Here is a 57,133-nt window from a genome sequence, read left to right on the forward strand (position 1 = left end):
GTGTCTCAGAGCCAGGGCACGCGGCGCGGGCGCCAGCGGCGCGTGCTGGCCCACACCGGGGGCCGGGGCGGCGGCGGCGTCCAGCTCCTGCGCCAGGGCCTGCTGCACGGCTTGCAGGGCGGCGGGCAGCGCGGCCACCAGAGAGCCCAGGGCGGTGCGGTCCAGCGCATGGGCCGCTTCTTCGATGCGCTGGGCCAGCGTCTGCACGGGCGCCAGCGCCAGGTTGCCCGCCGCGCCGCGCAGGCGATGGGCCAGGGCGCGGGCGCCGTCCATGTCGTGCTGGGCCACCAAAGCCTGCAGCGCGGCGGGTGCGGTGTCGTATTCGCCCACAAACCGCGCAATCGCGTCGCGCAGCAGCGCGCGCTGGCCCCACAGGCGGGTGCCGCGCTCCCAGTCGATGGCGGTGTGCGCATGCGCCGTGGGCACCGGCACGGGGGCCAGGCTGGCCAGCGAGGACGCGGCCGTCAGCGCGCCCCAGCCCGATGTGGCGGGCTCGGGCTGCAGCTTGAGCACGCGGGCGATCTCGCGGAACAGGCGGGCGGGCTCCAGGGGTTTGCTGGCAAAACCGTCCATGCCCGCAGCGCGCGCGTTGCGCCGGTCCTGCTCCAGCACGCTGGCCGACAGCGCGATCACAGGCACGGGTTTGCGGCGCTGTTCCTGCTCAAACGCGCGCATGCGGCGCGTGGCCTCCAGGCCGTCCAAACCGGGCATCTGCAGGTCCATCAGCACCAGGTCAAAGCGGCCTGACTGGAAGGCCGCCACGGCCTCTTCACCGTCGCGGGCGATGGTGGTCTGGTGGCGGCCCTTGTCCAGGTGGATCTGCAGCAGCTCGATGTTGGCGGGCACGTCGTCCACCGCCAGGATGCGCAGCGGCGGCAGCTTCACGGCATGGCCGGGGGTGGCCACGGCCTCGGTGGCCTGGCCCAGGGGCAGCGGCAGGCACACGGTGAAGGTGGTACCCACGCCCAGGGTGCTGCGCACGCTGATGCTGCCGCCCATCAGCTCGACCAGCTGGCGCGAGATGGTGGTGCCCAGGCCCGTGCCGCCAAACTGCCGGGTAGTGGACGCATCGGCCTGCGCGAAGGGGTCGAAGATGCGGTCCAGGTGCTGGGCAGCGATGCCGATGCCGGTGTCTTCCACCTCCATCACCAAGGTGCCGTCCCGGTAATCCAGGCGCAGCAGCACATGGCCGCGCTGGGTGAACTTGAGCGCATTGCCCAGCAGGTTAAGCAGCACCTGCTGCAGCCGCAGCGCGTCGCCGCGCAGGTAGGGCGGCACCTGTTCGGTGGTGATGCATTGCAGCTCCAGCCGCTTCTTGGCGGCGTGGATGCGCAGCGAGGCCAGGATCTGGTCGCACACCTCGGGCAGGGAGAAGTCGGCGATCTCCAGCTCGACCGCACCTTTTTCGAGCTTGGCCGTGTCCAGGATGTCGTTGAGCAGGCGCAGCATGGAGCGCGCCGAGTGCTGCACGGTGCCCAGGTGGCGGCGCTGCTGCGCGTCCATGGGGGTGTCGAGCAGGGCCTCGGTGAAACCGATGATGGCGTTCATGGGCGTGCGGATCTCGTGGCTCATATTGGCCAGGAAGGTGCTGCGCGCCGCAGCGGCCTGCTCGGCGCGGTCCTTGGCGGCGCGCAGCTCCTGCTCCATCGCGCGGCGCTGGCTCAGGTCGGTGGCAAATTTGACGACCTTGAACGGCCGGCCCTGCGCGTCGAAGATGGGGTTGTAGGTGGCCTGGATCCAGATGCGCCGCCCGCCCTTGCCCAGGCGCTGATATTCGCCGCCTTCCAGCTTGCCATCGCGCAGTTGTTGCCAGAACGCGGCGTAGGCATCGCTCTGCGCATAGGCGGGCTCGCAGAACATGCGGTGGTGCTGGCCCACGATTTCGTCGAGCCGGTAGTCCATCAGCTCGCGGAAGTTGGCGTTGGCGGTGATCACATGGCCCTGCAGGTCGAACTCGGCCACAGCCAGTGCGCGGTCGATGGCGCGCACGGTGCTCTCGAACTCGGCGTTGCGTTCCTTGAAGACCGTCATGTCCATGATGACGCCGTCGATCCACTGCACCTCACCGTCCGGGCCCACCACGGGGCGCCCGCTTTCGGACACCCAGCGCATGCGGCCCTGGCGGTCCACCAGGCCAAACTCCACATGGTAGGGGCGGCGCAGCGCAATGGCGGCCGAGACCTCGTTCCACAGGCGCGGCACCTCGTCGGGCACCGTGAGCTGCGTGAAGTTGATGCGGCCTTCCAAAAAGTCCTGCGGCGTCCAGCCCGTGAGCGCCGTCACGGCGTCGCTGACGAACAGCATGGTCCAGTCCGCGTCATGGCGGCAGCGAAAGCTCACGCCCGGGATGTTGCCCATCAGCGAACGCAGGCGCTGCTCGCTGTCGCGCAGCTCCTGCTCCATCGCGCGGTGCTGGCTCAGGTCGCCGATGAAACCCACAAACACCGGGTCGCCATCGAGCTGCACACGCCCCACCGAAATGCGGATGGGCACCGTGCTGCCGTCGCGCCGCAGGGCCAGCACCTCGCGGCTGCTGCCCCCCACCACCCCGCTGCCCTGCCCGGCCAGGTAGCGCTGCAGGTAGCCGTCGTGCCGCGAACGGTCGGGCTCGGGCATGAGCATGGACAGGTTCTGCCCCAGCACCTCGGCGGCAGACCAGCCCAGGATGCGCTCGGCCGCTGCGTTGAACGACTGCACCACACCCCGGGCGTCGATCATCACGATGCCATCCACCGTGGTTTCGGCAATCGCGCGCAGCCGCGACTCGCTCTGGCGCACCTTCATGAACATCTGCCGGTAGCGCAGGCCAGCGTTGATGGCCACCACCAGCAGGCCGATGGCCACGGCCACCACCGCCACGGCCACGGCGAGCGAGGTGCTTTCGGCGGCAGCCAGCAGCTCCAGTTCGTCGGGTGCATCGGTGAACCTGAGCGCCGCCATGCCCGTGTAGTGCATGCCCGCAATCGCCAGGCCCATCACCGCCCCGGCCGCGCCATTCAGGTACAAGGCACGCCACTGCACCACACGCTCCAGCCCGAAGCGCACCCACAGCGCCACAATGGCCAGCAGCACCGCCACCAGCACCGAGGCCACAAACCCCCAGGGGTCGTAGCGCATCACGCTGGCCCACTGCGATGCCGCCATGCCGATGTAGTGCATGGCGCCAATGCCCGCGCCCACCAGCACACCGCCCACCACCAGGGCCATGCGGCCCACCGTGCGGCGCATCAACAGCCCCAGCGCGATCCACGACGCCAGCACGCTGGGCAGCATGGACACCACCGTGGTCACAGCATCGAACTGCCCGCGCGCGCACACGGCAAACGCCAGCATGCCGATGAAGTGCATGGCCCAGATGCCGCCGCCCAGCGCCAGCGCGCCCGAGCCCCGGGCCATCTGGCGCATGAAGCCGGTGTCTGCCCGCCGGGCCAGGGCCGCCATCTGCAGCGCCAGCACCGAGGCCAGCACCGCCATCAGCACCGACAGCGCCACCAGCCACGGGTCGTGCTGCGCCCACAGCAAGGGGTAGGCCGGCGCGTTGGAGAGAAGAAAGGAGTCCAGCATGAAGTTCGCCCATGGCAACCCGGTGGTTGCCATCATTTGTATCCCATTGTCACGCCCCGGCGCCTTCGGGACTCCCCGCCCCACCGGGCCGCCGGGCGGCAGAGATCAGGGGGCGCCAACGCGTCAGTGGGCCACCACCTTGCCCCATTCGCGCTCGTAGGTGTGCACCAGGGCCTGGTTGGACAGGCGGTTCACCTCGGCGGGCACCCGCGCCATGTCCAGCGGGAAGTCGAACAGCAGCGGCAGCGACGGCCGGCTCAGAAACCGCAGGCCGTCCGGCAGGGCCTCGGGCATGCGCCAGGGCCGGCGGCTGGCCACCACATAGCCCCATTCGCCAAAGCTGGGCACATGGGCGTGGTACGGCGCGGTTTGCAGGCCCACGGATTCCATGGTCTGCACCACCGTCCAGAAGCTCTGGCGCGCCACCAGCGGCGAGGTGGTCTGCACCACGGCATAGCCGCTGGCCGCCAGGCGCTTGTCCAGCAGCGCATAGAAGCTGTTGGTGTAGAGCTTGCCGATCGAGAAGTTGGTGGGGTCCGGAAAGTCCACCACGATCACATCAAAAGTGTCCGCACCTTGCTGCAGCCAGCCAAAGGCGTCGGTGTTGACGATCTTCACCTTGGGGTTTTGCAGCGCGTGGTCGTTCAGGCGCGCAAGCGCGGGGTTCTGGCTGAAGATCTGCGTCATGGCCGGGTCCAGCTCGACCAGGGTGACGGATTCCACCGAGGGGTACTTGAGCACTTCGCGCACGGCCATGCCGTCGCCACCGCCCAGCACGGCCACCCGCTTGGGCGCCCCGTGGGCCGCCATGGCGGGGTGCACCAGGGCCTCGTGGTAGCGGTACTCGTCGCTCTGCGAAAACTGCAGGTTGCCGTTGAGGTAGAGCCGATGCCCCGCGCGCCCCTGGGTCACCACGATGCGCTGGTAGGGCGATGCGGAGGTGAACACGATGCGGTCCTGGTAGAACTTGTCCTCGGCAAAACTCGTGATGTGCTCGGCCCCCGCCAGCGCGGCCAGCAGAATGCCCAGCACCATCACGCAGGCCGCCAGGTGGGCCTTGAGCCGCCGCAGCTCGTGCCGGAACAGCCACACCGCCCACAGCGCCACCGCCGCGTTCATCACGCCAAACAACAGCCCCGTGCGGATGAGCCCCAGGTGCGGCACCAGCAGCAGCGGAAACGCCATCGACACCGCCAGCGCCCCCAGGTAGTCAAACGTGAGCACCTGCGAGACCAGGTCCTTGAGCGCCACGTTGCGCTTGAGGATGCGCATGACCAGCGGAATCTCCAGCCCCACCAGCGTGCCCACCATGAGCACCATGCCGTACAGCAGAAACCGGAAGGCCCCTGGCGTGTAGGCATTGGCCAGAAACAGCGTGGCAGGCAACAGCCCACCGACCAGCGCGACCAGCAGCTCAATGCGCAAAAAATGCGCAGGCAGCTGCCGCTCAAAGTACCGCGACAGCCACGAGCCCACGCCCATGGCAAACAGGTAGGTGCCGATGATGGTGCTGAACTGCAGCACCGAATCGCCCAGCACATACGACGCGAGCGCACCCGCCGCCAGCTCGTACAGCAGCCCGCAGGCGGCCACGACGAAGACGCTGATGAGCAGGGCGATTTCGATGGGGCGGGGGCCGGTCGGGGCGGCCAGGGCCTCGGGCGGGGAGGCGGACGGGGTCAAATCAGGTTCCAAGGCGGTCACCAGCGCGCGCCAGAGGCAGGCGCTGCATCAGGCTGATGGCAGGGGTCAGTGAATCGCCGCCGCCACGATGATGCTGATGCCCAGGCACATCGCGGCCACCACCAGGGCCAGGGCCTGGTTCTGCTTTTCGACAATTTCGCGCCACAGGTCGTAGGGCGTGATCTTGTCCACGATGACAAAACACAGCCAGAAGATGATGACGCCAATGATGGCGTAGAGGATGGACCCGAGAAATGCTGCGGGTTTGAGCCATTCGAATCCCATCATGGTGTGATCTCCTTGAAACGTGGTGTCAGTGACAGTGGCTGGTGAACGGTGGACAAGCAGATACGCCGCACTACTTGTGGCTGCCGCCCGACGAATATCCGCCATACGAGCCCCCCGAGCTGCGGTAGCTGGAGGACGAGGAACAGTTTTCGACCCGGGGATCGCAGCTGGAGCAGCGGCTCAGCAAGATGAGCAGGATCAGGATCACGACCGCGAGCAGGATGATGGTGCCGCAGCCCAGGCCCGACTTGGCTACAAAAGGCCCCGGGTCATCGCGCTGCAGCACGTCCTTCTTGTCTTCGAGCTTGAAGGCCTTGGCTACGGTGTCGCTGGAAATTTTGTCGCCCGCAGACCAGGTGATCTCGTTCGGGCTCTGCTCCATCGACAGCAGCCCCTTGCTGCTGGCGAAGTCGCGGTTGGTGGTCTTCTGCCCGCGCGTGACCTGCCAGTAGAACTCGCCCAGCACGTAGGTGGTCTCGGCCTCGTAGGTGTACTTGAGGTCGTACTTGGTGCCCATGTACGTGGCCGAGCGGCCCGTGGCCGCCATCTGCGGCGCGCCGGTGGTGGGGCGCACCATGCTCCAGCCTTCTTCGGAATCGACCAGGAACGCAAAACCGCGCTTCTGGTTGTACAGCAGATACTCGCTCCAGCCAAAGTGTTCGTCGTCGCCGGGCTCCACGCCCATGCGGTGCTGAAAGCCCACCACCTGCCAGTGCACGCCCTGAAGCTGCCCCTTGCTGCCCAGCGGGATGAGGGGCTGCACGGGCTCGTCCTGCTCGGCCGAGCGCAGTTCGCCACCCACGCCGCTGTCCAGGCTGATGATGCTGGCGCATGAGCCGCAGGTGATGCTTTTGGTGCCCGCCAGCTTCACCTCCACCGGCGCACCGCAGTGCGGGCAGTTGAACTGGCGGCCTTTTTCGTCCTTGGCCGATTCGTCCTTGAGGCCCTGCAGCTGCAGGTCTTCGAGCAGCACGGCGCGGCCGCGCTCCACATTAGGCGGGGTGTGGCCGTAGTCGATGCTGACCACTTCGCCGTCGCTGCTCCGCAGCTCCACCATGCCAAAGGGCTGGCCCAGCGGCGGCAGTTTGGGCAACTCGCCCTGGGCCGAGATCAGCTGCGCCTGGCCGGTGTAGGCCACGCTGTAGGGCTTGCCGTTGATGGCCGTGGTGGTGCCGATGCGAAAGCGCTCGGGCGCAGGCATCTCGCGGCCGGGGTCGATGGGCCGGGTGAAGACGTAGGCGCCGTTGTCCTCGCCCAGCGTGGCCAGGGTGCCGTCGTTCAGGAAGGCGGCCCATTCGGTCCACACGCCCGCGTCGCCCTTGTACTGCAGGCGGCCGATGAGGGTGAAGGGCACATCCTTGCCATCGAGCTGGATGCGCCCGCTGGCCATGAGCTGCAGCGGGCTGTGGTCGTCGAACAGCTCGGCCATCTTGCCCAGGCGCGTGAGCACCTCGCCACTGCGCACGACCGTGCTCTGGCAGTAGCCACACACGGCGTGCGTGGACTGCGCGCTCTTGAACTCCACCGGCGCGCCGCAGCCGGGGCAGGGCGCGCGGTAGTAGCGCTGGGTGGGGTCGGTGGCCATCGTCTGGAGTGTTCTGCCTGCGCCGCATCACGCGGCTTTGGAGCTTTTTAGGCCCCTTGCGCGCGTCCCTCCTGCGAAGACAGCTATATTTATGATAGCAATTGAGTCAAAAGGTGTGGCACACCTTCTAGACCAGCTTCTTGAGCAGCTCGGCCTTCTTGGTGTCGAACTCTTCCTGCGTAAGGATGCCCTTGGACTTGAGGTCGCCCAGCTTTTCGAGCGTGGCCATCACTTCTTCGGGCTTCACGCCCACCGGAGCAGCAGCAGTCTGCGCTGCTGCCGGGGCCACGGGGGCCTGCAGGCCTTGCTGCAGGTTCTGCGCCAGCACCTGGCCCAGCGCCACGCCCGCACCCAGGCCCATGGCGTCGCCCGCAATGCCGCCACCGCCACCGCTGGCTTCGGCAAACTTGGGGATGGCCTGCGCCGTCTGGTACTGCATGAACTTGGCCATGTCATTGCCAACCATGCCCATGCCGATTTTCTGGTCGAGGATCTTCTGCAGCTCTTCGGGCAGCGAGACGTTCTGCACCGTGAGGGACTCGATCAGGATGCCCAGCTTGGCAAAGATCGGCGCGAGCTCCTTGGTCAGCGCATCGGCAAACATGACCTGGTTGGCCGCCAGGTCCAGGAACGGCAGGCCGCTGCCCGCAATGGCGTTGCTGATGTTCTGCAACACCAGGCCACGCAGCTGGCCTTCGAGGTCGGCCACGGGGTAGGACTCGCGCGTGCCCGATATCTCGGTGTGGAACAGCTTGGGGTCGGCGATGCGGAAGGCGTAGTTGCCGAACGCGCGCAGGCGCACGGCGCCAAAGTCCTTGTCGCGGATCGTGATGGGCTGGGGCGTGCCCCATTTCTGGTCGATCTGCTGGCGCGTGCTGAAGAAGTACACATCGCTCTTGAAGGGGGACTCAAAGAGCTTGTCCCAGTTCTTGAGGTACGTGAGCACCGGCAGCGTCTGCGTGGTGAGCTTGTAGGTGCCGGGGCCAAACACGTCGGCCACCTGGCCTTCGTTCACGAAGATGGCCATCTGCGACTCGCGCACCACCAGCGTGCCGCCGTTCTGGATTTCCATGCCCGCCATGGGGAAGCGCCAGGCCAGCGTGCCGTCCCCCTCTTCGGTCCACTGAATGATGTCAATGAACTGTTTCTTGATGAAGTCCATGAGGGCCATGTGTGCTCCCAAAGCAAAAGAGGGGTTGAAAAGAGCGGCCATCATAGCAACGGGGGCGAGGGCCTGATCGCACTATTTTTGCCCCTTTGTGTGAACCAGTTCACACGCACCAGCCCTGTGTTTGCGATAGGCGCTGCGGGGCACTCGATCACTGCAGCTTGATAGCGACTATCTCCGCCTTAGCAATGATCAATTGGCTTTTGCTATTGCGAATCACTACCATTTCTCCATCGCTGCACATCCCCCTGCAGCCTGTCGAAAAAAGGAGTCCGCCATGTCCCACATCCGCCGCGCCGCACGCCACAACAAGACCATGCTGATGAAGACCGGCAGCTACTACCTGATTCACATCGGCGTGGCAGCGATGGTGGCCTATGCCGTCACGGGCAACCTGTGGGCCTCGCTCACGCTGAGCCTGCTGGAGCCCACGGTGCAGGCCGTGGCCTTCTTCTTCCACGAAAAGGCCTGGGACCGGGTGGCGCGGCGCGATGCCAGCGGTGGCAATACCCCAACCGCCGCCAGCCCGGCCACGATGCAGGCCGCTTGATTGAACCCTCACCCGAAGGAGCCCACCATGTACAGCATCCCTCTGCGCAGCCGCACCAGCACGGGGCTGGCCTTCCAGCGCTGGCTGGTGCACCGGCTGGCTAGTTTGGCATCGGCCGGTTGACCCGCCGAACGCCCGCCAAGGCCAGAAGCAACAATGCCCCGACCAGCAGGGCATTGCATGGGGACCAGGACGAAGGCTTGCTGCGAATCAGGCCTTCACATCCAGCAGCGAACCCATCATCTCGTCCTGCGTCTTGATGGTCTGCAGGTTGGCCTTGAAGGCGTAGGTGGCCGATATCTGCTCCACCGCCTCTTTCTCCAGCGCCACGCCCTCGGCCTCTTGCTGGCGCTGCACCGTGGCGCGCACACCGGCGCTGTCGGCGGCCTCTTCCTGCGCCACCACCTGGCGGCGGTAGTTGGGCGTGTTCATGTTGGCCACGTTGTTGGCCGAAGCGTCCAGCCGCAACTGGGCGGCCTGCAGGCCTGAACTGCCAATCGAAGAAATGGTTGCCATGGTTATGCCCCGCAAAAAAGCGCCAAACGCTAATGAGACCAGCAAAACCCGAATTGTCCGCCTGCACCGCTGCGCAGGCAAGCCGGAGCGATCAACCATGCGCCTGCAGCAGGCATTGCGCAAACGCCTGCGCCGCACGCGGCGGCTGGGGCGACTTGCGCAGCACGCTCACAAACTGGCAGCGGTAATGGAACTGCGCGGGCGACACCGCCTGCATGAGCCCCTGGCGCTCGAAACCCTCAGCATAGTGGTCGGGCAAAAAACCCAGGTAGCGGCCCGACAGGATCAGCGTGGCGATCGACTCCTGATCGAACCCCGTGGCCTTGCGCGGCAGGCGGGTGCTGTGGCTCAGCTCCATGTTGGGGGAGTGGTAGCCCAGGCCCGCAAACTGGTAGGCGCGCAGTGATTCCCAGGTGAGCGTGGCGTGGTCCCCGCCAAACAGCGGGTGGCGCGCGCCGCAGTACAGCAGCATGGTTTCGGCGAACAGGTCGGCATAGACCAGGCTTTGCGACGTGCGGTGCGCCGGGATGATGCCCACATGGAAGCTGCCGTCGATGAGCCCGCGCTCGATGGCCGGGATGGACGCCACGTGCATCTGCAGGCTCACCTCGGGCGCCTGCTGGGCGAAGAGCGCAATCGCATCACCGATGTGCGCGGCCGGGTTGCTGGCCGTCTTGTCGAACACGGCCACCTCCAGCCGCCCGCCCATGCGGCGGTGGATGTCGTCAATGCTGCTGCGGAAGCCGTCCACGGCGGACAGCAGGCGCAGGGTTTCGTCGTACACGCGCTGGCCCTCGGCCGTGAGCGCAAACCCGGCCCGGCCCCGGCGGCACAGCGTGAGGCCCAGGCGGGTTTCCAGGTCCTTCATGTGGCGGCTCACGGTGCTGGTGCCGATGTTCAGCTCCAGCTCGGCGGCCGACATGCCACCGCACTCCACCACCGCCTTGAACACCTGCAAAAGACGCAGGTCCATGTCGCTGAGCTGGCCCAGTACGGCGCGGTGTTTGGGGGAAGGGTGGGGCAGAGGTGTTTTTACTTGCATAAACCGTCAAGTAAACATTGATATTGGAGTATTGGAGAGATTAACAGGCAGCGCAACAATGCTTTAGAACCTGTTCAAAGTCTTTTCGGGGATCGCATTGGAGTGCAATCGGGATGAGTGGATGTTTCGGATGCGCCGCATGGGCTCGTGCCCATGCAAGCAGCCGGAGCATTCAATCGCCCGATTTCACTCCAACCCTTCGGGCAAGTGCCTTGCCGGGCGGTCTGCGGCGTTGCGGCGCTTGTGGATAGCGGGGCTATCCACTGCGCACCGCGCCTTGCATCCCATCCCGGCAAGGTACTTGTGCGCCCCCGAAAAGACTTTGAACAGGTTCTAACGTCAAGCCCCAGGCCGCTGGGGTTGTCTGCCTTTTTTCGCCGCCTTTGCACTGGAGAACCCCATGAGCTTCGTCAACATCGAAAAACCCGCCGCCGGTGCCGAAGGCCCCCGCATGGATGCCGAGTGGCTGGACGCGCACTGGATGCCCTACACCGGCAACCGCCAGTTCAAGGCCAACCCGCGCATGATCGTGGAGGGCAGCGGCGCCTACTACACCGACTCCGAAGGCCGCAAGATTTTTGACGGCCTCTCGGGCCTGTGGTGCGCGGGCCTGGGCCATGGCCGCCGCGAGATCGCCGAGGCCATCGGCAAGCAGGCGATGAAGCTCGATTACGCGCCCGCCTTCCAGTTTGGCCACCCGCTGTCGTTCGAGCTGGCCAACCGCGTCAAAGAGCTGACGCCCGCAGGGCTGGACTATGTGTTCTTCACCGGGTCGGGCTCCGAGTCGGCCGATACGTCCCTCAAGATGGCCCGCGCCTACTGGCGCGCCAAGGGCCAGGGCACCAAGACGCGCCTGATCGGCCGCGAAAAGGGCTACCACGGCGTGAACTTTGGCGGCATCTCGGTGGGCGGCATCGTGGCCAACCGCAAGCTGTTTGGCCAGGGCGTGGAGGCCGACCACCTGCCCCACACCCAGCCGCCCGCGGGCTCGTTCCACAAGGGCATGCCGCCCACGGGCAAGGAGCTGGCCGACCGGTTGCTGGAAGTGATTGCGCTGCACGACGCGTCGAACATCGCCGCCGTGATCGTCGAGCCCTTCTCGGGCTCGGCCGGTGTGGTGATACCGCCCGTGGGCTACCTGCAGCGCCTGCGCGAGATCTGCACACAAAATAACATTTTGCTGATTTTTGACGAAGTGATCAGCGGTTTTGGCCGCAGCGGCGCCTGGACGGGTGCCGAAGCTTTTGGCGTGACGCCCGACATCCTGAACTTTGCGAAGCAAGTCACCAACGGCGCGCAGCCGTTGGGCGGCGTGGTGGCCACCAAAGAGATCTACGACACGTTCATGGCCGCAGGCGGCCCTGAGTACATGCTGGAGTTTCCGCACGGCTACACCTACTCGGCCCACCCCGTGGCCTGCGCAGCGGGCATTGCGGCGCTCGACATCCTGCAAAAGGAAGACATGATCGGCCGCGTGAAGGCGCTGGCCCCGTACTTTGAGCAGGCGGTGCACAGCCTCAAGGGCGCCAAGCATGTGGCTGACATCCGCAACTTTGGCCTGGCCGCAGGCTTCACCATTGCAGCGCTGCCCGGCGAGCCTGCCAAGCGCCCCTACGAGATTGCGATGAACTGCTGGAAGAAGGGCTTCTACGTGCGCTACGGTGGCGACACCATCCAGCTGGCACCGCCTTTCATCAGTACCCAGGCCGAAATCGACCGACTGATCAGCGCCCTGGGCGACGCCCTGCAAGAAACGGCTTAAGGCACAAGCGCGACTGGCCCATGCGCATCTCCATCCTCACCTTCGACGCCTTCAACGACCTCGACTCACTCGTGGCGTTTGGCATGCTCAGCCGCATCCCGCTACTGGGCGACAAAGACTGGCAGGTGCGCATTGCGAGCCCCACGCCGCGCGTCACGTCCATGAACGGCCTCACCATCGACGCGCATGAAGACCTGAGCCGGTTGGCGGATGCCGACGCGGTGCTGGTGGGCAGCGGCATGAAGACGCGCGAGGTGGCCAACACCCCGGTGCTGATGGAGCAGCTGCGTGCGCTGAACCCTGAACGCCAGTTGCTGGCGGCGCAGTGCTCGGGCACTTTTTTGCTCAGCCGCCTGGGCCTGCTCAACGGCACGCCGGCCTGCACAGACCTGACCAGCAACCCGTGGGTGGTGGAGTCGGGTGTGGACGTGGTGCCGCGCGCCTTCACCGCCCGTGGCAACGTGGCCACGGCGGGCGGGTGCCTGGCGTCGCAGTACCTGGTGGCGTGGCTGATTGCGCGCCTGAAGGGGCTGGACGCCGCGCGTGAGGTGCTGCACTACTTTGCGCCCGTGGGCGAAAAGCAGGAGTTCATCGACCGCGCGCTGTCCCATGTGGTGCCCACGCTGGAATTCCAGGCGGCGGCGCAGGTCGCATAGTCACTCATTTTTTTATAGCTGTTTGCGCTTACTGGACGCGCGCAGCCGGCATTTTTTACTTGAAATCACCATGAACCATGACAAAAACGTCACCACCACCATCGGCCACCTGATCGAAGGCCAGATCGTTGCCGATGCTGATCGCACGCAGCCGGTGTTCAACCCCGCCACCGGCCAATCGACCACCAGCGTGGCGCTGGCCAGCAAGGCGACGGTGGAGGCCGCGATCGCCTCCGCCGAGGCCGCCTTCCCCGCCTGGCGCAACACGCCGCCCCTCAAGCGCGCGCGGGTAATGAGCAAGCTGAAAGTGCTGCTCGAAGAAAACGCCGACAAGATCGCCGCCCTGATCACCGCCGAACACGGCAAGGTGCTGGCCGATGCGCACGGCGAGCTGCAGCGCGGCATCGAGAACGTGGAATACGCGAGCTACGCGCCCGAGCTGCTCAAGGGCGAGCACAGCCGCAACGTGGGCCCCAGCATCGACAGTTGGAGCGAATTCCAGGCGCTGGGCGTCACGGCGGGCATCACCCCCTTCAACTTCCCCGCCATGGTGCCGCTGTGGATGTGGCCCATGGCCGTGGCCTGCGGAAATACCTTTGTGCTCAAGCCCTCGGAGCGCGACCCCTCCTCCACGCTGTTCATCGCCCAGCTGGCGCTGGAAGCGGGCCTGCCGCCCGGCGTGCTCAACGTGGTCAACGGCGACAAGCTGGCCGTCGATACGCTGCTGCAGGACCCGCGCGTCAAGGCCGTGAGCTTTGTGGGATCCACGCCGATTGCCGAGTACATCTACAGCGAAGGCTGCAAACACGGCAAGCGCGTGCAGGCCCTGGGCGGTGCCAAGAACCACGCGGTGCTCATGCCCGACGCCGATGTGGACAACGCCGTGAGCGCCCTAATGGGCGCGGCGTACGGATCGTGCGGCGAACGCTGCATGGCCATCCCGCTGCTGGTAGCGGTGGGCGACGCGGTGGGCGACGCCGTGATCGCGGGCCTGAAGACCGAAATCGCCAAGATGAAGGTCGGCCCCGGCACCGACAACAGCAATGACATGGGCCCGCTGGTCACCAAGCCCCACTTCGAGAAGGTGAAGGCCTATGTGGACAGCGGTGTGGCCGAAGGCGCCACGCTGGTGGTCGATGGCCGCAGCGTGAAGGTGGCGGGCCACGAGGAAGGCTACTTCCTGGGCGCCTGCCTGTTCGACAACGTCAAGCCCGGCATGAAGATCTACCAGGAAGAAATCTTCGGCCCCGTGCTCGGCGTGGTGCGCGTGAAGACGCTGCAAGAAGCCATGCAGCTCATCAACGACCACGAATACGGCAACGGCACCTGCATCTTCACCCGCGACGGCGAAGCCGCCCGCTACTTCACCGACCACATCCAGGTTGGCATGGTGGGCGTGAACGTGCCCCTGCCGGTGCCCGTGGCTTACCACTCGTTTGGCGGCTGGAAGCGCAGCCTTTTCGGCGACCTGCACGCCTACGGCCCGGACGCCGTGCGCTTCTATACCAAGCGCAAGACCATCACGCAGCGCTGGCCGTCGGCCGGCGTGCGCGAGGGGGCGGTGTTCAGCTTCCCGAGCAGCCGCTGAAGCACCCGTCGGCGTCTACGCTTCAACGACAAAGGCCCCATGCGGGGCCTTTTTTTGTTCCATGCCTCGCCAGAGCATTGGAAGTCAGGCCATCCCAATGACCACGGCCGGCGCGGCATGCACTCTTTTGACGCCAGAAGAGTCCATGAAGCGACCCGTTTCTGGCAAGCGCGGTGTTGCCCCTCAAAAAGCAAAACACTTCATAGCTTTTGTGCATGGATACGGGGGTCTCAAAACCCCGTCCGCACGACACAATGAATGGGCAAACAGCCCCTGCGTAAGCAGATTCGCTTACTAGGGTTTTTACGCACATCCCCCTACAATCGCAGACCCTTACAAAGCTGACAGCCTGCTGCAGACCCGCTGGAGTACGGTTTTGGCCCCTCACCCCCTGAGTTGGAGACACTGAATGCCCGAGAACACCACGGCCCAGAACAACAACAACGATTCCGACAAGCGTGCCCAGTTGCGCCGTGCCGCTCTTGAGTACCACGAGTTTCCCAAGCCAGGTAAGTTGGCGATTGCCGCGACCAAGCAGATGATCAACCAGCACGATCTCGCGCTGGCCTACTCGCCGGGCGTGGCCGCGCCCTGCGAAGAGATCGTCAAGGACCCTGCCAACGCCTTCCGCTACACCGCGCGCGGCAATCTTGTCGCCGTGATTTCCAACGGCACCGCCGTGCTGGGCCTGGGCGACATCGGCGCGCTGGCCTCCAAGCCGGTGATGGAAGGCAAGGCCGTCCTGTTCAAGAAGTTTGCGGGCGTCGATGTGTTCGACATCGAGATCGACGAGAAGGACCCTGCCAAGCTGGTGGAAGTGATTGCCGCCCTGGAGCCAACCTTTGGCGCCATCAACCTTGAAGACATCAAGGCCCCGGACTGCTTCTATGTGGAGCGCGAGCTGCGCAAGCGCATGAAGATCCCGGTCTTCCACGACGACCAGCACGGTACGGCCATCACCGTGGCAGCGGCCATCGTGAACGCGCTCAAGGTGGCCAACAAGAAGATTGAAGACGTGAAGCTGGTCACCAGCGGCGCGGGCGCTGCGGCCCTGGCCTGCCTGAACCTGCTGCTCAAGGTGGGCGTGCAGCGCGAGAACGTGTTCGTCACCGACCTGGCCGGTGTGGTCTATGAGGGCCGCGAAGAGCTGATGGACGACGACAAGCGCCAGTTCATGCAGAAGACCGACGCGCGCAAGCTGGCCGAGGTGATGGTCGGTGCCGACGTGTTCCTGGGCCTGTCGGCCGGCAACGTGCTCAAGCCCGAGATGGTGGCCACGATGGCCGAGCGCCCGGTGATCTTCGCGCTGGCCAACCCCAACCCCGAGATCACGCCCGAGCTGGCACACAGCGTGCGCAGCGACATCATCATGGCCACGGGCCGGTCGGACTATCCGAACCAGGTGAACAACGTGCTGTGCTTCCCGTACATCTTCCGGGGTGCACTGGACTGCGGCGCCACCACCATCACCGATGAGATGGAAATTGCCGCCGTGCACGCGATTGCCGAGCTGGCCCAGGCCGAGCAGAGCGAGGTGGTGGCAGCCGCCTACGTGGGCGAGAAGCTCACCTTCGGCCCCGAGTACCTGATCCCCAAGCCCTTTGACCCACGGCTGATGATGAAGATCGCCCCGGCAGTGGCCCAGGCGGCCATGGACAGCGGCGTGGCGCAGCGCCCCATCGCAGATATGGACGCCTACCGCGAGCGGCTGCAGACCTTTGTGTATGCCTCGGGCACCACGATGAAGCCCATCTTCGACGCGGCGCGCAATGCCGCGAAGAAGCGCGTGGCCTATGCCGAAGGTGAAGAAGAGCGCGTGCTGCGCGCCGCGCAGATCGTGGTGGACGAAAAGGTCGCCCGCCCGACGCTGATCGGCCGTCCCGCCATCATCGCCCAGCGCATCGAAAAGTTTGGCCTGCGCCTGAAGGAAGGCGTGGACTACGACGTGGTCAACACCGACTTCGACCACCGCTACAACGACTTCTGGCAGACCTACCACCGCATGACGGAGCGCAAGGGCATCACCCAGCAGGTCGCCAAGATCGAGATGCGCCGCCGCCTCACGCTGATCGGCGCGATGATGCTGCACAAGGGCGAGGTGGACGGCCTGATCTGCGGCACCTGGGGCACCACCGCCAACCACCTGCTCTACATCGATCAGGTCATCGGCAAGCATGCGGGCGGCGCCGACAGCACGGCGCAGGACGTGCCCGTGTACGCCTGCATGAACGGCCTCATGCTGCCCGGCCGCCAGGTGTTCCTGGTGGACACCCACGTCAACTACGACCCCACCCCCCAGGAGCTGGCCGAGATCACCGCCCTGGCCGCCGAAGAAATGATGCGTTTTGGCATCAAGCCCAAGGCCGCGCTGCTGTCGCACTCCAACTTTGGCACCAGCAACCACCCCAGCGCCGTGAAGATGCGCCAGACGCTGGAGCTGCTGCGCCAGCAGGCGCCCTGGCTGGAAGTGGACGGCGAAATGCACGGCGATGTGGCGCTGGACGGCAAGGCCCGCGCGGCCCTCATGCCCAGCAGTGAACTCACTGGCGATGCCAATCTGCTGGTGTTCCCCAATATTGATGCCGCCAACATTGCCTACAACCTGCTCAAGACCGCAGCCGGTGGCGGCATTGCGATCGGCCCCGTGCTGCTGGGTGCGGCCAAGCCCGTCCATATCCTGACACCCAGCGCCACCGTGCGCCGGATTGTCAATATGACCGCCTTGACGGTGGCCGACGCCAACGTTTCAAGATAAGCCACAAAGCGGTAGCAAGTGCTAACTTAAGGCGCTTGATCAACCCTTCAGCGTCTGCCCAATCTTTGTGCAGACGCTTGCTTTTTGGGGGCCGTTGAGCGACACTAGCGGCTCGAAATTTCGGGTTAACCCGTAGTTTCTGAAAGGTTCGTTGATGTTGAAGGCTGTAGCCACCCGGGCGCGCAAAGCAGGGTTTTTGTGTGTTTTGGGTGTTGCGTTCGTGTTGTCCCCGGCAATGGGGCACGCTCGAAACGCCCCGTCTACCGGCGGCGCCATCCCCCCCATCGCATTGGCCGAGTTGCCGCCCCAAGGGCGAGATACCTATGCGCTGATCCGTGAAGGAGGGCCCTTTCCGTATGACAAGGACGGAACAGTTTTCGGCAACCGCGAGCGGCTGTTGCCCGCCCACAAGCGGGGCTACTACCGTGAGTACACCGTCAGAACACCAGGATCGCGCAACCGGGGAGCCCGGCGCATCGTGTGTGGCGGCAAGCCCCGGGTTCCGGATGCCTGCTACTACACCAGCGATCACTACGCCAGTTTTCGCGAAATCGTCGAGTGACACCCGTTGCGCTGCACGCAGGCCAGAGATACGCTGGCAGCGGTCAGTGCGCCCCCTTGAATCCCCCACCCGCAGGCTGCATTCCGCAGCCCTGCGGAGAGCCAGAAGTTTGTGGACTTTCTAAAGAAAGAGTAGCGGAGATGCAGACGCCACTTCGTAAAGACCTGGAAACGCCACTGCGTGGCGTGCGCACCAACATCGTGCAGTCCATTCGCGCGTTCCGCGTGCAGGACCTGCAGGATGCGGCCACCTCCATGGGTCACCATTTCTTGTATGCCAACCTGGCCCACGCGCAGTCCAAGCAGGATGTGCTGGACCTGATTGCCGCCCAGTTCACCTTCCCGTCGCATTTCGGCAAGAACTTCGACGCGTTGTACGACTGCATGACGGACCCCTTGCACAAATCGGGCCCGCAGCCAGGATTCATCGTGGTGCTGGAGCAGATCCCCGCCACGGCCAAGTTCGACAAGGAAGCACGCGAGCAGCTGCTCGACATCTTCCGCGACGCGGCGGACTACTGGGGTGATCGCAAGATCCCCTTCCGGTGTTTCTATTCTTTTCTGTAGCCCGTTCTGCATCCACCAGCCAAGCAGAACGGGCGAACGAGGCTACCGGCGCCCAGGAAGTCAAGGGCATCGAGATCCACGCGGAATCCGCCGAGAAGATGCCGACCGACAAGCTCGTGGACGTCTCCCCCATGGCGCTGCGCATGAGCAGCCCTTTCAACGCGGGTTACTGGCTCAGCGCCGCATAACTCGGTACATCCCCCTGAGCGGCTGCGCCGCTTCCCCCTTCTCTCGGCTTCGCCGGGAAGGGGGACGACACCAGCGCGGCGGGGCGGCCCTTGCGCGGTGTCACTGGCCTGGGCTGCGCCAGTTGCTATGGGTTGTGGCGAAGTCAAGCGCTAGCTTGCTCACCGCAGACACACCGCGCATCAATAGTGAAAACACTGCTTTGCGCGCGTCCAGCAAGCATCAACAGCTATCAATTTAAGAGCAAACCTGCGCCAGTGCCACGTATTCGGCCACGGGCACTTCCTCGGCGCGGCGCTGGGTGTCGAAGTGGCCAGCGAACTGGCGGGCTTCCAGCCAGCGGCCCAGGGTGTGGCGCAGCAGCTTGCGGCGCTGGCTGAAGGCGACCTGCACCAGTTCTTCCAGCACGGGCACCGACAGTGGCGCGGGCTCGGCATGGGGCACCATGCGCACCACGGCGCTGTCCACGCGCGGGGGCGGGTCGAAGCTCTCGGGCGGCACAAACAGCACGTTTTCCATGGCATAGCGCCATTGCAGCATCACCGACAGGCGGCCATAGTCGCCCGTGGCGGGGCTGGCCACCATGCGGTCGATGACCTCCTTTTGCAGCATGAAGTGCTGGTCTTCGATGACCTGCACATGCGCGAGCAGGTGGAACAGGATGGGCGTGGAGATGTTGTAGGGCAGGTTGCCCACCACGCGCAGCCGCAGCCCGGGCTGACCGGCCTTCTCGCGCAGGGTCTGCGCGAGGGCCGTGAAATCCACCTTCAGCACGTCAGATTCGATCACGTCGAGCTGGCCATGCAGTCGCAGGCGCAGCGCCAGGTCGCGGTCCAGTTCGATGACGGTGAGGCGCCCCAGGCGCTCCACCAGGGGCTGGGTCAGAGCAGCCAGGCCGGGCCCGATTTCGACCATGGGCTGGCCCGGCAGCGGGGCGATGGCCGAAACGATGCCGTCGATGATGCCGTGGTCGGACAGGAAATGCTGCCCGAAGCGCTTGCGGGGGATGTGTTTCAACGCGGCCTTGCCTGTCTTGTCACGGAAGTGGGGGATGGGTCTGCTGCTACCAATGCTGCTGCAGGTGTTTACTGGGGTGGCTCGCGGTACTCGACATACGCGCGCCCGCGCAGCTCCTGCGCCCAGGTGGCGTAGGCCTCGTCGAGTTTCTTCTCGCGCACGACGCCACGCGCCATCTCACGCTGTTCGCGCTGGGTGAGCTTGGCCTCGCGCCGCTCCAGCAGCTGAACCAGGTGCACACCAAAACGCGACACCAGCGGCTCGCTGATGTCGCCGGGCTTGAGGGTGTCCAGGGCCTGTTCGAACTCGGGCACATATCGGCCCGGGCTGGCCCAGCCCAGGTCGCCGCCGTCCTTGGCGCTGCCGTCCTGCGAATGCTCGCGCGCCAGCGCCGCAAAGTCGGCCTGGCCCGCGAGCACGCGGCGGCGGTAGTCGGCCAGGCGGGCGGCGGCGGCGGTCTCGGACAGCTGGGGGCCGGTGCGCAGCAGGATGTGACGGGCGTGGCTCTGCACCACGGTCGCGGGCATGCCCGCCGTGACCCGCTCCACCACCTTGAGCACGTGGAAACCCGCCGGGGACCGCACGGGGCCCACGATGGAGCCCACGGGCAGGCCCAGTGTGGAGTTCACGAACAGCTCAGGGTAGCGATCGGCCGGGCGCAGGCCCAGCAGGCCACCCGCGCGCTGCCCCTCTGCGGCGTCTGAAAACTCCCGCGCCACGGCGGCGAAGTCTTCACCGGCCCGCACCTTGTCGGCCGCGCGCTGGGCTCTGGCCTGGCGCTCGGCCACCTGCACGGGGCTGGCGTTCTCGGGCACCAGCACCAGCACATGGCCCAGGTTGATTTCCATTGCGGCGGGGTCCGTGCCCTTCTGCTCGTCGCGCAGGTACTGGTCCACGTCCAGGTCGGTCACTTTCACCCGCGCTTCCACCTCGCGTTCGCGCAGGCGTTGCTGCAGCAGCTGGTTGCGCAGCTCTTCGCGGAAACGTTCGCGGCTCATGCCGTCGCGGCCCAGGCGCGCATACAGCTGTTCCACGGTCATGTCGTTCTGGCGGGCCACGCCCTGTTCGGCCTGGGCCACCGCCATATCGTCCACCTTGATGCCGGATTCACGCGCCTGCTGGAGCTGAACCTTCTCCAGGATGATGCGTTCCAGCACCTCGCGCGCGAGCAGGTCGCGCGGGGGCATGGCGCCGCCCTGCTTGGCCAGCTGGGCCTCGGCCCGGGCCAGGCGCGAGCGTACTTCGTAGTTGGTCACAGGCTCGGAATTGACCACCGCCACGATGAAGTCGGCCGAGCGGGCCGCCGTGCCCGCGCCAGACTCTGGCAGCGTGATCGACGGCGCCGCCGGTGGGCGTGCCGAGGGCGCGGACAGGCCACCCTTGCCGGACGGCGACGCCCCCGAAGGGCGCAGCCCCTGCGCCGCAGCGCCCTGCATGCTCATGGAGGCCAGGGTGGCGAGGGCCAGTGCAAAAACTCGGTGGTTCATGGCGTTAGTCGTAGTTGCTGAAACGGCTGGGCGTGGAGACCTGCTCGCGCAGGTTCTGGTAGCGCGGCACGTTGTTCTTGAAGGTTTCCAGTGGGCTGGAGCCCAGGCTGAGGCGGGAGAATCCCACAAATTCGATCTGGAACAGCAGGCGGGTGTTGGACGTGGTCACGCTGCTTTGCAGGCGCTCCAGCACCACGCGGCCGATCCAGCAGCAGCTGTCGTACTCGAAGCCCACCACGGTGTCCACGAGCTTACGGTCCTTGATGCTGTAGTTCAGGCGGCCCACGCTGTACCAGCGCCCGCCGCCCTGGCCCCGGCCTGCGCCCAGGTCCTGGCCCTTGTCGCCCCACAGGTCGTTCAGGGGCCATTGCCAGCCCACATCGACCTGCTCGCTGGTGCCACGCTGCAGGCGGTAGGCCGCGCTCACGGTGCGGTAGTTGCCGGGGCTGTAGCGCGCGCCGATGGTCGAGCGGATGGAGCGGCCCGTCTTGGGGTTGTACTGCACGGTGGAGTCAAAGCCCCACTGCGGTGTCCAGGTGATGCCCGCGCCCAGCAGCAGGTCGGACAGGCGTTCGCTCACGGGGGCCACGCCCGGCAAGGTGACCTTCTGGTCCGAAAAGCGCAGGCGCTGGGCCACGCCGAAGCGCACCGCCTCGGCGCCCGAGTTCGGGTCCAGCAGCCGCGTGGTCAGCCCCAGGGTGAGCAGGTTGTTGTCGGCCAGGCGGTCGTTGCCGCCAAAGGCGTTCTCCGTGAAGATGGTGGCGAAGTTGAAGTCATTGGCTGCCGTGTCGTACACCGGCAGGCGGCTCTGGTCGCGGTAGGGCGTGTAGGTGTAGAACGCCCGCGGCTCCAGCGTCTGCAAAAAGGCACGGCCAAAGTAGGCCGCGTCGCGCTCGAACACCAGGCCGCTGTCCAGGCTGAACGTGGGCAGCGTGCGGCTGGCCGAGCGGTCGCCGTTGGACAGGGGGGTGTCGAACTGGTACGTCGTGGCGTGCAGCTGCAGGCGCGGCGTGATGAAACCGCCGGGTGCAAGAAACGGTCGGCTGATCTGCGCCATTGCATAGCTGCGATCGGCATTGGGCTGGCCCGTGAGGGCGCGAGCAGCCTGGAAGCGCGTGGTATCCAACTCCACGGTCGCGTCGAAACCACCATCCAGCTGGGTCGGGACGTAGCGCCACTGCAGCTGGGGCATGCGGTCGTAAGGCGGCACGATGGGCGCGTTCACGTCCTGCAGCGTCTGCCATTTCAGGGTGCGGACACTGGCGCTCATGTCGTTGCGGGCCCAGGACAGCGTGGCGTCGCCGGGCAGCAGGCGCTGGCGCAACGGCTCGGAGGCGCGGCCAAAGTCGCGCCAGTAGTTGTCGTCGCTCACGCGGTTGATGTTCAGGTTCAGGCCCAGGCCACCGATGGCGGTGTCAAACGCGCCCTGGTGCTGGCCCGAGAAGCTCCAGCGCAAGCGGTCCCGCAGCCGGTCGGCCGGCATCACGTCCGCGCTGATCTGCCCGGAGTACGTGGGCTCCAGGTAGCGGAACTCGCCGCCCAGGTTGGCGCCGCGTTTGGTCATGAGCGCAGCGCGCAGCGTGGCGTCGCGGTTGGGGGCGATGTTCCAGTAGTAGGGCTGGATGTAGGCCACGCCGTCCCGGCTGTCGAGGCCGATGGTGGGCGGCAGCAGGCCCGACTTGCGCTTGTCCGACAGCGGGAAGGTGATGTAGGGGATGGGCAGCACCGAGATGCCCTTGAACTCCAGCACGGCGTTCTCGGCCGTGCCCACTTCTTCTTCGTTGTCCAGGCGCAGCGTGCCTGCGCGCAGCACCCAGTCGGGCTCCCAGCTGGCTTCGTTGCCGCGCTCGCAGGTGGTGTAGGTGGCGTTGTGCACCACGGCCCGGTAGCGGTCGATGAAATCCACGCGCGTGGCGTCGCCATGCGCCTGTGTGGCCAGGAACTGGTAGCGCGCGTCGCTGAAGAAGCCCTCGAACGCATCCACGCGCAGCTCCAGCGCCGTGCCCTCGTAGACATTGCCCGCGCGGTTGATGCGCACCTTGCCGTTGGCCTTGGCCAGGTCTTCAGGCACGTTGTAGTCCAGCCGGTCGGCGTGGATCACGGTGTCGCCCCGCCGCAGCTCGGCATTGCCCTCGATGAGCGCGTTCAGGTCGGTCTGGCCGCTGATGTGGTCGCCCTTCACAAACACGGGTAGCTGGGGGCGCACGGCGTCCGGAATCTTCTCCTGCAGCAGGGGCGAGGTGCGCAGCGCAGGCGGGGCATCCCAGGCGCTGGGGGCCGGGCCCTGGGCCAGGGCCGCCAGCGGCCAGCTGCAGCAGGCCAGTGCCACACCATAGGCCAGGGCACGCGGCACCGGGGCGCGCAGGCGCGCCGCCTGTGCCGTGGCAGGCCGGGGCCGGAGGGAAGGGGGGGTCTGCACGGTGGGGGGCTGGCAGCGTGGCACGTGGGGTGGTGGTTCGGGCGGTGGCAGAGGAAGAAGGCCCGCCCCAGGCTCTGCGGGGATGCGTGCCCAAAGCGGGTTTTAAAATCGGATTATCCATGAGCCACCCCTTCCCCCCATCACCCGCCGGTGCGCCCCTGGGCGCGGCCGCTGCCGCCGCCACATTGCCCCCCGTGACCTGGCCCGACGCCGCCCGCAAAGCGGCCTTCGACGCCTGGCTGGCGCCCCTGGCCGGCCCCCAGCAATTGCAGCCCGCCACGCTGCGCCTCGCCTCGGCCGATGCGAGCTTTCGCCGCTACCTGCGCATCGACACGGCCACGGGCGCCAGCCGCATCGTGATGGATGCCCCGCCCGAAAAGGAAAACTGCAAGCCTTTCGTGCAGGTGCAGGGCCTGATGGCCGCTGCCGGGCTGAACGTGCCGCAGATCCTGGCGTTTGACGAGCCCACCGGCTTCATGCTGCTGTCCGACCTGGGCCACCAGACCGTGATCGAGCGGCTGAACCCCGAAAAACCCCAGGACGCCTACACCTGGTACCAGCAGGCCACCGATGTACTGCTGCAGTGGCAAAAAGCCTCCACCCCCGGCGTGCTGCCCGTGTACGACGACGCGCTGCTGCGCCGCGAGCTGGCGCTGTTCCCCGACTGGTACCTCGCCAAGCACCGCGCCATCGCCCTGGACGACAAGCAGCAGGCCACCTTGAGCAGCGCCTTTGACACCATCGTGGCGCACAACCTGGCCGCACCCCAGGTCTATGTGCACCGCGACTTCATGACCCGCAACCTGATGGCGCCTGTGGAAGCTGGTGCACCGCTGGGCGTGCTCGACTTCCAGGACGCGGTCTACGGCCCCATCACCTACGACATCGCCAGCCTGCTGCGCGACGCGTTCATCAGCTGGGAAGAGGAATTCGTCATCGACATCACCGTGCGCTACTGGGAGAAGGCGCGCAAGGCCGGGCTGCTGGGCGCCAACAGCGCCAGCGGCTGGGGCGATGACTTTGGCGAGTTCTACCGTGCGGTGGAATGGATGGGCCTGCAGCGCCACCTCAAGGTCGCGGGCATCTTTGCGCGTCTGACGCTGCGCGACGGCAAGCCCAAGTACCTGGCCGACGCGCCCCGGTTCATGGCCTACATCCGCGCCACCGCCAACCGCTACCGCCAGCTGGGCCCGCTGCTGCAGATGCTCGACCAGATCGAGGGCACCGAACCCGTGGTGGGCTTTGCCTACGGCCGCATGTAGGCAGGCACCGCCGCCCAGACGCCAAAATATTCAAGCAAAAACAGCCCTCTGCGCGCGATCACATTGCCCAGATAGCTATTAAAAACATAGCAAATGCCCCGTTTCCACTGCCCCGCTCCGCTGGCCACGGGCGCCGAGATTGCATTGCCCCCCGGCGCCGCGCGCCATGTGCAGGTGCTGCGCCAGCAGCCCGGCGATGCGCTGACGCTCTTCAACGGCGAAGGCGGCGAGTTCGAGGCCACGGTGCTGAAGATGGGCCGCAGCGATGTGCTGGTGCAGGTGGGCGCCCACCACGCCACCGAGCGCGAGGCGCCGCGCGCCGTGCACCTGCTGGCGGGCATCACCGCCAATGAGCGCATGGACTGGCTCGTGGAAAAAGCCACCGAACTCGGCGTGGCCAGCATCACCCCGCTGGTGGCCGAGCGCAGCGTGCTCAAGCTCAAGGGCGAGCGCGCCGACAAGAAAATCGCCCACTGGCAGGCCGTGGCCGTGGCCGCCTGCGAACAATGTGGCCGCAACCGCGTGCCCGTGGTGCACGATGCCATCGACCTCGCGGGCTGGGCGCGTGCGCAGACAGGGGCCGCAGCGTCCGACGGGGCCGTGGCAGCGCAGCGCCTGCTGCTGTCGCTGCGCGCAGGCACCTTGCCGCTGCAGCAGGCGGCGGCCCCGGCCGGGCCGGTGCTGTTCCTCTCCGGCCCCGAAGGCGGGCTCAGCAGCGCCGAGGAAGACCTGGCCCTGTTGCATGGCTTTGCCCCCGTCACGCTCGGCCCCCGCGTGCTGCGCGCCGAAACCGCGCCGCTGGCGGCCCTGGCGGCGCTGACGCTGCTGTAGGAGCCTGCTCAAAGTCTTTTTGGAGCCGCACAAGTCCCTTGCCGGGATGGGATGCTAGGCGCGGTGCGCAGCCGATAGCCCGTGCTATCGGCAAGCGCCGCAACGCCGCAGACAGCCCGGCAAGGCACTTGCCCGAAGGGTTGGAGTGAAATCGGGCGATTGGACGCCCCGGCTGCTTGCATGGGCACGAGCCCATGCGGCGCATCCGAAGCATCCACTCCTCCCGATTGCACTCCAATGCGATCTCCAAAAAGGCTTTGAACAGGCTCCAAGGATGTACGCGCGGCCCCCTGCGGCCTAAAATGCCCGATCGGCCGCGCCCCGCGCGTGGCCCCACCTCTCGCAGGAGCCCCCACCTTGCGCCCACCTTCCCGCTGGCAGCGCCTCAGGGACGTGATCCTTTCCACCGATCCCCGGCGGCGCACGCTGGTGGGGATGGCGCTGCTGGCCCTGCTGCTGATGGCCGCGAGCGCGGGCGTGATGCTGCTCGTGGCGCATGCCAGCGCTGCACTGAACGCCACCGCCGTGCACTGGTGGGCCGCCCTCTCGGTGGGCGGGCTGGCCGTGATGACGGCCTTCATCCGGTCCGGCGCCACACTCGCGCTGCGCGACCCCTCGCTCACCCTGCCCCAGATGGCTTGGACCATCACCAGCGGCGCCGTGGCCTATGTGCTGGCGGGCGAGGCGCGCGGGCTGGTGCCCAGCGTGCTGGCCATGATCCTGTTCTTCGGCACCTTCGGCCTCACGGTGGCCGAGGTGATCGGCATCGGCATCTATGCGCTGGTGGCCTTTGGCTGTGCGATCGGCGTGAGTTCGCGCCTGAGCGCCAACGCCTCGGGCTACCTCGACACGGCCTATGCCCTCATGGTGGTGATCGTGCTCGGCGGCTGTGTTGCGCTGAACCTGCGCATCCACCGCATCCGCGCGCGGCTGCAGCAGCAGCGTGAGGCGCTGGCGCAGGCGCTGGACATCAACCGCGAGCTGGCCACACGCGACGAGCTGACCGGGCTCATCAACCGCCGCGCCATGCTCGACCTGATGGAGCTGGAACACCGCCGCAGCCTGCGCAGTGGCCGCCCGCTGCTGCTGGCACAGCTCGACATCGACCACTTCAAGCCCATCAACGACCAGCACGGCCACGCCACCGGCGACCGCGCGCTGCAAGCCTTTGCAGGCACCGTGCGCGCCCATGTGCGCGACACCGATGTGCTGGCCCGCTGGGGCGGCGAGGAGTTTGTGCTGATGCTCTGCGAGACCCAGCTGGACGACGCCCGCGAGCTGCTGGAACGCGTGCGGCTGGCGGTGGAGGCGCTCGAAATCCCCCACGCCACGGGCACGCTGCGCATGTCGGTATCGGCAGGCCTGGCCCTGCATCTGCCGGGCGACACCGTGGTGCACACGCTGGAGCGCGCGGACCAGGCGCTCTACACCGCCAAAGCCCTGGGGCGCAACCGCTGGGTGGTGGCGCCCAGCGGCCCGCAGCACCCGCCGCGCCCCGCTGCGGGCCCGCCCCCCTTCAACGCACGGGTTTGAGCGCGCCGCAGTCGGTGGCCAGCCACTTGCCGGTCTGCGCCATGTCGAGCTGGTCGGGCTTGCCGTTGCTGGTGGTCTTGACCTTGAACTGGCCCGTGTAGGCCGTGGGGCCGTTGAAGGTCATGGTGCCCTCTCCCGTGGTGGGCGGCTGACCCTGCGCGCCCTTGCAGCTGAAGCGCATGGCCACGGTGTTCGGCCCGGTGCGGGTCACGGTCTGCGTGCAGCCTTCCTGCGGCGGGATGCGGTCCAGGTCGGCCTGCTCGGGGCTGATGCACACCTTCACGGTGGTGGTGCTGCCCCCCGGCCCCATGGCCACGCCCTGCTGCGCCAGCATCTGCTCCATCTGCTTGCGCTGCGCGGGCGTCATGCTGGCCATGGACTTCTGCATCTGCGCCATGGCCGCTTCCATCTCGCCGCTCTGGCTTTTCATGGCCACGCTGTGTTCCCACAGGCCGGGGCGCATCTTCTGCACCTGGGCCTGGGCGGGCGCCAGCGCACCGGTCAACAACAGGGCCGTGGTCAGGGCGATGGCGGGGTGGTGCATGGTGTGGCTTCTCCAGAGTGGGACATGCGGGAATCCGGCAATGGGCCAGTATCTCCAAGCCGGGCCGCACTGCCAAGTGGCACCGCCCCATCAGTCAACTACATTTTTCATAGCTAAAAACCTTTACTGGATGCGCGGAAAGGCCGATTTTTATTCATAAACCCAGCCACCACCCGCTACCATCGCCCCATGGCCACCCACTACGAAACCCTGCACCCCGCCGACAGCTACCGCGAGGCCTTTGCCGTGGCGCCGCCCGACACGCCGCTGGACCGCCACCTGCGCCCGCGCAAACCCGGGGCCTGCATCGTGCCCGCCGCCAGCGCCGCCGCCCTGAGGGCGACACCGCCGACACCAGTGGGCGAGGAGGCCAGCAGCAACAGCGCGGAGCGCGTGCTGGTGCCCGCGCAATGGGGCCTGGTGCCCCACTGGGTCAAGTCGGCGTCCGACGCCAGGCTGCGCGCACCCAAGTTGGCCCATGCCAAGTCCGACCTCGCCTCCACTGGCACCGCGTTCCGCGACGCATGGCTGAACGGCCAGCGCTGCATCGTGCCGATGCAGGCGTTTTTTGAAGACGACTGGCGCACCGGCAAGGCCGTGCCCACCCGCATCGCCCGCGTGGACGGCAAGCCCATGGGCGTGGCGGGCCTTTGGGCGCGCTGGCAAGGGGCGGACGGCGAGGTAATCGTGAGCTACTGTCTGCTCACCGTGAACGCCAACAACCACGCGCTGCTGCAGCGCTACGGCCCGCCGGGCAGCGAGAAGAACATGCCCGCCATCCTGAACGAAGGCGCCTCCGACGCCTGGCTGTCGGCCCGGCCCGACAAGGCCAAGGAGTTCATGCGGCAGTACGCACCCCAGTGGCTCACGGCCAACCCGGTGGAAAAGAAGGCCGACAAGGTGCCGAAGGGGTGGCTGGATTGAGGGAGCGCTGCGCCCCTCCACACCGTTCACACAGCGCTTTTCGCAGCGCTGCGCCGGGCCTCGACACACTCAGCCCGACCGGGCAGGGAACTGGCCGGTGGGTGCGGGGCCCTTCGCTGGGCTGTTTTTCGGTTCTCTTGTCAGGCCGCTGATGCGGCCTGCTGCTGCGGCTCTCCCAGCGACAGCATCAGCCGATTTGCCCAGTTGAAGAAGGCAGCGCCGTGCAGCGCGTCGGAGATCGCGAAGTCGTCGAGCCCCTCGGCGCGCAGGCGCTCGATGTGCGTTCCATCCAGCGCCGTAGGGGTGGCCGTGAGGGCCACGGAAGTTTCCACAACGGCGTTCCAGCGCGGGCCCAGGTCGGCCCCCTCGCCTTCGTCCAGCAGGCGCTGCACATCGGCCTCGCGGTGCGAGAAGTGCGAGGCAAACCGCGCATGCACCGATGCGCAGTAGATGCAGCCGTTGGAGCGCGACGTGGCCGTGGCCGAGAGCTCGCGCTCCGCGCGGGGCAGGCCGGCGTCGGGGTTGTAGAAGATGTCCTTGTCGGTGCGGGTGCGCGCGCCCAGCGTGTCCGGGTCGTGCGCCAGCAGGCGGAAGTAGGGCGACTTGGCCCGTGCGGCATCCACCAGGCCCGCGTAGTGGCGCTCGGTCAGTTCGTCCTCGGGCAGCGGCGGCAGCCAGGGCAGCCATTCCAGCTGCGCTTGCGTGAAGGCCGTGGGTTCGTGGTTGCCGGGGTGGGTGATGACAGCGGTATTGCTCATGGCTGGGCCTCTGCGGTGCGGGGGGACAACGGTGTGTGGGGCGCCGGGTGGGCGGCCAACGTGCGCAGGCCCACCACCACGCGGATCTGGAACGACAGAAACGCCACCAGCTGCGACAGGATCACGATGTCGGTGGCCGACCAGCCCGCGTCCAGCAGCTCCTGCAAGGCCTCGGGGCTCGCATCGCGCGGGCGAAAGGTGAGCAGGTGTGCATGCGCCAGGCCCGCCGACAGCCGCGCGCCCAGCACCGTGCGCTGCGCCTCGCCCACGGCGTAGGCCAGGCCGTCAGTGTTCTCGCGGCTCAAGGGACCGGCGGGATAGTGACCATAGGGCCCCTGCGCCGCACCCCGGCTCACCTCGGCCGCAATCGCCTGCGCCAGCCCCGCGCCCGCGTCCTGCGCCACCAGAGCGGCGGCATAAAACGCAGTCGCATCGGGCTGCTGGTGCAGGCCAGCGACGAACGCGGCGACCGCCAGGCGCTCGGCCAGCGTCACCGCGCCGGGCGCGGGGGCCGTGGGCGCAAACAGCGCGCGGTAGCTTTCCTGCGCGTGGGTGCGCGCCTGCAGGCGATGGCGGCGGATGGTGTCGAGGCGGTCGCCGGGCTCGATGCCCACGAGCAGGTCGATCACATCGGGCAGTGTCTGGCCCGGCAAAGAGGAGGGGTTGGCTTGGCTCATGCAAAGGCCTCGGTACGGGTTGCGGAAGTGGGTGCGGCCACGGATGCGGCCGTGGCGTTGCCGGGCAGCTTGCGCACCCAGCCCAGCGCCGGGGCGACGTGGGTGGCCGTGAGTTCGATGGAACGCAGGATGTGCGCGTGTGGCGGGTCCACGGAATGCACCTGGAACACGATGTCGGTGGTGCGCGCCAGCGCCGTGTCGGCCTGCAGCGAGGCGATCACGTCGTCGGGTGTGCCCACATGCACGTCGTACGCGGCAATCAAGGTGGCGAGAGGTGCATCGAGCCCAGGGCGCGGGGCCTGCCCAGGCGACACTGCCGCTGCAAAACGTGCGGCAGAACGGCGCAGGCCCACATCGGCCAGGCGCAGCGCCTCGTTGCGGTCATCGGCCACGAACAGGCTGCGCGAGCCCACGATGCGCGGTGTGCTGCCCGCAGGCAATGCCGCCAGGTAGGCATCGATGATGGGATGCTGCAGGTCCGACAGCGTGGCATCGGGCGCATCGGCCGTGCGCGGCTGGGTGCGCGACAGCATGAGCCCGTCGCCCGCCTGCCCCGCACGCTCGCCACCCGCCACCGAGAACGTGGCCTGCCAGATGCGGCCCAGCAGCTGCTCGGCGGCCGGGTACAGCCGGTCGCCACCGGGCAGCGGCCGCCCGGCCCAGGCCTCGCGCACCGCCGCCAGGTGCCGTGCATAGATGGCACCGCGGTCTTCGCTGGTGATGCCGAAGGCGGCGAACGATTCGGGCGTTCCGCCCGTGCCCACGCCCAGCTCCAGCCGCCCGCCCGAGAGCAGGTCGAGCACGATGGCGTCCTCGGCCACACGGACCGCGTTCTCCATGGGCAGGGTCACGATGCCCGTGCCCAGCCGGATGCGCCGCGTGCGCGCCGCCACGTGTGCCAGGAACACAAAAGGCGAAGGCAGGCCCCCCTCGTGTTCATGGAAGTGGTGCTGCGCCACCCAGGCGGAGTCGAAGCCGAAGGCCTCGGCGTGGGCGATCTGCTCGGTCACGAGCCGGTAGCGTTCGCCCGCAGGCGCGTCGTCAAGCAGCCTGCTGAAAAAGCCCAGGCGCTTGGTGGGGGTGGGTGTCAAGAGGGTCATGGTGGTGGTTTTTCTTTCCGGGAATGGCGGCTATCAGTTCTCGCGTGTAGTCGCTGCCGGGGTGCAGGAACACGTCTTCCACGCGCCCCGCATCCACCTGGCGGCCGCCCTGCAGCACCGACACGGTGTCTGCAATCTGGCGCACCACGGCGAGGTCGTGCGAAATGAAGAGGTAGGTCAGGCCCAGGTCGCGCTGCAAGGTGTCCAGCAGCGCGAGGATCTGCGCCTGCACGGTCACGTCCAGGGCTGAGACGGCCTCGTCAAGCACCAGCACGCGCGGCTGCGGGACGAGGGCGCGCGCAATGGCCACACGCTGGCGCTGGCCGCCTGACAGGGCCAACGGGCGGCGCTCCAGCACAGCGGGCGGCAGGCCCACGCGCGCCAGGATGTCGTGCACGCGGTGCGCGCGCTCGGCGGCGGGCAGGGGCTCGAAGTTGAGCAGGGGCTCTTCGATGATCTGGAAGATGGTCTGGCGCGGGTCCAGCGAGCTGAAGGGGTTCTGGTAGACCAGCTGCACCGTGCGGCGGAACTGGCGCAGCGCCTCACCGCGCAGGGTGGTGAGGTCCGTGCCCTCGATGACGATGCGGCCCGCCGTGGGCTGGCGAAAGCCCACCACGTCGCGGACGGTGGTGGTCTTGCCCGAGCCCGACTCGCCCACGATGGCGTGCGTGGTGCCGCGCCGCACACGGAAGGACACGCCGTCCACAGCGCGGAACGGCTGTTTCTGCCCCACCACCGGAAAGTCGTGCACCAGGCCTTCGACCACGATGGCGAAGTCCCCGGGCCGCTCGGGCGCATCGTTGGCCGCCAGGACACGGGGGGCGCGGAAGGCGGCACTGGCCAGCGAAGGCGCATCGGCCAGCAGCTTGCGCGTGTAGGCGCTTTGCGGGTTGCGCAGCACGCTGGCCGTCTCGCCCTGCTCCTGGATGCGCCCGCCCTGCAGCACCACCAGCCGGTGGGCGCGGTCGGCCGCCACGCCCAGGTCATGCGTGACCAGCAGCACGGCGGTGCCGAACTCATGGCGCAGTTCGTCGATGAGGTCGAGGATGCGCCGCTGCACCGTCACGTCGAGCGCACTGGTGGGCTCGTCGGCAATGATGAGCGCGGGCTGCAGCGCAATCGCAATGGCGATCAGCACGCGCTGCTTCATGCCGCCCGACAGCTCGTGCGGATACTGCCGCGCGCGCAGCTCGGGCTGCGACAGTCCCACCTTGGCCAACAGCTCAACCACGCGCTGCGCGATGGCCCGGCGGTCGCCGTAGCGGTGGATCTTCAGGATCTCGCCCACCTGTTCGCCCACAGTGCGCACGGGGTTGAGCGAGCTGGTCGGGTCCTGCGGAATGAGGCTGATCACGCGGCCGCGCACCGTGTCGAAGCGGTCGGGCGACCAAGCTGCAATGTCCGTACCGTTGAGCCGGATCGCCCCTTGCTCCACCCGGCCGTTGTCGGCCAGCAGGCCGATGAGGGCCTGTGCGGTGGTGGTCTTGCCCGAGCCGGACTCGCCCACCAGCGCCACCACCTCGCCGGGCGCGATGGCAAACGACACGCCATGCACCACGCGCTGTTCATGGCCCCGGTCGCGGTAGGCGATGGCGAGGTTCTCCACCTCCAGAAGGGGGATGGGTGCGGGGACCGTGGTGGCCGTCATGTGCGCCCCTGGGTCAGCGCAGCGCTGATGCGGTTGGCCGACAGCACCACGGCCACCACCACCAGCCCGGGCACGGTGGTCAGCCACCAGGCCGTAGCGATGTAGTTGCGCCCCTCCGCAATCAGCAGGCCCCATTCGGGCGTGGGGGGCGGTGCGCCATAGCCCAGAAAGCCGAGGGTGGAAATCGACAGGATCGCGGAGCCGAACTGCAGCGCCGCCATGGCGATCACCGAGGTGAGCGAATTGGGCAGCACATGGCGCCACAGAACCACGCCAAACCGGCCGCCGCTGCCAAAGGCAGCCTCCACATACTCGGAGCGGCGCACCCGCACCACTTCGGAGCGCATGAGCCGTGCAAAGCTGGCCACCGAGGCCACACCCACAGCCACCGCCGCATTCAGCGTGCCAAAGCCCAGGATGATGATGATGGACAGCGACAACAGCAGCGAAGGCACCGAGAGCAGCACATCGACGGTGCGCATGATCACGTCCTCCACCCAGCCGCCGATGGAGCCCGCCAGCACGCCCAGCAGCGTGCCCAGCACCAACCCCACCGCCACGGCCAGAAACGCACCCGAGAGCGAATGCACCGCGCCGAACACCAGGCGCGCATAGCCGTCGCGGCCCAGCGCATCGGTGCCCAGCCAGTGCGCGGCCGACGGCGCCTGCAGCTGCTGGCCGGCCACGCCCACGGTGGCGCTGTAGCCCGTGAACAGGCCCGGCACCAGTGCCCAGAGCGCCACCAGCGCGATCACGCCCCAGGCCAGCCACAGGCTGAGGGGGGCGCTGCGCACGCGCTGAATGGCGCGGTGGGCCCATGTGCCACGGCGCGTGCGCGGCGGCGGGGCCGCAGGGATGGGCCCCGTGGGCACCACCACAGCGGCGGGGACGACTGCCGCACGCTCGTAACGTTGCGGTGCAGGCTGTGCGGCGCCAGTGAAGGCGCCCAGGTCGGCGGTTGAAGATGTGGTGGTCATGGGAGTCTCCTCAGGCACCCAGACGGATGCGCAGGCGGGGGTCGAACACGGGGTAGAGCAGGTCCACCACCAGGTTGATGAACACGAAGGCCGTGGCCGAAACCACCACCACGGCCTGCAGCACGGCGGTGTCCTGGTTGCCCACCGCCTGCTGCGTCAGGCTGCCCAGGCCGTTGAGGCCAAAGACCGCCTCGGTCACCACGGCACCGGCCAGCAGCTCGCCAAACAGCACGCCCGCAATGGTCAGCGTGGGCAGCACCGCATTGCGCGCCACGTGTTTCCACAGCACCCACTGGCGCGTGGCGCCCTTGGCGCGCGCCACAGCCACGAAAGGCTGCGTCAGCACCTCGTCGATGTTGCGGATCAGGATCTGCGCCAGCGGCGCAGCGATGGGGATGGCGAGCGTGAGCGTGGGCAGCACCAGGCCCTGCCACTTGCCAGGGTTGATCACCGGAATCCACCCCAGGCGGAACGACACCACCTGGATCAGCATGATGCCGAGCCAGAACACCGGCACCGAGATGAACAGCGAGGGCAGCGACTGCAGCGCCGAGCGCAACCAGCCCCAGCGCGTGAGCTGCGACACGAAGGCCAGCACCACTGCCAGCAGCAGCGCGGCCACAAAACCCAGCCCCGCCAGGCGCAGCGTGGGCGGCAGGTTGGTGGCCAAGCCCTGGCTCACCGGCACGCCCGCTTGCACCGAATACCCGAAGTTGCCGCTGAGGAAGCCCAGCAGCGTGTGCTGGTACTGCTGCCACACGGACGTGTCTGCACCGTAGGCCGCACGGATGTCCGCGATCTCCTGTGGCCCCAGGCCCAGCTCGGGGTTCAGGAACTTGATCAGGATCGCATCGCCCGGCAGCAGCTGCAGCAGCACGAACGATGCCGTGAAGGCGGCCCACAGCACCAGCAGGGCCTGGCCGGTGCGGTTGGCAAGGTACTTGAACATGTCGAACTTTCCTTCCACGGCCGAGGGCATCAGGCCTGACAGGCGGGTGCCCTCCAAAGATCAGTGCTTTGCCGCAATCCACGTGCCGTAGAAGCTGGGGCGGCCCACGGCTTCAAAACCGACACCCTTCACCGACGGCGCACCGGCAAAGGCCTGTGGCTCTTCGAACACCGGGATCACATAGGCCTGGTCGATCAGGTAGTTCTGCACATCGGCCGTGAGCGCCAGGCGCTTGGCCGGGTCGGTCTCGGCCGCAATGGCTTCGAGCAAACCGTTGAGCCTGGTGTCCTCGAACGACTTGACCTTGGTGCTCACACCGCCTTTTTGCAGCAGCACGTTGCGGTTGGTGGGGTAGTAGTTGCTCTTGATCACGTCCGGGTCGGCGCGGCCCACCATGCCGGGGGCCACGGGGGTCTTCTCGGGGTCGAGGCTGTCCACGGTACGGCTGCCGGAGTCGCCCGCCAGCACGTTGAGTTTGACGCCCACCTTGGCCCACTGCTGCGCTACAAGCTGCAGGGTTTCCTTGTTCTGCGGCTGCGGCAGCGATTCATAGGCGGCCAGCACCAGCTCCTTGCCATCCTTCTCGCGCAGACCATTGGCATTGAGCTTCCAGCCTGCTTCATCGAGCAGCTGCCTGGCCTTGGCCTCGTCGTAGCCCAGCTTGGCCGACAGGTTCACATAGCCCAGGGCCGTGGACGCGATGACCGAGGTGGCCTGCGGGTAGTTGGCCGAGAACAGGGTCTGCACGATCTCCTTGGTGTTGGTGGCATGCAGCAACGCCTTGCGCACCTTCACATCGGCCACCAGCGCGTTGTCGGGGCGAAAGACCACGCTGTTGTTCACACCACGCGTGGAGGGCGCGTAGATGGCGAACTTCTGGTCCAGCACGCGCTTTTCGTCATAGGCCTGCACCTGGCGGATAAAGCCCGCCTGGCCCGACAGCAGCGCGCCGATGCGCACGCTGTCTTCGGGCGTGACGATGAGCTTGATCTCGTCGAGGCGCGCACGGCCCTGGTGGGCGTGTTTGGCGGGGCCCCAGGCGTAGTCCTTGCGCGCCGTGAAAACAATTTCCTTGCCCAGCGTCTCGCTGCTCACCACGAAGGGGCCCGAGCCGATGATCTTGGTCGCATCGCCCAGCTCTTCAAACGGCCGTGCCAACGTGGCCACCGATACCAGGCCCGAGCCGATGACGGATGTGCCTTGCAGGAAACCCGGCGAAGGCTTCTTGAAGTAGAACTTGACGGTGAGCGGATCCACCACCTCGCTGCGTTCGTAGTTATTGATGACTTCGGACACGGGCAGCTTGAGCTCCTTGTTGCCCAGGCCATAGGTGTCGTAGTTCTTGGCCACGGCGGCGGCATCCAGCGGGGTGCCGTCCGAGAAGGTCACACCTTTCTTCAGCTTGAAGGTGTACTCGGTGGCGGTAGGGTTCACCTCCCACGACTCGGCGATCCAGGGCTGGATCTCCAGCGTCTTGGGATCCTGGTAGGTGAGCTTGTCGGTGATCTGGTTGAGCACGCCTCCGTTGGGATAGAAGCCCCCGGCCGGCGGGTACAGGTTGGTGTGCGCCTGCTGCTCCAGGTACACCAGCGTGCCGCCCTGCACAGGCTGGTCTGTGGGCGCACCGGCCGTGGCGACTGGCTCGCTGGCCTGCTTGGAGCAGCCCGCCACCAGCACGCCCAGCGCCAGCGCCGACGCACCCCACACCCTCCATCCCATTGATTTCTTCAGAGAAAACACGTTCGTACCTCGTCGCCGGACCGGCATTGACAGACCATGAAACACCGGCCCCAAAGTGGGCCGATTCATGTGTATGCATGCTATCGACGCGCCATCCAAACGTGCACCTATTACGTAGCATGCATATTCGGAAAACGACGAAGCAGGCCGCAGCCTCCGGCCCCGCAGGGCATATCTGAAACCTGCATATGCGAGCGCAGTTTTGTTTGTTTCCAGCGCGGGTGTGGACTCGAACAATCGGTGTGCAACGCTGCTCACCCCGCGCCCGATGTCCGGGCACGGAAGGCGTTGGAAAGAGCATTCATGACCCATCTGAACGACTACCTGGCGGAAAAACGTGCCGCCGTGCTGGCACGCAACGCCGCCATTGATGCAGGCACTGCACAACCGGCCGCCCTGAACGCGCGCGTGAGCGCCGAGGGCCGCAGCGGCGTGCGCCGCATCCGCATCCGCGACCACCAGGTCATCAGCGACAGCCCGCCCGACTTCGCGGGCTACCACCTGGGCCCCAGCTCGCCCGAGCTGCAACTGGGGGTGCTGGGCAGTTGCGTGACGCACATCTTCCTGATCCAGGCGGCTCTGCGCCAGGTGCCATTGAACAGCCTGGAGGTGGAGGTCAGCGGCGTGATCGACCCGCGCGGCGGCAAGCCCGGGCATGAGGCCACGCCCATCTGGCCACACAACATCGCCTACACGGTGCATATCGACTCACCTGCCAGCCGGGCCGATATCGACGCGCTGTTCCAGGCTGTCGAGCAGACCTGCCCCATCCTCAACCTGCTGCGCAACCCGCAGCACATCCACGCCGAGGTGAAGCTGGTGAACTCCGCCGCCTCCGCACCCCAACGCGCCACCGCCGACGCGGTGGCGGCCTGAACACCGAGAAGCCCCCAAGGAACCCCATGGCATTGACACTCGACCACATCGTGATCGCGGTGAAGGATCTGGAGCAGACCATCACCGACTACCGCGCCCTTGGCTTCAACGTGCTGCAGGGCGGCGAGTACCCGGGCCGGCCCACCTACAACGCGCTGGTCGTGTTGGCCGATGGCGCCTACTTTGAACTCATCGCCTGGCGCAGCCCCTCGCCCGGCGACCGTTGGTGGGAGCTGCTGAACCAGCATGGCGAAGGCATCGTGGACTTTGCCCTGCTGCCGCCCGGGACGGCGGCCACCGTGAAGGGAGCCAACGAACGGGGCCTGGCCTACAGCGGCCCCCACGACGGAGGCCGCTTGCGGCCCGATGGCGAACGGCTGCAGTGGCAAACCGCCCGCCCGCCATCGACAGACCTGCCATTTCTGTGCGGAGACATCACCCCCCGCGCGCTGCGGGTGCCCGAGGGCGACGCCCGCGTGCACCCCAACGGCGCACGTGCTGTACTCAGCCTGTCGATTGCCGTGCAAGACCTGGACGCCAGCCTGGCCCGCTACCGCGCCTTGCTGGGCGACGCGCAGGGCACACACATTGGCACACCCTTTGTGTTGCCGGGCGCTGCAGCGCGGGTGGCTACCATTGCCCTGGGCGCCACCACCTTGGTGCTGACGCAGCCGATCCCTGGAGCCGCGCCGCACACCACACAGGCGCACCAACTGGCCAAGCGCGGCCCTGGCCCGTTTGCCGTGGTGCTGGGCACCGGTTCACCGGCCGCACAGCCACACCAGGCATGGCATCGGGAGCTGACCCACGGCGCCGCGATTGAACTGGTGGTGGGTTGACCGCGGCTGGCCCCAGCACATCCGCACCGCCATCAAAAAGGGGAAGTGGGCACAACACCCACTTCCCCTTTTTTTGATCGCCAACCGGCTGCCACTGCAACCGGTGTGCGCTCTGGCTAGCGCCGTTGTGCCGCCAGCCTGCGCACCACGGTCGTGAGGCAGTCGATTTCGTCAAACGTGTTGTAGAACGCGAGCGACGGCCGCACCGTGGTCTCCACGCCAAAGCGGCGCAGGATGGGCTGGGCACAGTGGTGGCCCGTGCGCACCGCAATGCCCTCCTGGTTGAGGGCCTTGCCCACTTCCTCGGTGGTGTAACCCGCGAGAACGAAGGACATCACGCTGGCCTTGTGGGCCGCCGTGCCGATCAAGCGCACGCCCGGGATGGCGCCGAGCTGCTGCATGCCGTACACCAGCAGGTCATGCTCGTACTGCGCAATGTTCTCGATGCCCACGCGGTTCACGTAGTCGATGGCTGCCCCCAGTCCGACGGCGTCGGCAATGTTGCCGGTGCCTGCCTCGAACTTGTTAGGAATGGGCTGGAACACCGTCTTCTCGAAGGTCACGTCGGCAATCATGTTGCCGCCGCCCTGCCAGGGAGGCATGTCTTCCAGCACCTCGCGCTTGCCCCAGACCACGCCAATGCCGGTCGGCCCGAAGACCTTGTGGCCCGAGAACACGAAGAAGTCGGCGCCGATGTCCTGCACGTCCACCCGCATGTGCGAGATGGACTGCGCGCCATCGACCAGCGCCTTGGCCCCTGCGCGGTGCGCCAGGGCCACGATCTCCTTGACGGGCACCACCGTACCGAGCGCGTTCGACACCTGCGTGACGGACACGATCCTGGTGCGGTCGTTCAGGAGCTTCTGGTATTCATCCAGCAGCACCTGGCCCGAGTCGTCCACGGGAATCACGCGCAGCTTGGCGCCCTTGGCGGCCGCAAGCTGCTGCCAGGGAACGATGTTGGCGTGGTGCTCCAGGTGGCTGACGATGATCTCGTCGCCCTCGCCGATGTGCTGCGCGCCCCAGCTCTTGGCCACGAGGTTGATGGCCTCGGTGGTGCCGCGCACAAAGATCACCTCGTTCACATCCGGCGCGTTGATGAAGTTCTTCACGCGCTGGCGGGCGCCTTCATAGGCGTCGGTGGCGCGTGCGGCCAGTTCATGGGCGGCGCGGTGGATGTTGGAGTTCTCGTGCTCGTAGAAGTACGAGATGCGATCAATGACCGCCTTCGGCTTGTGCGTGGTGGCCGCGTTGTCGAGCCACACCAGCTGGCGGCCGTTCACGCGCTCGGAGAGCACGGGAAAGTCACGGCGGATGGCATGCACGTCAAACGGCGGATGCTGGCCCTGCCCGGCCAGGGGCACCGTGGCGAGCGGCGCGGGCTTGGCCGGAGTGACATAGCCGCTGGGCAGCACCACGGCATCGGCAAAGTAGAACTGCGGTGCAGTGCCGGGAGACGCCTGCGCCAACGGTGCGGACGAGGGCGCTGGTGTGCCGCGCAGGTCCACCCCTTGCAGGTTGGCAAACGGCTGGCGGGCCAGTTCGTCGCTGACGCGCGTGGGGCCCAGCGCATTGCCTGGCGTGCCGCTGTGGCCACCGGGCGAGGGCTGCCCGTGCTGGGGCGACAGGAAATAGAACGGCGATGACGGCGATGTATTGGCTGCAGGGTGGCTGCCAGCCGATGCACCGCTGGCACCCGCCGCCTCGGGGACACCCAGCACGCCACTGCCAAACCGGGGCTCGTAGCCGGGCACGGCAGTGACCACGGTGTCGGGCACGCCGTTGGCAGCGGTGGCATGGGGCAGCAGGGAAGGCGCCCTGTGCGCCAGCGACAGCACGGGCGTGGGCGAGGCGGGCGCCAGATTGGCGCCCGGCACCTGCCCCTGCGGGAACGGCGTACCGGGCACACTGGGCCCGAAGCCCGCTGGACTGGCCAGCGGCGAACCCGCAGGCGCGATGTTGACTGGCGCCTGCACACCGGCCGGCCCGGGCGATGCCTGGGCAAAGCTCGGGACGGTGGCCGGTGGTGTCGATGGCAACCCCAGGCCAGCCACCGGGCTTGCCGGGCTGGAAGGGTTGCCGGTGGGCAGCTGAGGCGTCTCGCCCGGCCGGGCCGAGAAAAACGCCGTGGCCATCTGTGCCAGCAGCGCCGGGCTGATCGGCGCCTCTGGCGCGTCAGGCACGCCCACAGAGGTGGAAGGAATGTTGCTCACCGCAGATTACTTGTAGGTATCGGGGTAGTCGTGATACTTGTTGACCTCGACGTCATCCAGCACCGCCAGCGCGTCGCTGGTCAGCACGGCGAGCGAGCAGTACAGCGAGATCAGGTACGACGCGATCGCGTGGTTGTTGATGCCCATGAAACGCACCGACAGGCCCGGGCCCTGTTCGCCCGGCAGGCCCGGCTGGAACAGACCCACCACTCCCTGGCGCTTGTCGCCCACGCGCAGCAGCAGGATCTTGCTCTTGCCATCGGCCACGGGCACCTTGTCAGAAGGAATCAGCGGAATGCCGCGCCAGGTGATGAACTGCGAGCCGAACAGGCTCACGGTGGGCGGCGGCGTGCCACGGCGGGTGGCTTCGCGCCCGAACGCCGCAATGGCCAGCGGGTGCGCCAGGAAAAACGCGGGCTCTTTCCAGACCTTGGTCAGCAACTCGTCCAGGTCGTCGGGCGTGGGGGCACCGGTGAGCGGGAAGATACGCTGCTCTTCCGTCACCTGGGCCAGCAGGCCGTAGTCGGGGTTGTTGATGAGTTCGCTTTCCTGGTTTTCCTTGATCGTTTCGATCGTCAGGCGCAGCTGTTCCTTGATCTGGTCGTGCGGGCTGCTGTACAGGTCCGACACGCGGGTGTGCACGTCGAGCACGGTGCTCACGGCATTGAGGAAATACTCGCGCGGGTTCTCTTCGTAGTCCACGAAGGTGCGTGGGAGCTGGTTCTCCGACTCCTTGGCGGTGCACGCCACCTTGATGGCCTCGGGGTTCTTGACCTTGTTGAGGCGGTAGATGCCTGCTTCCACCGGCGTCCATTGCAGCAGGTGGGTCAGCCAGCGGGGGCTGATGGTCTCCAGCTGGGGGACGGTCTTGGTTGCATTGGCTAGTTGCCGTGCGGCGCTATCGCCGAGTGCGGTCGTGCCGCCCACTGTTGCCGACATAGTGAAACTCCCTGGGGTAAAAAATCAGTGATGAAAAATGGAATGCGCGCAGTGTCCTGTGGCGAGGCAGGTGGCCTCAACAGGCTATAGCCGCCAACTGGATGCCGCGCACCAGCTGGGCCCGCTGGACGGCCTCGCCCCGCACCACCAGGCCCGACGGCGCCACGCCCAGCGCACCGGCCAGCTTCTCGACAGTGGCGAGCGAGGCGATCACACTGCCGCGCTCGATCTCGCCCACATAGGAGCGGTTGAGGTCGGAGTGCTCGGCCAGGCGCTCCTGCGACCAGCCCCGGGCCTCGCGCGACTGGCGCACGGCGATGCCAAAACCCTGGACCAGCGTGCTCATAGCGCAGCCCCCGCCAGCACCGAGGCAAAACGGCCCGACTCTTGCGAACTGGCCTGCGTGACATGGCTGCCAGCGGGCACGTCGTGCGTGACCCAGACATTGCCACCAATCACGGCACCCCGACCCAGCGTGACGCGGCCCAGGATGGTGGCGCCCGCATAGATGACCACATCGTCCTGCACCACCGGGTGGCGGGGCAGGCCTTTTTGCAGGTGGCCGTCGGCACCGGTGGGAAACCGCTTGGCACCCAGCGTGACGGCCTGGTACACCCGCACGCGCTCGCCGATCACCGCCGTCTCGCCAATCACCACGCCGGTGCCGTGGTCGATGAAAAAGCCTGCGCCAATCTGCGCGCCGGGGTGGATGTCGATGCCGGTTTCACTGTGCGCCAGCTCGGCCACGATGCGGGCCAGCAAGGGCAGGCCCAGCTGGTAGAGCCGGTGCGCCAGGCGGTGGTGGATCATGGCCAGGATGCCGGGGTAGCAGAGCAGCACTTCGTCCACACTGCGCGCCGCCGGGTCGCCCTGGTAGGCGGCCAGCACATCGCTGTCAAGCAGGCGGCGGATGGCGGGCAGCGACTGCGCAAACGCCTGGGCCGACCGGCGCGCCTGCGCGTCCACATCCGACCCGTCCAGCGCCTGGCGGCGGGCGCTGTAGCGCAGCTCCAGCCCGATCTGTACATGCAGCGCATGCAAGGCGCTGTCCAGCGTGTGGGCCACATAGAAATCTTCACTCTCCTGGCGCAGGTCGTAGGGCCCCAACCGCATGGGGAAGAGCGCACCCTTGAGCTGGTGCAGCACCTGGGCGAGGGCGTCGCGCGAGGGGAACTCGCGCTCGCCCGCATCCTGCGCGCGGTTGTGCGCATCGCGCCACTCGCGCCGGGCCGCGCTCAGCGATTGCGCGATCTGTTCAATGTCGAAAAGGGCCATGGGGTGTCATGCCGGTTGTGCCGGTCTTTCCAATCTGCAAAGTTCGGGGGTCCAACGCGCTGTTCAGTCCTGCACCCAGGGCAACTGGTGAAAGCGCCAGCCATCGCCGCCGCCCCGGTGTTGCTGTTCATCGATCTCGCCCTCAAAGCCTTCGAGCACGTTGAACACATGGCGGAACCCGGCGGCGGCGGCCGCCTCGGCCGCCAGCACCGAGCGCTTGCCGCTGCGGCACAGCAGCAGCACCACGGCGTCCTTGCCGCCGTCCTTGGCCAGCTTGGCTTCCAGCTCGCGCACAAAGCGCGGGTTGCGTGTGAGCGCCGTGCCCGTGGCCCAGGCCACATGCTGGCTGCCGGGCACATGGCCCACAAACTTGCGCTCCTCGGCCGAACGCACGTCCACCAACACGGCCTGGCCCGACTGCACCAGTGCCCACGCCACCGCCGGGCGCACGCCACCGGCGTAGCTCAGCCCCTGGGCAGCGGCATCGGCGCGGGCAGCCTCCAAGGCTTCGGGCAGGGCGATCTCAAGGGCTTCGGCGGACATGGACGGGGTCTCCTGGAACGTGGGGGAAAGCGGTTTTGGGTGGGGATAGCCACCAATTTATGCGGGGGTCCGCAAAAACCAAACGAATAAAAATCGTTTTCTTTACAACCAAATCATCTGACAAGAGATCCCGGCAAGAGCTGGCAGTGCACTGGATTGCCATCCACCCCGGGGAGGCGCGGCAGGGTTAGGTGGGGCTGCCGCCACCCCGAACCCGGCCAGGGGCGTAAAGGTGCCGCAGGCGGCACCAGCCGATCCAGGGCTTGCAGCGCAGGTGGGGAGATGGGGAGGAGGGGCACCTGTCAGCCTGGGAGCTGCGGGCTTGGCGCCCGGGCAGGCGAGACGGAGCGGGCCGGTGCCGACCACGCCTGTCGAAAAGTTACCAGCGGGCGCCAGCCGCCAAAAGTGGCAGATCCCGAGGCATGGCGATTGGCCGCTGCGGACCGGTACCACGCCCAGGGCCAGGCTCCGCACGGGGCCTGGGGAAGCGTTCACGCCAGCAAGTCCGCACAGGGTGCGTGGCGTGCAGGCGGGGGCGTGGCTGGGCGCCTGGGCGCTCAGGACGGCCGCTTCATCTGGCAGGACGTGGGCTGGGCGCTGATGTAGTTGTCCCATGCCACCTCCGAGCGGAAGCCGTAGCCGGTCTTTTCGGCGTCGTACTTCACACCCTTGCTGCCTTGCTTGGCCCAGATGCCCAGGTACAGCGGCGCTTCGAGCTGGTGGTCGGTCTTGCGCATGCGCACCTCGCCCATGGGGCTCTTGTAGGTCATGTTTTCCAGCGCGAAGGCCACCTTCTTCGCATCGGTGGACTGGGCCTTGCGCATGGCCTCACGCAGCATGTGCACGCTGTTCCAGTGAGCGGCAAACACAAAGTCGTCACCGGTCTTCTTCTTGTAGTCCACGTAGATCTTTTCCAGCTCGGGGGTGGGGGCGTTGTGCACCCAGTTCCAGATCACCCCGACCTTGCCCTCGCCCCAGGGCCCGATCTGCGCGGGTGTGCCGGGGTTGTTGGCGTTGAGCGTGAAGTAGTTGATGTTCAGGCCGTAGTCGCGCGAGGACTTGAACAGCAGCGTAAGGTCGCTGCCCCAGTTGGAGGTAATGACCGTGTCGGCCTTGGTGGCGGCAATCTTGGCCACGTACGAGGCGAAATCGCGCGTCTGGGCGATGGGGATGAAGTCATCGCCCACGACCTCGATGTCAGGCCGTTTGCGCGCCAGGTATTCCTTGGCGGCCTTGGAGACCTGGCGGCCGTGGGTGTAGTCCTGGTTGAGCAGGTACACGCGCTTCACGTCCTTGCGGCCTTGCAGGTAGGTGGTCAGCGCCTCCATCTTCATCTCGCTCGACGGATAGAAGCGGAAGTGCCAGAAGCTGCAGCGCTCGTTGGTGAGCTGCGGGTCCATGGCGGCGTAGTTGAGGTACACGGTCGCGCGCTCGGGGTCGCGCTCGGCGAGCTTGTTGAGCGCATCCACCAGCGCCAGCGCCACGCCCGAGCCACCGCCCTGGGTGATGTAGCGCACGCCCCGGTCGGTGGCGGCCTTCAGGGCGTTCAGGCTCTCCTGCGGCGTGCCCTTGTTGTCAAAGTCCATCACCTCGAACTTGGGCTCGTTGGGCCCGGCCTTGGCGTTGACCTGCGCCACCACCTCACGCAGCTGGTTGAGCGAGCTTTGGCCGGTGAGCGCGAACGGGCCGGACAGCAGGTCGATAAAGCCGATCTTCACCGTCTCGGCCGCACCGGCATGCGCGGACATCACCAGCGCTGCGGCGCATGCGCCGGCCTTCAACCAATGGCGCGGCCATTTCCGGGGAACCAAATTCATGTCTGTCTCCGTAGGGTGGGTGGGTGGTTGGGAAAGAAAGGAAAGCCAAAACCGAAGGCCGTCAGCGCATGGCTGTGTCATTCGCCGCCAAACACCGAGCCATGGCGCTGCCGCAGCTCGTTTTTCTGGACCTTGCCGGTGCCGCCCAGCGGCAGGCTCTCGACAAACAGCACGTCGTCGGGCAGCCACCACTTGGCCACGCGCTGCGCCAGAAAGTCCAGGATCTGCGCCTTGTCGAGCGACTGGCCTGGCTTGCGCACGATGAACAGCAACGGGCGTTCGTCCCACTTGGGGTGCTTGACGCCGATGACCGCCGCCATGGCCACCGCGGGGTGGGCCACGGCGGCGTTCTCCAGGTCGATGGAGCTGATCCACTCGCCGCCCGACTTGATCACGTCCTTGGTGCGGTCGCGGATCTGCACCACGCCCTGCGGGTTGATGGTGGCGATGTCGCCCGTGGGGAACCAGCCATCCACCAGCGCCGAACGCTCGGCCTTGTGGTACCGGTCCACGATCCACTGGCCGCGCACCATCAGCTCGCCCTGCGCCACGCCGTCCCGGGGCAGGCTGGTGCCGTTTTCGTCCACCAGCTTGAGTTCGATGCCGAACACCGACTTGCCCTGCTTGGCCACCAGCGCGTGGCGGTCCTCGGGCGGCAGTTCGGCATCGGCCGCGCCCAGCACGCTCATGGTGGCAATGGCCGTGGTCTCGGTCATGCCCCAGCCGTGGCGCACTTCCACGTCGTACACATCGTTGAACTTGGCGATCAGCGCCTTGGGCATGGCCGATCCGCCCACGCCCGTGCGCCGCATGGTGGTAAAGCGCAGCCCGTGCTGCTCCACATGCTGGATCAGGCCCATCCAGATGGTGGGCACGCCCGCGCTGACGGTGACGCGCTCGGTCTCCATCAGCTCGTACAGGCTGGCAGCGTCCAGGCGCGGGCCCGGCAGCACCAGCTTGGCGCCGCCGATCAGCGCCGCATAGGGCAGGCACCAGGCGTTGATGTGGAACATGGGCACCACGGGCAGGATGGTCTCCCGCGCGCTGATGCTCAGCACGCCCGGCATGCAGGCCGACAGGGCACTGAGCACCAGCGCCCGGTGCGAATACAGCACGCCCTTGGGGTTGCCGGTGGTGCCCGACGTGTAGCACAGCGCTGCGCCAGCCTTTTCATCACACACGGGCCAGGTGAAGCGGTCGGCCTGGCGGGCCACCAGCGTCTCGTACGCCTCGACCCCAGGCACCCCTTGCAGGTCGATGCCGCCCAGCGCGTCGGCATCACACAGCGCCACCCAGTGCCGCACGCGGGGGCACGACGCCGCAATGGCGCGCACCAGCGGCGCAAAGCTGGTGTCGAACAGCACCACCTCATCGTCGGCATGGTTGACGATGTAGGCGAGCTGCTCGGGGTGCAGGCGCGGGTTGCAGGTGTGCATGACCATGCCGCTGCCCGACACAGCGTAGTACGCCTCCAGGTGGCGGTGGTTGTTCCAGGCCAGCGAGCCCACCACGCTGCCGGGACGCAGGCCCAGCGCCTGCAGCGCATTGGCGAGCTGCCGGGCACGCCGGGCCAGGTCGGCAAAACGGTAGCGGTGCAGGCCGCCATCGGTGTCGCGCGAAACCACCTGCTGGTCGCCGTACTGGTTCTCGCCATGTTCGAGGATGGCCGAAACGAGTAACGGCCGGTCCATCATGCTGCCGGGCTGCTGCATTGCTATCGTCTCCTTGTCGTCTGCGCGGTGCTGCAGCGCAGCATCCGTTGGATGCCGGTGCAGGCCCTCCATGCCGGGCTTGCGCATCGTCGCAAACAACGCTGAGGGTGCTTGTCTTGTGCGCGACTGCAGGCTGCGCTGTTTTGACAGCCTGCACTGTCGCAACAAGACGGCGCACGGCTGCCCGCTTGTGCACAATCGCCCCAGGTGATCCCGCCCTTCGCCGCAGCTTTACGCGGCCCCTCCTGCCCGTGTGGCGCTCTCGCATGAACAGAAACCTGTGGCTGCTGGCCCTGTGCCAAGGCCTTTTTCTCACCAACAACGTCGTCTTCATCGCCATCAACGGGCTGGTGGGCCTGCAGTTGGCGCCTTTTGGCTGGATGGCCACGCTGCCGGTGATGGGCTATGTGGTGGGCGGTGCGCTGTCCACGCCTCTGGTGGCGCATAGCCAGGCGCGCTGGGGGCGCAAGGTGTCGTTCCAGATCGGGCTGGCCGTAGCCGTGCTGTCGGCCGCGCTGTGTGCCTGGGCAGCGTTCAGCGCCAGCTTCTGGCTGCTGTGCACCGCCACGGTGGTGGCGGGCTACTACAGCGCCAACGGCGGACTGTACCGCTTTGCCGCGGCCGAACTGGCCACGCCGGACTACCGTGAAAAGGCCGTGTCGCTGGTGCTGGCCGGTGGCCTGCTGGGCGCCGTGGCGGGCCCCAACCTGGCCAGCGCCACGCGCACGCTGTTCCCGGTGCCTTTTGCGGGCGCCTACATTGCGCTGATCGGCGTGGCGCTGTTGTCCATGCTGTGCATGTCGGCCATTCGCTTCGAGGCGCAACCCGTGGTGCTCAATGCAGCGGGCCAGCGCGAGCAGGGCCGCCCCCTCACCGTGCTGATGCGCCAGCCCGCCTTCATCGTGGCCATTGTGGGCGCCGCGCTGGGCTATGGCGTGATGAACCTGTTGATGGCCGCCACGCCGCTGGCCATGCAGGTGTGTGGCTTTGACTTCGACGCCTCGGCGCTGGTGCTGGAATGGCACGTGATCGGCATGTTCGCGCCCGGCTTTGTCACCGGCCACCTCATCAAGCGCTTTGGCGTGCTGCCCGTCATGGGCGTGGGCGTGCTGCTGAACTTTGCCTGCGTGGCCGTGGCGCTGATGGGCCTGGAGCTGCACCACTTCGGCATTGCGCTGTTCTTCCTGGGTGTGGGCTGGAACTTCCTGTTCACCGGCTCCACCACGCTGGCGATGACGGCCTACCGCCCGGAAGAGAAGGACCGCGCCCAGGCAGCCATCAACTTCTGCGTGTACGCCACGCTGGCGCTGAGTGCGTTTTCATCCGGCGTGCTGGTCACCACCCAGGGCTGGACGCTGCTGAACGCCGGGTCGCTGGTGCCCATCGCCCTCACCGGTCTGGCGCTGCTGTGGCTGGCGCTGCAGCGCCGCCGCGCTGCGGTGGTGTGACGCCAGCGCCCGAGGCCGCCACCTCGGCCTGCAGCCACTGCGTGAAAGCCGCCACCGTGGGGTCGGGCTCGCGCGCAGGTGGCATGAACAGGCTGTAGCCCCGAGCCCCCGTGTCGGCATGTAGGTGGGCCAGGGCCAGCGTGCCCGCGTCCAGCTCGCGCTGCACAAAATACTGCGGCACCAGGCCCACGCCCAGGTCGGCGCGCACGGCCTCCACCAGCATCGAGAAAAGATCGAAGCGGTGGCCACCCAGCCGGTGCTCGGGCACGCGGGTGATGCCCGCACGCGCAAACCAGTCGTCCCACGCGCCCAGGCGCGAGCTGAGCTGCAGCAGCGGCGCGGCGCGGAAGTCGCCCCGCGCCATGGCCCGCCGGTGGCGCGCGCCGGGCGCACACACGGCCACCACCACCTCGCGCATCAGCGGCGTGGCCTGGGCGCCGGGCCAGCTCGCGTCGTCGTACTGCACGGCCAGGTCGAACGGCAGCTCGGCCATGTAGGTCTGCGTGGGAAACACCTGCAAATGCAGACTGCAGTGGCGGTGCCGGGCCAGAAAGGCAGGCAGGCGCGGCAGCAGCCAGCGCTCGGCAAACACGGGCACGCAGCCCACCAGCAGGCGCGTGCCGTCGGGCCGCTGGGCCATGGCTTCGAGCGTGTGGTTCTGCAGCCGCAGCAGGTCGCCCACCACCTGGCCGTGGTAGCGCCGCCCGGCGGGCGTGAGGCGCGAGCCACGCGCGCTGCGCTCGAACAGCAGCACGCCCAGCTGGGCCTCCAGGTGGCGAATCTGCTGGCTGACGGCGCTGTGCGTGATGCACAGCTCCTCGGCCGCCTGGCTCACGCTGTGATGGCGGGCCACGGCCTCGAAGGCCAGGAGGGCGCGGGTGCTGGGGATGTGGCGGTGCATGGAAGGAGCAGGCAAAGCGGGGGATGTAAGAAAAACTGTCAGCCCGCCAAATTAAAGCAAAGCGGGCGCCGCGCACTCGCGCGACGATGCGAGGCATGCAAGCTCCGCGCCCACGGTGGGGAGCTGCGCCTTTCATTGCTGCTTTTGCTTTGCCCTACCTTTCCATGACATCCACTCCCTCCCGCATCCGCCGCCCCCACGCCACCCACGCGCTGTGCGCCATCGCCCTGGCCGCCGCCACCTGGACGGCGCCCGCCGCCGCACAAAGCGCCGTGGCCTCGGCGCCCGAGCAGCTCAGCCCCGCCGTGGAGACGGCCTTCACGCGCCTGCTGGCCGCGCCCCGCATCACCCAGCTGATGGACGCGGTGCGGGCCGACCACACCCGCTCCATCGACGACCTGAAGATGCTCACCGAGATCGAGGCGCCACCCTTCAAGGAGCAAAAACGCGCCGAGGCCTTTCTGGCGCGGCTGCAGGCTCTGGGCCTGACACACGCGTCCATCGACGCCGAAGGCAATGTGGTGGGCCTGCGCAAGGGCACGGGCAAGGGGCCCAAGCTGGTGATTTCGGCCCACCTGGACACGGTGTTCCCTGCGGGCACCGATGTGAAGGTGAAAGAGCAGGACGGCAAGCTGATGGCCCCCGGCATTTCGGACAACACCCGCAGCCTGGCCGTGCTGCTGTCGTGGCTCAAGGTGCTGAACGAGCAGAAGATCGAGACCGTGGGCGACCTGCTGTTTGTGGGCAATGTGGGCGAGGAGGAGCTGGGCAACCTGCGCGGCATGAAGCACCTGTTTGCCGAGCACCGCGACATCGACGGCATGGTGGCCCTGGAGCCCGCCGCCGACGGCAACGTGCTGGTGCTGGGCACGGGCAGCCACCGCTACGAGGTCACCTTCAAGGGCCCGGGTGGCCACAGCTACGCCGCATTTGGCCGCGTGCCCAGCGCCATCCACGGCATGGGCCGTGCCATTGCCAAGATCGCCGACATCAAGACCCCCAGCTACCCCAAGACCACCTTCACCGTGGGCACGGTGGGTGGCGGCACCTCGGTGAACACCATTGCGCCCGATGCGCGCATGGCGGTGGACATCCGCTCGGACGCGATGGCGCCGCTGCTGGAGACCGAAAAGAAAATCCTCGCCGCCATCGACGAGGCCGTGGCCGAAGAAAACCAGCGCTGGGGCGTGCAGTCGCTCAGCGTGTCGCACAAGCTGATTGGTGACCGCCCGGGCGGACAGACCGCATCGGACGCCCTCATCGTGCAGGCCGCCGTGCGCGCCAACCGCGCGCACGGCCGCAAGACCACCCTGGGCGGGGCGAGCACTGACGCCAACGTGCCCATGTCGCTGGGCATCCCGGCCATCGTGATGGGCGGCGGCGGCAAGACGGGCGGCTTTCATGCGCTGTCGGAGTGGATCGACCTGACCGACGCCTGGCAAGGCGCGCAGACCTCGCTCATCACCGTTCTGGGCCTGGTGGGTGTGCAGGGGGTGAGCGAGCCGCTGCTGGAAAAACGAAAGAAGTAAAAAGCCCTCCATCCGTTCGGGCTGAGCCCGTCGAAGCCAGAGCACCGCCCCGGCACGGGCAGTGGAAGAAAAGACTGGAAGAATTCACGTTTGTTGACACAGGGCATCGGCCCGGGTGCGTACCATCCGCCCTGGGGCGCCTGCGGGCGGGTTCCTCTCATCCGTCCTTCTTCCTCCCTTCCCCTTTCTTTTTTCTTCCGCAGGAGATCACCATGGGCTTGCTCGATTCCGTCTTGGGTGCTGTCATCAACAACGCGTCGCAGGGCGGCGCACAGGCCTCGGCCAGCGGCGCGGCCGGCGGGCTGGGCGGCCTGCTGGGCCTGGCCGCGCAGAACCCGCAGCTCATCCAGGTGGTGATGTCCCTGGTCAGCAACGATGGCCCGGTGGGCGGGCTGCCGGGTTTGATGGCCAAGTTCCAGCAGGCCGGACTGGGCAATGTGATTGCCTCGTGGCTGAGCAGCGGGCCCAACCAGGCGATCTCGGGCGAGCAGCTGTCGCAGGTGCTGGGCAGCGGGCCGCTGTCGCAAATCGCCGCGCAGCTGGGCGTGGGCAGCAGCGCCGCCGCAGGCCAGCTGGCCCAGGTGCTGCCGGGCCTGGTGGACCAGCTCAGTCCCCAGGGCCATGCACCGCAGGGCGGGTTTGGCAATGCCAGCGACCTGTTGGGGATGCTGGGCGGATTGCTTCAAAAATGATAGCTGTCAGCGCTTGATGGATGAGCGCAAGAGCCCTTTTTTCCTCACATTTTTGATCACTGCGCCAGCGGGCAGCGCCGCACCAGCCACTGGCGCAGCAGGTCAAACACGGGCGCGGCCAGCTCGGGGCTTTCGTTGAACAGCTCGTGGTACAGCGGCTCGAAACAGTGCGACTGCACCAGGGCCTGGGGCGCGGCAGCGGCAAAGGCACGGCTGCCTGCGGGATTCACCAGCTTGTCGCTGCCCGCCCAGATCAGCAGCGTGGGCACGCTCCAGTGCGCGGCGCGTGCCACGGTGGCGGGGCCGCCGTCAGCGATGAAGCGCGCCAAGCGGGCGCTGATGCGGTCGTGGCACAGCGGGTCGGCCAGGTAGGCGGCGGGCACGGCCGGGTCGTGCGAGAGGTATTGCGCATCGAGCCCGTTGCCCACGCGCAGGTTGGGAGCCACACGGGGCAGCGTGGCCAGCAGCAGTTTTTGCACGGCGTTCAGGCCCGGGTCCAGCGCGGGGGATGACAAGACCAGCGCATCGACAGGCCGCAGGTGCATGGCCACAAACCGCGCGGCGACCAGGCCACCCATGCTGTGGCCCAGCAGCACCAGGGGCTGGCCTTGCGGCATGCGGGCGCGGGTGGCGTCCACCAGGTCGGCCAGGTCGTCGAGCAGGCGCAGGTCGCTGGTGAGGCCGCCACGTGGCCCGGTCGATTCGCCGTGGCCGTAATGGTCGTAGCCACGCACGGCAAACCCCCAGTCGTTCAGCCTGCGCGCCACAGGGTCGTAGCGGCCCACATGCTCGCCCAGGCCATGCACCAGCAGCACGGTGCCCCGGCAGGGTTCGCCCTCGGGCAGAGGCCAGTCCTGCACGGCCAGGGTTTCGCCGTCGCTGGCGGTGAAGGTGGTCAGGGTCGAGGGGGTCAGGTCGTCGGCGTTCATGGGCAGCGGGGCTGTCAGGGGGATGGCACGCAGCATACCCGGCAGGCTTCAAAAGCCCAACGCAAAAAAAGGGGCTGCATGGACCGCAGCCCCTCAGAGCCTGTTTTCAGGGACGGTGGGCAACCAGGCTCAGGCGGCCTGGGTGGTGGCTGCAGCCTGGTGCTGCGCCATGCCCGCAATCACCTGCGCCACGGCGGCGGTGAGCTTCTTGGCATAGGGCACGTGCAAGAACTCGTTGGGGCCGTGCGCGTTGCTCTTGGGGCCCAGCACACCGCAGACCATCATCTGCGCAGTGGGGAAGCCTTCGCTGAGCATGTTCATGAGCGGGATGGTGCCGCCCTGGCCGATGTAGCCGCAGGGTGCGCCAAAGTGCGCCTGCGAGGCCTCGTTGAGCGCCTGCTCGAACCAGGGCGTGGTGCTGGGCGCATTCCAGCCCGTGGCGCCGCTCGTGCCCTGGAAGGTGACCTTGGCCTGGTAGGGCGCGTTGTCTTCGAGCAGGGCTTTGAGCTCCTGCACGGCGGCGGCGGCGTCCACCAGAGGCGGCAGGCGCAGGCTGAGCTTGAAGGCGGTGTAGGGGCGCAGCACGTTGCCTGCGTCCTGCAGCGCGGGGAAGCCCTCGGCACCGGTCACAGAGAGCGTGGGCTCCCAGGTGCGCTTGAGCAGCGCCTGCACCGGATCGGTGGTGGTGGGCAGCGCAAAGGTGGTGGCACCGCCGCAGTCGTAGTGCGCCCAGGGGAAACGCTTGTACACCTCGTCGCCCAGGATGGCGGCCGTGGCGCGGGCTTGCGCCAGGCGGTCGGCGGGCACTTCGCAGTGGAAGCTGGCGGGCAGCAGGCGGCCGGTGGCGCTGTCTTCCAGGCGGTCGAGCACCTGGCGCATGATGCGGAACGACGAGGGCACCAGGCCCGATGCGTCGCCGGAGTGGATGCCTTCGGTCAGGATCTCGACCTTGAGCGTTCCCGTGGCCATGCCGCGCAGGCTGGTGGTGAGCCACAGCTGGTCGTAGTTGCCCGCGCCCGAATCCAGGCACACCACCAGCGCCACGTTGCCCATGCGGGGCTTCAGAGCCTCGATGTAGGGCAGCAGATCGCGCGAGCCGCTTTCTTCGCAGGTTTCGATGAGGCCCACGATGCGCGGGTGGGGCACGTTCTGGCGCTTCAACTCCTGAACGGCGGCGATGCTGGCGTAGACCGCATAGCCGTCGTCGGCGCCGCCCCGGCCGTAGAGCTTGCCGTCCTCGTACTTGGGCGTCCAGGGGCCGAGGTCGTTGCGCCAGCCGCTGAACTCGGGCTGCTTGTCCAGGTGGCCGTACATGAGCACGGTGTCGGTGGCGCCCGCCTGGGTAGCGTCGATTTCAAAGAACAGCACGGGGGTGCGGCCTTCCAGGCGCACCACTTCGAGCTTCAGGCCTTCGACCTTTTGCGATTCGACCCAGGCGGCGGCGTTGCGCACCACGGTGTCGAGCAGGCCCTGCGCGGCCCAGTCGGGCGAGAACATGGGCGACTTGGCGGGGATGGCGATGTAGTCGGTGAGCTGGCGAACAATGTCGTTGTCCCAGGCCTGGCTGACCCGTTCAAGGGCCAGGGCGGGTTGCAGGGCGTGGGCGGGGACTCGGGCGTTCATGGACAGCTCTCCTGGATGGGGGGAATGGGAGCCTGAGTGCCGTCCCGTTCGGGTTGCGACGGGACGGCCAACAGGTTCTTGTGGGCCAAAACCAGCATTCCAACACAAGCCCCGCGCAGATGCCACCGGGCGCGGCCAAACACCTGCAAAGGGCTCTGTTGCGCCGCAGCATGTGCCTGGCGCCGGCGGGGCATCCGCCGGGGTTTCGCGCGGCTCAGTACCGGGAGACGGGATGGGTCTCGGGGTTGTCCAGGTTGGCGCGCTGTGCGGACGGGCGCCGCAGGCCCGTGGCCACCTCCACGCGGTTGCGGCCGTTCTCCTTGGCCTGGTAGAGCGCGCGGTCGGCAGCGGCGATCAGCATGTCCCAGCTGTCGCCCGTCTCCAGGCGGCCGCCGAACACGCCAATGCTCACGGTGACGGCAATGTTGGTGCTGCCGGGCTCGGTGCGGGTGTCGCTGCCCCCTTCGGTGCTGCCAATGCGGCACCGTGACTCGGCCACCGCGCGGCACAGCTCGCGCGCCAGCTGTTCGGCGCCCAGCAGCGTGGTGTCAGGCAGCACCACCATGAACTCCTCGCCGCCGTAGCGGCCTACCAGGTCCTGCGCGCGCACCCGGCCACGCAGCACCTCAACCACATGACACAGCACCTGGTCGCCCACCGGGTGGCCGTAGCGATCATTCACGCGCTTGAAGTGGTCGATGTCCACCATCATGAGTGCGATGGGCTCGCGGGTGCGCACGGCACGCGAGACATCGCGGTCCAGCGCGGAGATCAGCGAGCGGCGGTTGGCCACACCGGTGAGCGGGTCGATGGCGGCCATGATGCGGTTGTTCTCGTCGGCCTGGTCGCGCGCCATGAACACAAAACCCATGGAGCTGATGAGCACCACCGAAAACGTGGCCAGAAAGGTGAGCGTCTGCAGCGCGCTGGCCTGCAGGATGCCGGAGGCCACGGCCGTGCTGCTCAGCGCCAGCAGGGCGCGGCCGCTGAGCACGACGGCCTCCAGCGCCAGCCCCGCCACCAGCAGCCACTGCCCGCGCCCCACCGTGGCATCGCGGCGCTCCAGCGCCGTGGCCAGGGCCCACACGGCCTGCAGGCTGATCACCAGGCCCACAAAACTCACACGGGCCGCAAAGTTGTCGATGAAGGCGATCACAAAGCCGGTGACCAGTGCCGGGGGCACCAGCAGCAGCCCCCACCCGGCCGGGCGGCCCTGGAACTGGCGGATCGCTGCAATCATGCCCACAAACACGCAGGACAGCAGCAGGTTGCCCAGCACCACAGACAGCAGGTCGGGCACCAGGCCGCGCAGCATGATGAGGCCGTGCCCAATGGCGTTGACCAGCAGGGCCGCCGCCCAGCGCCCCAGGCCGTCGCGCCGGCGCCCCCAGCCCACCACCGCCATGGAGGCGGCCATCATCAGCGAGCTGACAATGATCATTGCCAGCATGGTGGGAACGTGGGCAGCCATGGAGCGCGGGGGGCCTGTGGGAGGGGTGGTGGGTCAGCCCAGCATAAACCAAGCGGCGCGGCGCGCGAAACAGCAATGTGCCATCCCCCAGGCGCCCCGGCGGCGGGCTGGCACCATCCGCCCATTCCGCACTCCGGGGACTGAAGGCACGGTTCAGTGCAGCTGCGCGGGTTCACCCCGGCGGCGGCCACCAGTGGGGGCACTGCCCGGCGCCCGCAGGGCCGGGCCGGGACCGCTGCCAGCCTGTGGCGCGGCCAGGGCTTGCAGGTCCTCATGCCCGTCACCCGCACCGTGGTGCAGCTTGAACACCTGCACCGCGCCCGCCAGCCGCGTCGCCTGCTCCCGCAGGCTTTGTGCGGCAGCGGCCGACTGCTCGACCAGCGCGGCGTTCTGCTGGGTCATCTGGTCGAGCTGGTTCACGGCGGTGTTGACCTGGCCAATGCCGTCCGACTGCTCACCCGAGGCGGCCGTGATCTCGCCAATGATGTCGCCCACGCGTTTGACGGAGCCCACGATCTCGTCCATGGTGCTGCCGGCGTTCTGCACCAGGCGCGCGCCCGATTCCACCCGCTCCACCGAGGCGCCGATGAGCGCCTTGATCTCGCGCGCGGCCTCGGCGCTGCGCCCGGCGAGGTTGCGCACCTCGCTGGCCACCACGGCAAAGCCCCGGCCCTGTTCGCCCGCACGGGCGGCTTCCACGGCCGCGTTGAGCGCGAGGATGTTGGTCTGGAAGGCGATGGAATCAATCACGCCAATGATGTCGGCGATCTTGCGCGAGCTTTGGTTGATGTCGCCCATGGTGGTGACCACCTCGCCCACCACCTGGCCGCCGCGTGCGGCCACCTCGGCGGCGGTGCTGGCCAGCTGGTTGGCCTGGCGCGCAGCGTCGGCGGACTGGCGCACGGTGGCGGTGAGCTGGTCCATGCTCTGCGCGGTCTGGGCCAGGCTGCTGGCCGTGGCCTCGGTGCGGGCCGACAGATCCTGGTTGCCGCTGGCGATCTCGGCGCTGGCGGTGGTGATGCTGTCCACCGCCGTGCGCACCTGCTGCAGCATCTGGGTGTAGCGCTGGCGCATGCCCTCGACCTCCTGCACCAGCGCGCCGATCTCGTCACGCCGCGTGGTGCGGAAGGCCTCGGTCAGGTCGCCCTGGGCCACGAGCGTGATGGCCTGGGTCAGGTCCTGCAGCGGGCGGCTCACGCCCCGGCGCAGCATCACGAACAGGCCAATGGCCAGCAGCACCACGGCCACGGCCATCAGGCCCCAGACGGCCAGCGTCACCCGGCGCTGGCTGGCCATGGCCTCGCCGTCGGCCACCTCGGCCACCACCCACCAGCCGCCGCCGGTCTTGCGCACCAGCGCCCAGGGGTCCGTGGCGCCCGCGCCCAGCACGGGGGCGGCCTCGCGCACAAAGCCGTCTTGCGACGCGGCCAGGGCTTCAAAGAAGGGGCGGGCCTGCGGGTAGGCCTCCAGCACACGCTTGCCGCGTGCCGTGGGGTGGTACACAAACACCGCCTTGTCGAGCGAGGTGCCGGGGTTGATCACGTAGGTGCCGCCGTGTTCGAAGAACTTGGTCTGCGTGACCTGCTTTTGCAGCATGGCGTGGAACACGCTGATGTCGTTGCCGATGAACAGCAGCGCAATCACCTTGCCCGAAGCATCCTTGGCGGGCAGGTAGTGGCCCATGTAGGGCTTGCCGCCCGCCACGGTGACGCCGGTGTAGGGTTCGCCCTTGGACACGGTGGCATAGGCCGGGTCGTCCTTGCCCAGCGGTGTGCCCTGCTGGCGCTCGCCCTTGTCGTTCTTCACCGAGGTGGTGATGCGGATGAAGTCGTCGCCCTTCTTGGCGAACACCGTGGCGATACCGCCGGTTTCGTTGGCGAATTTATCGACCGAGCCATAGTCCTCGTTGACCAGCGCGCCGTAGCTGCGCAGCTCGCCCGTGGCCTCGTCGAGCTGCATGGTGGCCTCGAAGTAGCGCTGGAAGCCCTT

47 protein-coding genes (1 of these 47 cut by a window edge) are annotated in these 57,133 nt (G+C 67.4%); 17 read left to right on the plus strand and 30 right to left on the minus strand.

Annotated features, from left to right (window positions below; translation table 11 throughout):
* From AC07Z7_RS00005 to AC07Z7_RS00025, 5 genes are all read right to left on the minus strand, one after another.
* Positions 1-3,600: PAS domain S-box protein (locus AC07Z7_RS00005; RefSeq protein WP_494764884.1), on the minus strand; the 3,600-nt coding region annotated here is incomplete at its 3' end.
* Positions 3,601-3,687: 87 nt separating this feature from the next.
* Entirely contained in the window at positions 3,688-5,247 is a 1,560-nt protein-coding gene (locus AC07Z7_RS00010; RefSeq protein WP_494764885.1) for a polyamine aminopropyltransferase, read from the minus strand.
* A gap of 66 nt (positions 5,248-5,313) precedes the next feature.
* Positions 5,314-5,532, minus strand: coding sequence for a DUF350 domain-containing protein (locus AC07Z7_RS00015; protein ID WP_199865996.1), 219 nt, complete (start codon positions 5,530-5,532; stop codon positions 5,314-5,316).
* A gap of 73 nt (positions 5,533-5,605) precedes the next feature.
* Positions 5,606-7,120, minus strand: a complete 1,515-nt coding sequence (locus AC07Z7_RS00020; RefSeq protein WP_494764886.1) for a DUF4178 domain-containing protein — start codon at positions 7,118-7,120, stop codon at positions 5,606-5,608.
* Between the two features lie 127 nt (positions 7,121-7,247).
* Positions 7,248-8,291: an SPFH domain-containing protein gene (locus AC07Z7_RS00025; RefSeq protein WP_094289764.1), complete on the minus strand. Its 1,044-nt coding sequence runs from the start codon at positions 8,289-8,291 to the stop codon at positions 7,248-7,250.
* Between the two features lie 274 nt (positions 8,292-8,565).
* On the opposite strand from AC07Z7_RS00025, the gene AC07Z7_RS00030 reads away from it, so the two are divergent.
* Positions 8,566-8,838, plus strand: a complete 273-nt coding sequence (locus AC07Z7_RS00030; protein ID WP_494764887.1) for a DUF2061 domain-containing protein — start codon at positions 8,566-8,568, stop codon at positions 8,836-8,838.
* Between the two features lie 210 nt (positions 8,839-9,048).
* Here AC07Z7_RS00030 and AC07Z7_RS00035 read toward each other — a convergent pair whose 3' ends face one another.
* On the minus strand, positions 9,049-9,354 hold the full coding sequence (locus AC07Z7_RS00035; RefSeq protein WP_494764888.1) for a flagellar basal body rod protein FlgC: 306 nt from the start codon (positions 9,352-9,354) through the stop codon (positions 9,049-9,051).
* 91 nt (positions 9,355-9,445) lie between these two features.
* Entirely contained in the window at positions 9,446-10,396 is a 951-nt protein-coding gene (locus AC07Z7_RS00040) for a LysR family transcriptional regulator (RefSeq protein ID WP_494764889.1), read from the minus strand.
* Positions 10,397-10,796: 400 nt separating this feature from the next.
* Between AC07Z7_RS00040 and aptA the strand changes: the two genes are divergently transcribed.
* From aptA to AC07Z7_RS00075, 7 genes are all read left to right on the plus strand, one after another.
* Entirely contained in the window at positions 10,797-12,158 is a 1,362-nt protein-coding gene (gene aptA, locus AC07Z7_RS00045; RefSeq protein ID WP_252657964.1) for an omega-aminotransferase AptA, read from the plus strand.
* A 20-nt stretch (positions 12,159-12,178) separates the two neighbouring features.
* On the plus strand, positions 12,179-12,814 hold the full coding sequence (locus AC07Z7_RS00050) for a DJ-1/PfpI family protein (protein WP_494764890.1): 636 nt from the start codon (positions 12,179-12,181) through the stop codon (positions 12,812-12,814).
* 70 nt (positions 12,815-12,884) lie between these two features.
* Positions 12,885-14,402: a CoA-acylating methylmalonate-semialdehyde dehydrogenase gene (locus AC07Z7_RS00055; RefSeq protein WP_494764891.1), complete on the plus strand. Its 1,518-nt coding sequence runs from the start codon at positions 12,885-12,887 to the stop codon at positions 14,400-14,402.
* A gap of 409 nt (positions 14,403-14,811) precedes the next feature.
* Entirely contained in the window at positions 14,812-17,157 is a 2,346-nt protein-coding gene (locus AC07Z7_RS00060) for an NADP-dependent malic enzyme (RefSeq protein ID WP_494764892.1), read from the plus strand.
* Positions 17,158-17,311: 154 nt separating this feature from the next.
* Positions 17,312-17,719: a guanyl-specific ribonuclease gene (locus AC07Z7_RS00065; RefSeq protein ID WP_094289779.1), complete on the plus strand. Its 408-nt coding sequence runs from the start codon at positions 17,312-17,314 to the stop codon at positions 17,717-17,719.
* Between the two features lie 140 nt (positions 17,720-17,859).
* Positions 17,860-18,285: a barstar family protein gene (locus AC07Z7_RS00070; RefSeq protein WP_063461487.1), complete on the plus strand. Its 426-nt coding sequence runs from the start codon at positions 17,860-17,862 to the stop codon at positions 18,283-18,285.
* Positions 18,264-18,473, plus strand: coding sequence for a hypothetical protein (locus AC07Z7_RS00075; protein ID WP_094289781.1), 210 nt, complete (start codon positions 18,264-18,266; stop codon positions 18,471-18,473). Before AC07Z7_RS00070 ends, AC07Z7_RS00075 begins: the two co-directional genes overlap by 22 nt.
* Positions 18,474-18,708: 235 nt before the next feature.
* On the opposite strand, the gene rsmA is transcribed toward AC07Z7_RS00075, so the two are convergent.
* The 3 genes from rsmA to AC07Z7_RS00090 form a co-directional block, all read right to left on the minus strand.
* On the minus strand, positions 18,709-19,488 hold the full coding sequence (gene rsmA, locus AC07Z7_RS00080; protein ID WP_094289783.1) for a 16S rRNA (adenine(1518)-N(6)/adenine(1519)-N(6))-dimethyltransferase RsmA: 780 nt from the start codon (positions 19,486-19,488) through the stop codon (positions 18,709-18,711).
* Between the two features lie 68 nt (positions 19,489-19,556).
* On the minus strand, positions 19,557-20,975 hold the full coding sequence (locus tag AC07Z7_RS00085; protein ID WP_494764893.1) for a peptidylprolyl isomerase: 1,419 nt from the start codon (positions 20,973-20,975) through the stop codon (positions 19,557-19,559).
* Positions 20,976-20,979: 4 nt separating this feature from the next.
* On the minus strand, positions 20,980-23,394 hold the full coding sequence (locus AC07Z7_RS00090) for an LPS-assembly protein LptD (RefSeq protein ID WP_494764894.1): 2,415 nt from the start codon (positions 23,392-23,394) through the stop codon (positions 20,980-20,982).
* Positions 23,395-23,513: 119 nt separating this feature from the next.
* Between AC07Z7_RS00090 and AC07Z7_RS00095 the strand changes: the two genes are divergently transcribed.
* The 3 genes from AC07Z7_RS00095 (at position 23,514) to AC07Z7_RS00105 (ending at position 27,020) form a co-directional block, all read left to right on the plus strand.
* Positions 23,514-24,656 carry an aminoglycoside phosphotransferase family protein gene (locus tag AC07Z7_RS00095; RefSeq protein ID WP_494764895.1) on the plus strand — a complete coding sequence of 381 codons (1,143 nt, stop codon included), beginning with the start codon at positions 23,514-23,516 and terminating at the stop codon, positions 24,654-24,656.
* 93 nt (positions 24,657-24,749) lie between these two features.
* Positions 24,750-25,487 carry a 16S rRNA (uracil(1498)-N(3))-methyltransferase gene (locus tag AC07Z7_RS00100; protein ID WP_252657958.1) on the plus strand — a complete coding sequence of 246 codons (738 nt, stop codon included), beginning with the start codon at positions 24,750-24,752 and terminating at the stop codon, positions 25,485-25,487.
* Between the two features lie 357 nt (positions 25,488-25,844).
* Entirely contained in the window at positions 25,845-27,020 is a 1,176-nt protein-coding gene (locus AC07Z7_RS00105; protein ID WP_494764896.1) for a diguanylate cyclase, read from the plus strand.
* On the opposite strand, the gene AC07Z7_RS00110 is transcribed toward AC07Z7_RS00105, so the two are convergent.
* On the minus strand, positions 27,004-27,564 hold the full coding sequence (locus AC07Z7_RS00110) for a DUF3617 domain-containing protein (protein ID WP_494764897.1): 561 nt from the start codon (positions 27,562-27,564) through the stop codon (positions 27,004-27,006). The genes AC07Z7_RS00105 and AC07Z7_RS00110 overlap by 17 nt on opposite strands.
* 189 nt (positions 27,565-27,753) lie before the next feature.
* Between AC07Z7_RS00110 and AC07Z7_RS00115 the strand changes: the two genes are divergently transcribed.
* Positions 27,754-28,488 (plus strand): SOS response-associated peptidase, encoded by a 735-nt coding sequence (locus tag AC07Z7_RS00115; RefSeq protein WP_494764898.1) that lies wholly within the window; start codon positions 27,754-27,756, stop codon positions 28,486-28,488.
* 140 nt (positions 28,489-28,628) lie between these two features.
* Here AC07Z7_RS00115 and AC07Z7_RS00120 read toward each other — a convergent pair whose 3' ends face one another.
* From AC07Z7_RS00120 to AC07Z7_RS00150, 7 genes are read right to left on the minus strand one after another with little or no spacing between them, the layout of a single operon-like run.
* On the minus strand, positions 28,629-29,246 hold the full coding sequence (locus AC07Z7_RS00120) for an alkylhydroperoxidase domain protein (RefSeq protein ID WP_494764899.1): 618 nt from the start codon (positions 29,244-29,246) through the stop codon (positions 28,629-28,631).
* Positions 29,243-29,923 (minus strand): CMD domain protein, encoded by a 681-nt coding sequence (locus AC07Z7_RS00125; protein ID WP_494764900.1) that lies wholly within the window; start codon positions 29,921-29,923, stop codon positions 29,243-29,245. Before AC07Z7_RS00125 ends, AC07Z7_RS00120 begins: the two co-directional genes overlap by 4 nt.
* A complete protein-coding gene (locus AC07Z7_RS00130; protein ID WP_494764901.1) occupies positions 29,920-31,023 on the minus strand; it encodes a putative FMN-dependent luciferase-like monooxygenase in 1,104 nt (367 codons plus the stop codon). Before AC07Z7_RS00130 ends, AC07Z7_RS00125 begins: the two co-directional genes overlap by 4 nt.
* Positions 30,965-32,671 (minus strand): dipeptide ABC transporter ATP-binding protein, encoded by a 1,707-nt coding sequence (locus AC07Z7_RS00135; protein WP_494764902.1) that lies wholly within the window; start codon positions 32,669-32,671, stop codon positions 30,965-30,967. The genes AC07Z7_RS00130 and AC07Z7_RS00135 overlap by 59 nt, the downstream gene beginning before the upstream one ends.
* Positions 32,668-33,648 (minus strand): ABC transporter permease, encoded by a 981-nt coding sequence (locus AC07Z7_RS00140; protein WP_494764903.1) that lies wholly within the window; start codon positions 33,646-33,648, stop codon positions 32,668-32,670. Before AC07Z7_RS00140 ends, AC07Z7_RS00135 begins: the two co-directional genes overlap by 4 nt.
* 10 nt (positions 33,649-33,658) lie before the next feature.
* Entirely contained in the window at positions 33,659-34,597 is a 939-nt protein-coding gene (locus AC07Z7_RS00145; RefSeq protein ID WP_494764904.1) for an ABC transporter permease, read from the minus strand.
* 60 nt (positions 34,598-34,657) lie between these two features.
* On the minus strand, positions 34,658-36,316 hold the full coding sequence (locus AC07Z7_RS00150) for a TIGR04028 family ABC transporter substrate-binding protein (RefSeq protein ID WP_494764905.1): 1,659 nt from the start codon (positions 36,314-36,316) through the stop codon (positions 34,658-34,660).
* Between the two features lie 324 nt (positions 36,317-36,640).
* Here AC07Z7_RS00150 and AC07Z7_RS00155 point away from each other — a divergent pair, with 324 nt between their 5' ends.
* Complete coding sequence (locus AC07Z7_RS00155; protein ID WP_494764906.1) at positions 36,641-37,213, plus strand: OsmC family protein; 573 nt, start codon at positions 36,641-36,643, stop codon at positions 37,211-37,213.
* A gap of 26 nt (positions 37,214-37,239) precedes the next feature.
* Positions 37,240-38,052, plus strand: coding sequence for a VOC family protein (locus AC07Z7_RS00160; RefSeq protein WP_494764907.1), 813 nt, complete (start codon positions 37,240-37,242; stop codon positions 38,050-38,052).
* A 116-nt stretch (positions 38,053-38,168) separates the two neighbouring features.
* Here AC07Z7_RS00160 and AC07Z7_RS00165 read toward each other — a convergent pair whose 3' ends face one another.
* From AC07Z7_RS00165 to AC07Z7_RS00195, 7 genes are all read right to left on the minus strand, one after another.
* Positions 38,169-40,187: a family 2A encapsulin nanocompartment cargo protein cysteine desulfurase gene (locus AC07Z7_RS00165; protein ID WP_494765063.1), complete on the minus strand. Its 2,019-nt coding sequence runs from the start codon at positions 40,185-40,187 to the stop codon at positions 38,169-38,171.
* Positions 40,188-40,271: 84 nt separating this feature from the next.
* Positions 40,272-41,204: a family 2A encapsulin nanocompartment shell protein gene (locus tag AC07Z7_RS00170; protein WP_010464819.1), complete on the minus strand. Its 933-nt coding sequence runs from the start codon at positions 41,202-41,204 to the stop codon at positions 40,272-40,274.
* 76 nt (positions 41,205-41,280) lie between these two features.
* On the minus strand, positions 41,281-41,550 hold the full coding sequence (locus tag AC07Z7_RS00175) for a helix-turn-helix domain-containing protein (RefSeq protein ID WP_494764908.1): 270 nt from the start codon (positions 41,548-41,550) through the stop codon (positions 41,281-41,283).
* Positions 41,547-42,479, minus strand: coding sequence for a serine O-acetyltransferase EpsC (gene epsC / locus AC07Z7_RS00180; protein WP_252657944.1), 933 nt, complete (start codon positions 42,477-42,479; stop codon positions 41,547-41,549). The genes AC07Z7_RS00175 and epsC overlap by 4 nt, the downstream gene beginning before the upstream one ends.
* A 63-nt stretch (positions 42,480-42,542) precedes the next feature.
* On the minus strand, positions 42,543-43,022 hold the full coding sequence (locus tag AC07Z7_RS00185; RefSeq protein ID WP_494764909.1) for a rhodanese-like domain-containing protein: 480 nt from the start codon (positions 43,020-43,022) through the stop codon (positions 42,543-42,545).
* A gap of 557 nt (positions 43,023-43,579) precedes the next feature.
* Positions 43,580-44,839: a branched-chain amino acid ABC transporter substrate-binding protein gene (locus tag AC07Z7_RS00190; protein WP_494764910.1), complete on the minus strand. Its 1,260-nt coding sequence runs from the start codon at positions 44,837-44,839 to the stop codon at positions 43,580-43,582.
* Between the two features lie 77 nt (positions 44,840-44,916).
* Positions 44,917-46,551, minus strand: coding sequence for a long-chain-fatty-acid--CoA ligase (locus tag AC07Z7_RS00195; protein WP_494765064.1), 1,635 nt, complete (start codon positions 46,549-46,551; stop codon positions 44,917-44,919).
* A gap of 266 nt (positions 46,552-46,817) precedes the next feature.
* On the opposite strand from AC07Z7_RS00195, the gene AC07Z7_RS00200 reads away from it, so the two are divergent.
* The gene (locus AC07Z7_RS00200) at positions 46,818-47,999 is read left to right on the plus strand and encodes an MFS transporter (RefSeq protein ID WP_252657941.1); all 1,182 of its coding nucleotides are present in this window, start codon (positions 46,818-46,820) and stop codon (positions 47,997-47,999) included.
* Here the strand turns inward: AC07Z7_RS00200 and AC07Z7_RS00205 are convergent.
* A complete protein-coding gene (locus tag AC07Z7_RS00205) occupies positions 47,941-48,900 on the minus strand; it encodes a LysR substrate-binding domain-containing protein (RefSeq protein WP_494764911.1) in 960 nt (319 codons plus the stop codon). The genes AC07Z7_RS00200 and AC07Z7_RS00205 overlap by 59 nt on opposite strands.
* A 164-nt stretch (positions 48,901-49,064) precedes the next feature.
* Between AC07Z7_RS00205 and AC07Z7_RS00210 the strand changes: the two genes are divergently transcribed.
* Together AC07Z7_RS00210 and AC07Z7_RS00215 are read left to right on the plus strand one after the other, a co-directional pair.
* A complete protein-coding gene (locus AC07Z7_RS00210; RefSeq protein ID WP_494764912.1) occupies positions 49,065-50,429 on the plus strand; it encodes a M20/M25/M40 family metallo-hydrolase in 1,365 nt (454 codons plus the stop codon).
* A 212-nt stretch (positions 50,430-50,641) separates the two neighbouring features.
* The gene (locus AC07Z7_RS00215) at positions 50,642-51,121 is read left to right on the plus strand and encodes a YidB family protein (RefSeq protein WP_252657938.1); all 480 of its coding nucleotides are present in this window, start codon (positions 50,642-50,644) and stop codon (positions 51,119-51,121) included.
* Positions 51,122-51,177: 56 nt separating this feature from the next.
* On the opposite strand, the gene AC07Z7_RS00220 is transcribed toward AC07Z7_RS00215, so the two are convergent.
* The 4 genes from AC07Z7_RS00220 to AC07Z7_RS00235 form a co-directional block, all read right to left on the minus strand.
* The gene (locus AC07Z7_RS00220; RefSeq protein ID WP_494765065.1) at positions 51,178-52,050 is read right to left on the minus strand and encodes an alpha/beta hydrolase; all 873 of its coding nucleotides are present in this window, start codon (positions 52,048-52,050) and stop codon (positions 51,178-51,180) included.
* A 129-nt stretch (positions 52,051-52,179) separates the two neighbouring features.
* The gene (locus AC07Z7_RS00225) at positions 52,180-53,673 is read right to left on the minus strand and encodes a M20 family metallopeptidase (RefSeq protein WP_094289835.1); all 1,494 of its coding nucleotides are present in this window, start codon (positions 53,671-53,673) and stop codon (positions 52,180-52,182) included.
* 214 nt (positions 53,674-53,887) lie between these two features.
* Positions 53,888-55,144: a GGDEF domain-containing protein gene (locus tag AC07Z7_RS00230; RefSeq protein WP_252657936.1), complete on the minus strand. Its 1,257-nt coding sequence runs from the start codon at positions 55,142-55,144 to the stop codon at positions 53,888-53,890.
* Between the two features lie 153 nt (positions 55,145-55,297).
* On the minus strand, positions 55,298-57,133 hold the 3' portion of the coding sequence (locus AC07Z7_RS00235; protein WP_494764913.1) for a methyl-accepting chemotaxis protein. 228 nt of this gene lie beyond the right edge of the window; 1,836 of the gene's 2,064 nt are visible here — the last part of the coding sequence; its start codon lies beyond the right edge, outside the window — the gene reads right to left on this strand; the stop codon is at positions 55,298-55,300.

This window comes from Acidovorax sp. GW101-11A03 (assembly GCF_059424825.1).

Excerpts from the sequence above, each read along its gene's own strand:
- AC07Z7_RS00130 (WP_494764901.1), bottom strand. The coding sequence starts at position 31,023 with ATGACCCTCTTGACACCCACCCCCACCAAGCGCCTGGGCTTTTTCAGC.
- AC07Z7_RS00095 (WP_494764895.1), top strand. The coding sequence starts at position 23,514 with ATGAGCCACCCCTTCCCCCCATCACCCGCCGGTGCGCCCCTGGGCGCG.
- AC07Z7_RS00055 (WP_494764891.1), top strand. The coding sequence starts at position 12,885 with ATGAACCATGACAAAAACGTCACCACCACCATCGGCCACCTGATCGAA.
- AC07Z7_RS00170 (WP_010464819.1), bottom strand. The coding sequence starts at position 41,204 with ATGTCGGCAACAGTGGGCGGCACGACCGCACTCGGCGATAGCGCCGCA.
- AC07Z7_RS00050 (WP_494764890.1), top strand. The coding sequence starts at position 12,179 with ATGCGCATCTCCATCCTCACCTTCGACGCCTTCAACGACCTCGACTCA.
- AC07Z7_RS00215 (WP_252657938.1), top strand. The coding sequence starts at position 50,642 with ATGGGCTTGCTCGATTCCGTCTTGGGTGCTGTCATCAACAACGCGTCG.
- AC07Z7_RS00060 (WP_494764892.1), top strand. The coding sequence starts at position 14,812 with ATGCCCGAGAACACCACGGCCCAGAACAACAACAACGATTCCGACAAG.
- AC07Z7_RS00125 (WP_494764900.1), bottom strand. The coding sequence starts at position 29,923 with ATGAGCCAAGCCAACCCCTCCTCTTTGCCGGGCCAGACACTGCCCGAT.
- AC07Z7_RS00145 (WP_494764904.1), bottom strand. The coding sequence starts at position 34,597 with ATGTTCAAGTACCTTGCCAACCGCACCGGCCAGGCCCTGCTGGTGCTG.
- AC07Z7_RS00015 (WP_199865996.1), bottom strand. The coding sequence starts at position 5,532 with ATGGGATTCGAATGGCTCAAACCCGCAGCATTTCTCGGGTCCATCCTC.
- AC07Z7_RS00070 (WP_063461487.1), top strand. The coding sequence starts at position 17,860 with ATGCAGACGCCACTTCGTAAAGACCTGGAAACGCCACTGCGTGGCGTG.
- AC07Z7_RS00065 (WP_094289779.1), top strand. The coding sequence starts at position 17,312 with ATGTTGAAGGCTGTAGCCACCCGGGCGCGCAAAGCAGGGTTTTTGTGT.
- epsC (WP_252657944.1), bottom strand. The coding sequence starts at position 42,479 with ATGGCCCTTTTCGACATTGAACAGATCGCGCAATCGCTGAGCGCGGCC.
- AC07Z7_RS00100 (WP_252657958.1), top strand. The coding sequence starts at position 24,750 with ATGCCCCGTTTCCACTGCCCCGCTCCGCTGGCCACGGGCGCCGAGATT.
- AC07Z7_RS00135 (WP_494764902.1), bottom strand. The coding sequence starts at position 32,671 with ATGACGGCCACCACGGTCCCCGCACCCATCCCCCTTCTGGAGGTGGAG.
- AC07Z7_RS00150 (WP_494764905.1), bottom strand. The coding sequence starts at position 36,316 with ATGGGATGGAGGGTGTGGGGTGCGTCGGCGCTGGCGCTGGGCGTGCTG.
- AC07Z7_RS00140 (WP_494764903.1), bottom strand. The coding sequence starts at position 33,648 with ATGACCACCACATCTTCAACCGCCGACCTGGGCGCCTTCACTGGCGCC.
- AC07Z7_RS00115 (WP_494764898.1), top strand. The coding sequence starts at position 27,754 with ATGGCCACCCACTACGAAACCCTGCACCCCGCCGACAGCTACCGCGAG.
- AC07Z7_RS00035 (WP_494764888.1), bottom strand. The coding sequence starts at position 9,354 with ATGGCAACCATTTCTTCGATTGGCAGTTCAGGCCTGCAGGCCGCCCAG.
- aptA (WP_252657964.1), top strand. The coding sequence starts at position 10,797 with ATGAGCTTCGTCAACATCGAAAAACCCGCCGCCGGTGCCGAAGGCCCC.
- AC07Z7_RS00185 (WP_494764909.1), bottom strand. The coding sequence starts at position 43,022 with ATGTCCGCCGAAGCCCTTGAGATCGCCCTGCCCGAAGCCTTGGAGGCT.
- AC07Z7_RS00110 (WP_494764897.1), bottom strand. The coding sequence starts at position 27,564 with ATGCACCACCCCGCCATCGCCCTGACCACGGCCCTGTTGTTGACCGGT.
- AC07Z7_RS00030 (WP_494764887.1), top strand. The coding sequence starts at position 8,566 with ATGTCCCACATCCGCCGCGCCGCACGCCACAACAAGACCATGCTGATG.
- AC07Z7_RS00020 (WP_494764886.1), bottom strand. The coding sequence starts at position 7,120 with ATGGCCACCGACCCCACCCAGCGCTACTACCGCGCGCCCTGCCCCGGC.
- AC07Z7_RS00210 (WP_494764912.1), top strand. The coding sequence starts at position 49,065 with ATGACATCCACTCCCTCCCGCATCCGCCGCCCCCACGCCACCCACGCG.
- AC07Z7_RS00195 (WP_494765064.1), bottom strand. The coding sequence starts at position 46,551 with ATGCAGCAGCCCGGCAGCATGATGGACCGGCCGTTACTCGTTTCGGCC.
- AC07Z7_RS00175 (WP_494764908.1), bottom strand. The coding sequence starts at position 41,550 with ATGAGCACGCTGGTCCAGGGTTTTGGCATCGCCGTGCGCCAGTCGCGC.
- AC07Z7_RS00160 (WP_494764907.1), top strand. The coding sequence starts at position 37,240 with ATGGCATTGACACTCGACCACATCGTGATCGCGGTGAAGGATCTGGAG.
- AC07Z7_RS00025 (WP_094289764.1), bottom strand. The coding sequence starts at position 8,291 with ATGGCCCTCATGGACTTCATCAAGAAACAGTTCATTGACATCATTCAG.
- AC07Z7_RS00040 (WP_494764889.1), bottom strand. The coding sequence starts at position 10,396 with ATGCAAGTAAAAACACCTCTGCCCCACCCTTCCCCCAAACACCGCGCC.
- AC07Z7_RS00155 (WP_494764906.1), top strand. The coding sequence starts at position 36,641 with ATGACCCATCTGAACGACTACCTGGCGGAAAAACGTGCCGCCGTGCTG.
- AC07Z7_RS00190 (WP_494764910.1), bottom strand. The coding sequence starts at position 44,839 with ATGAATTTGGTTCCCCGGAAATGGCCGCGCCATTGGTTGAAGGCCGGC.
- AC07Z7_RS00220 (WP_494765065.1), bottom strand. The coding sequence starts at position 52,050 with ATGAACGCCGACGACCTGACCCCCTCGACCCTGACCACCTTCACCGCC.
- AC07Z7_RS00225 (WP_094289835.1), bottom strand. The coding sequence starts at position 53,673 with ATGAACGCCCGAGTCCCCGCCCACGCCCTGCAACCCGCCCTGGCCCTT.
- AC07Z7_RS00120 (WP_494764899.1), bottom strand. The coding sequence starts at position 29,246 with ATGAGCAATACCGCTGTCATCACCCACCCCGGCAACCACGAACCCACG.
- AC07Z7_RS00230 (WP_252657936.1), bottom strand. The coding sequence starts at position 55,144 with ATGGCTGCCCACGTTCCCACCATGCTGGCAATGATCATTGTCAGCTCG.
- AC07Z7_RS00165 (WP_494765063.1), bottom strand. The coding sequence starts at position 40,187 with ATGGCCACGGCGTTTTTCTCGGCCCGGCCGGGCGAGACGCCTCAGCTG.
- AC07Z7_RS00205 (WP_494764911.1), bottom strand. The coding sequence starts at position 48,900 with ATGCACCGCCACATCCCCAGCACCCGCGCCCTCCTGGCCTTCGAGGCC.
- AC07Z7_RS00085 (WP_494764893.1), bottom strand. The coding sequence starts at position 20,975 with ATGAACCACCGAGTTTTTGCACTGGCCCTCGCCACCCTGGCCTCCATG.
- AC07Z7_RS00200 (WP_252657941.1), top strand. The coding sequence starts at position 46,818 with ATGAACAGAAACCTGTGGCTGCTGGCCCTGTGCCAAGGCCTTTTTCTC.